The organism is Candidatus Phyllobacterium onerii (assembly GCF_028331445.1).
GTDB lineage: Bacteria > Pseudomonadota > Alphaproteobacteria > Rhizobiales > Rhizobiaceae > Phyllobacterium > Phyllobacterium onerii.
Genome location: NZ_JAQMHX010000002.1, coordinates 115,343 through 171,653 on the forward strand (window position 1 = coordinate 115,343; position 56,311 = coordinate 171,653).

General features: G+C 55.9%; 62 protein-coding genes and 1 pseudogene (2 of these 63 cut by a window edge). 11 read left to right on the forward strand and 52 right to left on the reverse strand.

The window, feature by feature from the left end; all coding sequences use genetic code 11:
• On the reverse strand, nt 1-32 hold the start of the coding sequence (locus tag PHA01_RS06130; protein WP_224510165.1) for an SDR family oxidoreductase. It extends 724 nt beyond the left edge of the window; only the first 32 of its 756 coding nucleotides appear in the window; the start codon lies at nt 30-32; its stop codon lies beyond the left edge, outside the window.
• A 416-nt stretch (nt 33-448) separates the two neighbouring features.
• On the opposite strand from PHA01_RS06130, the gene PHA01_RS06135 reads away from it, so the two are divergent.
• The 5 genes from PHA01_RS06135 to PHA01_RS06155 all read left to right on the forward strand — a co-directional run bounded on the left by PHA01_RS06135 (nt 449) and on the right by PHA01_RS06155 (nt 5,204).
• Entirely contained in the window at nt 449-1,078 is a 630-nt protein-coding gene (locus tag PHA01_RS06135; RefSeq protein ID WP_271894047.1) for an RrF2 family transcriptional regulator, read from the forward strand.
• Nucleotides 1,079-1,121: 43 nt separating this feature from the next.
• Nucleotides 1,122-1,799 carry a response regulator transcription factor gene (locus tag PHA01_RS06140; RefSeq protein WP_271894048.1) on the forward strand — a complete coding sequence of 226 codons (678 nt, stop codon included), beginning with the start codon at nt 1,122-1,124 and terminating at the stop codon, nt 1,797-1,799.
• A 68-nt stretch (nt 1,800-1,867) separates the two neighbouring features.
• Entirely contained in the window at nt 1,868-2,290 is a 423-nt protein-coding gene (locus PHA01_RS06145; RefSeq protein ID WP_271894424.1) for a response regulator transcription factor, read from the forward strand.
• Nucleotides 2,291-2,341: 51 nt separating this feature from the next.
• Nucleotides 2,342-4,078 (forward strand): PAS domain-containing sensor histidine kinase, encoded by a 1,737-nt coding sequence (locus PHA01_RS06150; protein WP_271894049.1) that lies wholly within the window; start codon nt 2,342-2,344, stop codon nt 4,076-4,078.
• Nucleotides 4,079-4,370: 292 nt separating this feature from the next.
• Nucleotides 4,371-5,204, forward strand: a complete 834-nt coding sequence (locus PHA01_RS06155) for a class I SAM-dependent methyltransferase (RefSeq protein WP_271894050.1) — start codon at nt 4,371-4,373, stop codon at nt 5,202-5,204.
• A gap of 79 nt (nt 5,205-5,283) precedes the next feature.
• On the opposite strand, the pseudogene PHA01_RS06160 reads toward PHA01_RS06155, so the two are convergent.
• From PHA01_RS06160 to PHA01_RS06195, 8 genes and pseudogenes are all read right to left on the reverse strand, one after another.
• A pseudogene (locus tag PHA01_RS06160) lies at nt 5,284-5,496 on the reverse strand (ATP-binding cassette domain-containing protein); the annotation flags it as partial.
• 318 nt (nt 5,497-5,814) lie between these two features.
• Entirely contained in the window at nt 5,815-7,173 is a 1,359-nt protein-coding gene (locus tag PHA01_RS06165) for an MmgE/PrpD family protein (RefSeq protein ID WP_271894051.1), read from the reverse strand.
• Nucleotides 7,170-8,090, reverse strand: coding sequence for an isocitrate lyase/PEP mutase family protein (locus tag PHA01_RS06170; RefSeq protein WP_271894052.1), 921 nt, complete (start codon nt 8,088-8,090; stop codon nt 7,170-7,172). The genes PHA01_RS06165 and PHA01_RS06170 overlap by 4 nt, the downstream gene beginning before the upstream one ends.
• 10 nt (nt 8,091-8,100) lie before the next feature.
• On the reverse strand, nt 8,101-9,189 hold the full coding sequence (locus tag PHA01_RS06175; protein WP_271894054.1) for a hypothetical protein: 1,089 nt from the start codon (nt 9,187-9,189) through the stop codon (nt 8,101-8,103).
• 10 nt (nt 9,190-9,199) lie between these two features.
• Entirely contained in the window at nt 9,200-11,191 is a 1,992-nt protein-coding gene (locus PHA01_RS06180) for a tripartite tricarboxylate transporter permease (RefSeq protein ID WP_271894055.1), read from the reverse strand.
• A gap of 68 nt (nt 11,192-11,259) precedes the next feature.
• Nucleotides 11,260-12,297: a Bug family tripartite tricarboxylate transporter substrate binding protein gene (locus tag PHA01_RS06185; protein WP_271894056.1), complete on the reverse strand. Its 1,038-nt coding sequence runs from the start codon at nt 12,295-12,297 to the stop codon at nt 11,260-11,262.
• 119 nt (nt 12,298-12,416) lie between these two features.
• Complete coding sequence (gene tcuA, locus PHA01_RS06190; RefSeq protein WP_271894057.1) at nt 12,417-13,946, reverse strand: FAD-dependent tricarballylate dehydrogenase TcuA; 1,530 nt, start codon at nt 13,944-13,946, stop codon at nt 12,417-12,419.
• A gap of 41 nt (nt 13,947-13,987) precedes the next feature.
• Nucleotides 13,988-15,370 (reverse strand): MmgE/PrpD family protein, encoded by a 1,383-nt coding sequence (locus tag PHA01_RS06195; RefSeq protein ID WP_271894059.1) that lies wholly within the window; start codon nt 15,368-15,370, stop codon nt 13,988-13,990.
• A 219-nt stretch (nt 15,371-15,589) separates the two neighbouring features.
• Between PHA01_RS06195 and PHA01_RS06200 the strand changes: the two genes are divergently transcribed.
• Genes PHA01_RS06200 through PHA01_RS06210 form a run of 3 tightly spaced genes read left to right on the forward strand, consistent with a single transcriptional unit; the run spans nt 15,590 to nt 18,668 of the window.
• Nucleotides 15,590-16,333 carry a GntR family transcriptional regulator gene (locus PHA01_RS06200; protein WP_271894060.1) on the forward strand — a complete coding sequence of 248 codons (744 nt, stop codon included), beginning with the start codon at nt 15,590-15,592 and terminating at the stop codon, nt 16,331-16,333.
• 2 nt (nt 16,334-16,335) lie between these two features.
• Nucleotides 16,336-17,238 (forward strand): methylisocitrate lyase, encoded by a 903-nt coding sequence (prpB, locus tag PHA01_RS06205; protein WP_271894061.1) that lies wholly within the window; start codon nt 16,336-16,338, stop codon nt 17,236-17,238.
• 26 nt (nt 17,239-17,264) lie between these two features.
• Nucleotides 17,265-18,668 carry an MmgE/PrpD family protein gene (locus PHA01_RS06210; protein WP_271894062.1) on the forward strand — a complete coding sequence of 468 codons (1,404 nt, stop codon included), beginning with the start codon at nt 17,265-17,267 and terminating at the stop codon, nt 18,666-18,668.
• Nucleotides 18,669-18,728: 60 nt separating this feature from the next.
• Here PHA01_RS06210 and arsH read toward each other — a convergent pair whose 3' ends face one another.
• The 3 genes from arsH to PHA01_RS06225 all read right to left on the reverse strand — a co-directional run bounded on the left by arsH (nt 18,729) and on the right by PHA01_RS06225 (nt 20,362).
• Nucleotides 18,729-19,457, reverse strand: a complete 729-nt coding sequence (arsH, locus tag PHA01_RS06215; RefSeq protein ID WP_271894063.1) for an arsenical resistance protein ArsH — start codon at nt 19,455-19,457, stop codon at nt 18,729-18,731.
• Nucleotides 19,432-19,854, reverse strand: a complete 423-nt coding sequence (gene arsC / locus PHA01_RS06220; protein WP_271894065.1) for an arsenate reductase (glutaredoxin) — start codon at nt 19,852-19,854, stop codon at nt 19,432-19,434. Before arsC ends, arsH begins: the two co-directional genes overlap by 26 nt.
• A gap of 145 nt (nt 19,855-19,999) precedes the next feature.
• Complete coding sequence (locus PHA01_RS06225; RefSeq protein ID WP_271894066.1) at nt 20,000-20,362, reverse strand: ArsR/SmtB family transcription factor; 363 nt, start codon at nt 20,360-20,362, stop codon at nt 20,000-20,002.
• A 346-nt stretch (nt 20,363-20,708) separates the two neighbouring features.
• On the opposite strand from PHA01_RS06225, the gene PHA01_RS06230 reads away from it, so the two are divergent.
• Nucleotides 20,709-21,818, forward strand: coding sequence for an NADH:flavin oxidoreductase/NADH oxidase (locus PHA01_RS06230; RefSeq protein ID WP_271894067.1), 1,110 nt, complete (start codon nt 20,709-20,711; stop codon nt 21,816-21,818).
• Between the two features lie 22 nt (nt 21,819-21,840).
• Here the strand turns inward: PHA01_RS06230 and PHA01_RS06235 are convergent, their stop codons facing one another.
• The 5 genes from PHA01_RS06235 to PHA01_RS06255 form a co-directional block, all read right to left on the reverse strand.
• Nucleotides 21,841-23,301 carry a sensor domain-containing diguanylate cyclase gene (locus PHA01_RS06235; protein WP_271894068.1) on the reverse strand — a complete coding sequence of 487 codons (1,461 nt, stop codon included), beginning with the start codon at nt 23,299-23,301 and terminating at the stop codon, nt 21,841-21,843.
• A gap of 142 nt (nt 23,302-23,443) precedes the next feature.
• Complete coding sequence (locus PHA01_RS06240) at nt 23,444-24,163, reverse strand: Bax inhibitor-1/YccA family protein (protein WP_271894069.1); 720 nt, start codon at nt 24,161-24,163, stop codon at nt 23,444-23,446.
• 21 nt (nt 24,164-24,184) lie between these two features.
• Complete coding sequence (locus PHA01_RS06245; protein ID WP_271894071.1) at nt 24,185-24,958, reverse strand: anti-sigma factor family protein; 774 nt, start codon at nt 24,956-24,958, stop codon at nt 24,185-24,187.
• Nucleotides 24,951-25,484, reverse strand: a complete 534-nt coding sequence (locus PHA01_RS06250) for a sigma-70 family RNA polymerase sigma factor (RefSeq protein WP_224510201.1) — start codon at nt 25,482-25,484, stop codon at nt 24,951-24,953. Before PHA01_RS06250 ends, PHA01_RS06245 begins: the two co-directional genes overlap by 8 nt.
• Nucleotides 25,485-25,560: 76 nt before the next feature.
• Nucleotides 25,561-26,583 carry an AI-2E family transporter gene (locus tag PHA01_RS06255; RefSeq protein WP_224510204.1) on the reverse strand — a complete coding sequence of 341 codons (1,023 nt, stop codon included), beginning with the start codon at nt 26,581-26,583 and terminating at the stop codon, nt 25,561-25,563.
• A gap of 223 nt (nt 26,584-26,806) precedes the next feature.
• Here PHA01_RS06255 and PHA01_RS06260 point away from each other — a divergent pair, with 223 nt between their 5' ends.
• Nucleotides 26,807-27,148 carry a PilZ domain-containing protein gene (locus tag PHA01_RS06260; RefSeq protein WP_271894073.1) on the forward strand — a complete coding sequence of 114 codons (342 nt, stop codon included), beginning with the start codon at nt 26,807-26,809 and terminating at the stop codon, nt 27,146-27,148.
• Here PHA01_RS06260 and PHA01_RS06265 read toward each other — a convergent pair.
• From PHA01_RS06265 to PHA01_RS06435, 35 genes are all read right to left on the reverse strand, one after another.
• Entirely contained in the window at nt 27,136-27,624 is a 489-nt protein-coding gene (locus tag PHA01_RS06265) for a hypothetical protein (RefSeq protein ID WP_271894075.1), read from the reverse strand. The two genes, PHA01_RS06260 and PHA01_RS06265, sit on opposite strands and share 13 nt — an antisense overlap.
• Nucleotides 27,621-28,037: a flagellar protein FlgN gene (locus PHA01_RS06270; RefSeq protein WP_224510213.1), complete on the reverse strand. Its 417-nt coding sequence runs from the start codon at nt 28,035-28,037 to the stop codon at nt 27,621-27,623. The genes PHA01_RS06265 and PHA01_RS06270 overlap by 4 nt, the downstream gene beginning before the upstream one ends.
• 40 nt (nt 28,038-28,077) lie before the next feature.
• Nucleotides 28,078-28,674 (reverse strand): rod-binding protein, encoded by a 597-nt coding sequence (locus PHA01_RS06275; RefSeq protein ID WP_271894076.1) that lies wholly within the window; start codon nt 28,672-28,674, stop codon nt 28,078-28,080.
• A gap of 60 nt (nt 28,675-28,734) precedes the next feature.
• Nucleotides 28,735-29,139 (reverse strand): hypothetical protein, encoded by a 405-nt coding sequence (locus tag PHA01_RS06280; RefSeq protein ID WP_271894077.1) that lies wholly within the window; start codon nt 29,137-29,139, stop codon nt 28,735-28,737.
• 3 nt (nt 29,140-29,142) lie between these two features.
• Complete coding sequence (gene fliR / locus PHA01_RS06285; protein WP_271894078.1) at nt 29,143-29,892, reverse strand: flagellar biosynthetic protein FliR; 750 nt, start codon at nt 29,890-29,892, stop codon at nt 29,143-29,145.
• Nucleotides 29,893-29,902: 10 nt separating this feature from the next.
• Nucleotides 29,903-31,993 carry a flagellar biosynthesis protein FlhA gene (flhA, locus tag PHA01_RS06290; protein WP_224510224.1) on the reverse strand — a complete coding sequence of 697 codons (2,091 nt, stop codon included), beginning with the start codon at nt 31,991-31,993 and terminating at the stop codon, nt 29,903-29,905.
• 78 nt (nt 31,994-32,071) lie between these two features.
• Entirely contained in the window at nt 32,072-32,338 is a 267-nt protein-coding gene (locus PHA01_RS06295) for a flagellar biosynthetic protein FliQ (RefSeq protein WP_271894079.1), read from the reverse strand.
• Nucleotides 32,331-32,738 carry a flagellar hook assembly protein FlgD gene (gene flgD, locus PHA01_RS06300; RefSeq protein ID WP_112532400.1) on the reverse strand — a complete coding sequence of 136 codons (408 nt, stop codon included), beginning with the start codon at nt 32,736-32,738 and terminating at the stop codon, nt 32,331-32,333. The genes PHA01_RS06295 and flgD overlap by 8 nt, the downstream gene beginning before the upstream one ends.
• Nucleotides 32,735-33,175, reverse strand: a complete 441-nt coding sequence (gene flbT, locus PHA01_RS06305; protein ID WP_271894080.1) for a flagellar biosynthesis repressor FlbT — start codon at nt 33,173-33,175, stop codon at nt 32,735-32,737. The genes flgD and flbT overlap by 4 nt, the downstream gene beginning before the upstream one ends.
• Nucleotides 33,176-33,177: 2 nt before the next feature.
• A complete protein-coding gene (gene flaF / locus PHA01_RS06310) occupies nt 33,178-33,522 on the reverse strand; it encodes a flagellar biosynthesis regulator FlaF (protein WP_224510232.1) in 345 nt (114 codons plus the stop codon).
• Between the two features lie 45 nt (nt 33,523-33,567).
• On the reverse strand, nt 33,568-34,617 hold the full coding sequence (locus tag PHA01_RS06315) for a flagellar hook-associated family protein (RefSeq protein ID WP_271894081.1): 1,050 nt from the start codon (nt 34,615-34,617) through the stop codon (nt 33,568-33,570).
• A 2-nt stretch (nt 34,618-34,619) separates the two neighbouring features.
• Nucleotides 34,620-36,086 (reverse strand): flagellar hook-associated protein FlgK, encoded by a 1,467-nt coding sequence (gene flgK / locus PHA01_RS06320; RefSeq protein ID WP_271894083.1) that lies wholly within the window; start codon nt 36,084-36,086, stop codon nt 34,620-34,622.
• Between the two features lie 31 nt (nt 36,087-36,117).
• Nucleotides 36,118-37,380 (reverse strand): flagellar hook protein FlgE, encoded by a 1,263-nt coding sequence (locus PHA01_RS06325; RefSeq protein ID WP_224510240.1) that lies wholly within the window; start codon nt 37,378-37,380, stop codon nt 36,118-36,120.
• 139 nt (nt 37,381-37,519) lie between these two features.
• Entirely contained in the window at nt 37,520-38,191 is a 672-nt protein-coding gene (ftcR, locus tag PHA01_RS06330) for a flagellar transcriptional regulator FtcR (RefSeq protein ID WP_224510243.1), read from the reverse strand.
• 239 nt (nt 38,192-38,430) lie between these two features.
• Nucleotides 38,431-38,982 (reverse strand): transglycosylase SLT domain-containing protein, encoded by a 552-nt coding sequence (locus PHA01_RS06335; protein ID WP_271894425.1) that lies wholly within the window; start codon nt 38,980-38,982, stop codon nt 38,431-38,433.
• On the reverse strand, nt 38,954-40,150 hold the full coding sequence (locus tag PHA01_RS06340) for a flagellar hook-length control protein FliK (RefSeq protein WP_271894085.1): 1,197 nt from the start codon (nt 40,148-40,150) through the stop codon (nt 38,954-38,956). Before PHA01_RS06340 ends, PHA01_RS06335 begins: the two co-directional genes overlap by 29 nt.
• Nucleotides 40,151-40,164: 14 nt before the next feature.
• A complete protein-coding gene (locus PHA01_RS06345; protein ID WP_271894086.1) occupies nt 40,165-41,367 on the reverse strand; it encodes a chemotaxis protein MotC in 1,203 nt (400 codons plus the stop codon).
• Nucleotides 41,364-42,608: a MotB family protein gene (locus PHA01_RS06350; RefSeq protein WP_271894087.1), complete on the reverse strand. Its 1,245-nt coding sequence runs from the start codon at nt 42,606-42,608 to the stop codon at nt 41,364-41,366. The genes PHA01_RS06345 and PHA01_RS06350 overlap by 4 nt, the downstream gene beginning before the upstream one ends.
• Nucleotides 42,598-43,263, reverse strand: coding sequence for a hypothetical protein (locus PHA01_RS06355; RefSeq protein ID WP_271894088.1), 666 nt, complete (start codon nt 43,261-43,263; stop codon nt 42,598-42,600). Before PHA01_RS06355 ends, PHA01_RS06350 begins: the two co-directional genes overlap by 11 nt.
• Nucleotides 43,263-44,909: a flagellar basal-body MS-ring/collar protein FliF gene (gene fliF, locus PHA01_RS06360; protein WP_271894089.1), complete on the reverse strand. Its 1,647-nt coding sequence runs from the start codon at nt 44,907-44,909 to the stop codon at nt 43,263-43,265. The genes PHA01_RS06355 and fliF overlap by 1 nt, the downstream gene beginning before the upstream one ends.
• A gap of 142 nt (nt 44,910-45,051) precedes the next feature.
• Complete coding sequence (locus PHA01_RS06365; RefSeq protein WP_224510264.1) at nt 45,052-45,834, reverse strand: flagellin N-terminal helical domain-containing protein; 783 nt, start codon at nt 45,832-45,834, stop codon at nt 45,052-45,054.
• A gap of 186 nt (nt 45,835-46,020) precedes the next feature.
• Nucleotides 46,021-46,755 (reverse strand): flagellar type III secretion system pore protein FliP, encoded by a 735-nt coding sequence (gene fliP, locus PHA01_RS06370; RefSeq protein WP_271894090.1) that lies wholly within the window; start codon nt 46,753-46,755, stop codon nt 46,021-46,023.
• The gene (locus tag PHA01_RS06375; RefSeq protein WP_271894091.1) at nt 46,752-47,225 is read right to left on the reverse strand and encodes a flagellar basal body-associated FliL family protein; all 474 of its coding nucleotides are present in this window, start codon (nt 47,223-47,225) and stop codon (nt 46,752-46,754) included. Before PHA01_RS06375 ends, fliP begins: the two co-directional genes overlap by 4 nt.
• A gap of 8 nt (nt 47,226-47,233) precedes the next feature.
• Entirely contained in the window at nt 47,234-47,947 is a 714-nt protein-coding gene (gene flgH / locus PHA01_RS06380; RefSeq protein ID WP_271894092.1) for a flagellar basal body L-ring protein FlgH, read from the reverse strand.
• A complete protein-coding gene (locus PHA01_RS06385; protein WP_334311998.1) occupies nt 47,944-48,477 on the reverse strand; it encodes a MotE family protein in 534 nt (177 codons plus the stop codon). Before PHA01_RS06385 ends, flgH begins: the two co-directional genes overlap by 4 nt.
• Nucleotides 48,474-49,715 (reverse strand): flagellar basal body P-ring protein FlgI, encoded by a 1,242-nt coding sequence (locus tag PHA01_RS06390; RefSeq protein WP_271894427.1) that lies wholly within the window; start codon nt 49,713-49,715, stop codon nt 48,474-48,476. The genes PHA01_RS06385 and PHA01_RS06390 overlap by 4 nt, the downstream gene beginning before the upstream one ends.
• The gene (gene flgA, locus PHA01_RS06395) at nt 49,715-50,197 is read right to left on the reverse strand and encodes a flagellar basal body P-ring formation chaperone FlgA (RefSeq protein WP_334311999.1); all 483 of its coding nucleotides are present in this window, start codon (nt 50,195-50,197) and stop codon (nt 49,715-49,717) included. Before flgA ends, PHA01_RS06390 begins: the two co-directional genes overlap by 1 nt.
• Nucleotides 50,198-50,205: 8 nt before the next feature.
• Nucleotides 50,206-50,994, reverse strand: coding sequence for a flagellar basal-body rod protein FlgG (flgG, locus tag PHA01_RS06400; protein ID WP_210004905.1), 789 nt, complete (start codon nt 50,992-50,994; stop codon nt 50,206-50,208).
• Between the two features lie 9 nt (nt 50,995-51,003).
• On the reverse strand, nt 51,004-51,321 hold the full coding sequence (locus PHA01_RS06405) for a flagellar hook-basal body complex protein FliE (protein WP_271894094.1): 318 nt from the start codon (nt 51,319-51,321) through the stop codon (nt 51,004-51,006).
• Nucleotides 51,321-51,740, reverse strand: coding sequence for a flagellar basal body rod protein FlgC (flgC, locus tag PHA01_RS06410; RefSeq protein WP_112532380.1), 420 nt, complete (start codon nt 51,738-51,740; stop codon nt 51,321-51,323). Before flgC ends, PHA01_RS06405 begins: the two co-directional genes overlap by 1 nt.
• 1 nt (nt 51,741) lies before the next feature.
• Nucleotides 51,742-52,122 (reverse strand): flagellar basal body rod protein FlgB, encoded by a 381-nt coding sequence (gene flgB, locus PHA01_RS06415; RefSeq protein ID WP_271894095.1) that lies wholly within the window; start codon nt 52,120-52,122, stop codon nt 51,742-51,744.
• A gap of 109 nt (nt 52,123-52,231) precedes the next feature.
• Nucleotides 52,232-52,804, reverse strand: a complete 573-nt coding sequence (locus PHA01_RS06420; RefSeq protein ID WP_271894096.1) for a hypothetical protein — start codon at nt 52,802-52,804, stop codon at nt 52,232-52,234.
• The gene (fliI, locus tag PHA01_RS06425; RefSeq protein WP_271894097.1) at nt 52,801-54,150 is read right to left on the reverse strand and encodes a flagellar protein export ATPase FliI; all 1,350 of its coding nucleotides are present in this window, start codon (nt 54,148-54,150) and stop codon (nt 52,801-52,803) included. Before fliI ends, PHA01_RS06420 begins: the two co-directional genes overlap by 4 nt.
• Nucleotides 54,151-54,190: 40 nt before the next feature.
• Complete coding sequence (gene flgF / locus PHA01_RS06430; protein WP_224510286.1) at nt 54,191-54,916, reverse strand: flagellar basal-body rod protein FlgF; 726 nt, start codon at nt 54,914-54,916, stop codon at nt 54,191-54,193.
• Nucleotides 54,913-55,695, reverse strand: a complete 783-nt coding sequence (locus PHA01_RS06435) for a DUF1217 domain-containing protein (protein WP_271894098.1) — start codon at nt 55,693-55,695, stop codon at nt 54,913-54,915. The genes flgF and PHA01_RS06435 overlap by 4 nt, the downstream gene beginning before the upstream one ends.
• A 164-nt stretch (nt 55,696-55,859) precedes the next feature.
• Here PHA01_RS06435 and motA point away from each other — a divergent pair, with 164 nt between their 5' ends.
• Nucleotides 55,860-56,311, forward strand: the 5' portion of a protein-coding gene (gene motA, locus PHA01_RS06440; RefSeq protein ID WP_334312000.1) for a flagellar motor stator protein MotA. 430 nt of this gene lie beyond the right edge of the window; only the first 452 of its 882 coding nucleotides appear in the window; the start codon lies at nt 55,860-55,862; the stop codon falls past the right edge of the window.

Sequence of the window (56,311 nt, forward strand, 5' to 3'; positions counted from 1 at the left end):
AGCCCGGTTCCACCGATAATAACAATTTTCATAACTTATCTCCTCGTTGTGGCCTTTGGGGCTGATAACTCTATCGCTTCCAAGCATGGCTGGGGAGACAAAAACATTCCATCGTGCAAGGGGGTGGGCCGCTCTAATCGCCAGGGTTAGTCGACCCATCCTCAAGTTTAGGAACCTGCGACACGAGGGCTAGCGATCGGGACGCGAGCAGTCCATTTCGAGATGGGTCTGTGCGGTGTGGATTGCAGCAAAAGGCCATAGCTGCCATCGGATTTCATTGCGAGCGTCGTCCGCACCGGCTGTGTTGTGATATCCAGATTTCAATGCTGTTTTCGCCGGCCAGCTGCCTGGTATCATCGGATCCCCTTGTAGATTCGTCCGCTGAACGAAAGTCCGCAGCACAAAAAACCTCTGGCATTTTATAACACGGACGTGTAGGAGAGGTGTTATGACCAACCCGACAAAGCCCAGGGATCTCATTAATACAGCGGCCCACAGTGCCCGGCCGCCGAGCCTGTATGGCGCGACGGTCGAATATGGCATCCACTGCATGATGTATTTGATCCAGCCGCGTGCAAAGCCCGTGAGCAGCCGTGATCTTGCCGAACTGCAAGGCGTTCCAGTGACATTGATGGCGAGAATTATGCCGCGGCTTGAAAAAGCCGGGATCGTTGTTTCGACCAGTGGCATCAATGGCGGATATAGGCTTGCCAAGGAGCCACGGGAGGTAACGGTGCTCGATATTGTCGATGCCATCGATGGCCGCAAAAATCTCTTCGACTGCAAGGATGTGCGCGAGAATTGCCTTCTGTTTGGCGGCGCGCCGCCAGCCTGGATAACCAAAGGCGTGTGCGGGATTCACGCTGTGATGCTGCGTGCCCAAAAAAGCATGCGCAAGGAGATGGCGCGCACGACGCTTGAAGACCTTTCGGGGGCCTTTGGTGGCCTGGCTCCAGCACAGTTTGGCGAAGACGTCGGTGCATGGCTCGACAATCGCGCGACGAACCGGGAAGTTACGCGCATTTCGGCAGTCAAGGACAGTTCAAGGAAAAGAGTACGGCGCGGTCAGCAGGACTAGGCGTCGCAACCGTAAAGCTGCGCAATGCATTGGAGAATGGAAAATGAACATTTCTTTGGGAAATGCAATCGCCACCATTGAAGCTCGTCCCGAGACGGAACCCCTGGTGCTGGTCGTGGATGATGATGAATCGGTGCGGCTCTCGATCTGTGAATTGCTGGAATCGGTGGACATTGAAACGGCGGGGTTTGGCTCCACCCAGGCCCTGTTGGACGCGGACATTCTGGACAGACCAGGCTGCATGATTCTCGACGTGCGAATGCCAGGTGCTAGCGGTCTTGATTTCCAGACCCGCCTGGCCGCCAATGGTATCTCTGCCTCCATCATCTTTCTGACCGGTCATGGCGACATTCCAATGACAGTTCAGGCGATGAAGGCAGGTGCGATCGAATTTCTGACCAAGCCTGTGCGCGATCAGACCCTGCTCGATGCGGTAAACAAGGCCATTGAAATTGACAAGGAGAGGCGCGCCGAGCAACTCACAACCAAGGCGAATATGGCGCTTTATGCGACGCTCACCCTTCGTGAGCGTCAAGTCATGGAAGCCGTGGTGCGGGGTGCACTGAGCAAACAGATCGCATTCGATCTCAACATTTCAGAAATCACGGTCAAGCTTCATCGCAGCAGTGTGATGCGCAAGATGAAGACGCCCTTCATCACCCATCTTGTTCGCGCCTGGCAGTCGATACCAGCGGATATGCGTGATGACTACCGGGCCTAGACTTTCGTATGGATTTGATGAGGCAGTGATCAAGCAGATACTAAACCGCCGTGACGAAAGTCCGCTGTGTGAAAGTTTGCGAATTGACCCTTACCCCAATCATTGCAGTCGTCGACGACGATTTGAGTATTTGCAACGCCTTGGCCGAATTGCTCGAGGTGTTCGATTTCAAGTGCCAGATCTTCGACCGTCCGGAAAAGTTTCTGGCTGCACATACAAGAGGGCGCTTCGACTGCCTCATCACCGATCTCAACATGAAAGGCATGAGCGGACTGGAGCTTCAGGAGAAGCTGTCTGCCACCGATCCCGACTTGCCCATCATCTTCATGTCGGCCCAATTAGCCCCCGAAGCAAAGGCCCGGGCACTGCGTCTCGGCGCCGTCGCCTTTTTGAATAAGCCGATCAGTGACGATGTTCTACACGGGCACATCATGTCCGCTCTCAATCGACGATCAATGGATAAGCCGGATGATTTGCCCCGAGAGCCGTAACAGTACCGTTGCATCGAATTAAACATTGACCATCGCCCGGAGAGGTCGCCAATGGATTCCGTTGATCACCCCATCGAAAAAGGCAAACCGCCTACGCAGGCTGCTATCGGACAGGTTGCCTACTGGCAATTCAATGTGACGCGCGCACGAGCTTTGCTTGAAAGCATGGATGCAGCCTGCCCCGGCGGGGATCAGGAATGGCAACCTGATCGATTGGATATGTTGCTCTCTGCCGTCCGGATTTTGGACGTCAACGATGAAGCAATCCGTCTGTTCGGCCTGCCCGCAGACCGGGACAAAGTATTGGACCGTCCAATTACAAGCCTCTGGCCCGAACAAAGCCGTGCTGCCCTCGGCGATCTGCTCACAACCATCGCCGCCTCTGCTCATAAAGGAACGGTAACACGAGAAATCCCCACCGTGGGGCGGTTGCAGCATGTCGTGCTGACAGGCTGGAAGGCTTTTGATCCAAGATGCGCGGACACCGTATTCGTCTCTGTCAGGGCAACCTTGAATGCACCGAATGCTGTCATCGAACTCGAAGCGAGCCAAAAACGCTATCGGAACATGATTTCCTCCCTGCCCATTCCTGTCTGGCAGATCGACGCCCGGCCGGCAGGGCGCATATTTGACCGCCTTCGCGCCAATGGCATCACTGACATGGCCTCATATTCGGACGAACATCCAGAGATCGTCAAACTTGCATGCGATATCGTACACGTTTTCGACGTCAACAAAGAGGCCATGGTCCTTTTCGGCGGGAAGCACCGCTCAGAATTCATCGGGTCGGTAAAATACCTGTTTTCAACCACACCCGGCGCGACGAAACGCGTGATGCTGGCGCATTTTTCAGGTGTCAGGAATCATGTGGAGGAATTGAAGGTAAGGACCTTCGATGGCCGGCTGCTCGATGTACTGTTGTTGATGACCTTCCCGGTACCAGGCGAGCGCCTCGATACGACAATCCTCATGATGATCGACAACACCGCTCGCCTTGAAGCAGAGGCCAAATTACGAAAAATCGAAGCCGACTTTTCCCATGCAGCGCGTCTTTCCACATTGGGCGAAATGACGACATCGATAGCGCATGAAATCAAGCAGCCGCTTTCGGCCATCCTGATGAACGCTCAGACGAGCCTGCGATATCTCAGGCGGGCCGAGCCAAATCTTGGCAAGGTAGACATCCTCACATCCCGTGTCGTTGAAAGCGCACAGCGCGCGGGCGACATTATCGGCCGGATTCAGGATATGGCCGGCAAGCGTGAGGCCACCTCTACCTTGCTTGATTTCAATGATGTCATTCGTCAGTGCGTGGTGTTCCTCCGCCACGAAAGCGAGGATAAGGATGTCGTCATTACGACGAAGCTGCACCAGGATCTTCCCGCTGTCCGGGGTGATCGCATCCAGCTGCAACAGGTGATCGTCAACTTGATCGTTAACAGCATCCAAGCCATGAAGACGGCGCCTCAAATGCAACGCGACATTTTTCTCGAAACGCGACTGGACGAGAACGCTCGTGTCGAATTCTCGATCAGGGATACAGGGACTGGTATCCCGGTTGATCATTTAGATCAGATATTCGATGGATTCTTTACAACAAAGGAAGGCGGGCTGGGCATAGGGCTGGCCATCTGCCAGTCAATTATCAAAGCTCACGGCGGGGAGATAGCTGCTTCAAACCATCCAGAAGGTGGAGCGATGTTCGGTTTCTCAATTCCGGCAACAGCCAAGGGTCACCTTCAAAGTGCCCAGTCGCTCGGTACGTCCTTGAGCGACAGGACGACATAGTCCCTCATATTATTTAATCTCTCGTCGCAGCCGCATCATCGCAGCTTCAAACCGATGTGGCACGCCAGCAGCGATGCCGATAAAGCCACCATTGAGGTCATCATCAAGGATACTTCACTTTCTTGTCCGATGGCATGGGGCCGACACATCTGCCTGGAAACAATCTCGGAGTTGAGCGATAATAAAGGTGGCTAAACTGCCCGCCATGGCGTGCTGAACCATGCCCGAGAGCGAGGCATGTTCTCCAGCTATACCACGCCACAGGGTGGGGTCGAACAGCAGGGAGGTGATCATGAAGAAACTGGAGAACGCGGTAGCAAGTCACTACGGCAGAGCGGGACTGCTGGAGGCCATTTTGGCTGGACTGAAGACCCTTGGGGCTGATCTGGACAATCTCCAGCCCATTGATCTGGCACCCGTTGACGAGTTTCACACAGCCGGCCGGTTGACCACGGTCAAGGCGCTGAAGATGATGCCGCTCAAGGCGGGAATGCACGTACTGGACGCCGGATGCGGCCTTGGTGGAACAGCACGGGTACTGGCGAAAGAATATGGGTGCCGTGTCACCGGTATCGATCTCACACCGCAATATGTCGAGGTTGCCCGGGCCCTAACCGACCGGATGCAGCTCACTGGACGGTGCGCTTTTGAAGTTGGCAGTGTCACCTCGATGCCGTTTCCGGATGCTGTGTTCGACGCGGCCGTGAGTTTTCACGCGGCCATGAATATCCGCGAGCGCGACAGATTCTACGCCGAATTGGCCCGCGTGATGCGGTCCGGCGCACCGCTATGCGTGTTCGACGTCATGAAGGGTCCGGCGCCAGGTATGATCTACCCCGAGCCGTGGGCGGAAACCGAGGAAACTAGTTTCTTGAAGTCCCCCGCGGAGACAAGTGACCTCCTCGTCGATGCCGGATTTCTTATCGACAAAGAGGACAGCCGGCGGACGTTTGCGATCCAATACTTTCGAGAAGTCTTGGCGAAGGCTGCCAGTGCAAACGCCCCTCCACCCCTGGGGCTTCACCTTTTGACCGGAACCAACGCACCTGAAAAGTTCTCAAACTACGCAAAAGCGCTTGATAACCATCAGATCGATCCTGTGATCCTTATTGCACGGCGCAAATGACCCGCTTCGACATTGGCCGGAGGCACATGAGGAAGCGCTATTGATATCCTTAGGCGTTGGCCTCAACCAAAGCGACCCCTAGTATACTCGAGCGTTTCTTGAGCGTATCGATCAGTTCCTCGATGCGGGCTGTCCGTATAGGATCCAGTGCGGATGTGGGTTCGTCGAGCAGAAGAACCTCAGGGCGCAGCGCAATGCCACGTGCAATACCAAGGCGTTGTTGCTGCCCACCAAAGCGACTCAGGCCGCTCGCCAGCAACTTGTCCCTGACCTCGTCCCATAGTGTTAACGAAAGTCCGGAGGACCCTTCAGTTGTTGTGACCTCAGCGAAAGTTGGTTGTCCAGGTCGACAAATGCCCCCAGAAAACTATCGCAGCGACTGCAAACGATGGCACTGGAATCGCACAAGTTGCGCCGCACCGCAATCATGATCGCTTTGCAGTTTTGACATTCAAATTCAGGATAATCGAAATTTGCCATAGGAGAATTTTATTACAGTTCTATCCGATGCGCGATTCAGGAATTTCGGCTAGGATGCGCCAGGCATGCCGCTTCGGTGGCAGTCATCGTGCGGCAAAGTCTGATAGTACCCAGCCATTCCCAGCATTTGTCAGCGCAGGCGTTCGAACATCACAGCGCAATTGTCGATGCGCTCTATGCCGCGCATGTCAGTGAGCAGTGAGGCCATACTTTCTCGATTGTTACGAACAGTCAGCCGATGAAACTTGTTATCAAGGTCGGCACCTGAAAACGGAGTTTCCGGACAACCGAGAAAGCTCTCCGCCTCGCGGAGATACACGCGGCCATCAGTCAGGCGCACTTCCATGCCGACACCCCAACCCTTTGGCCGTCCCCCTGTCAAAACGATGCTGCGAGCGAGCCCGATGATTGCGCTATCTGTCAAGATATCATCAGAGAAAACGTCAGGATCGTCCACGTTGCGGAATGCTGAAACGGCAAGTGAGAACGGCACGGAATATTGTGCCAGCATCAAATCATCAGGCTGTCTTTCAGCATGATGGGAGAGGATTTTGTCGGAAACCGACAGCGACAGGTCTTTGATCATGTTGCCGTCGAAGTTGTGCTCGATCATGAGTTCCTTCAGCAACTGGATTGGCGTTTGTGCGGTAACGTGACAGGCATACCTCTTGAAGCACAGCTTTTCGATTTCGTAGGTTTCGCGGAGGCCCTTTGTTAAAAGGCTAGGATCCGAACGCTTACAGAATACATCCAAGACACCAAAAGGTCCTTCCAGCACCCCTGACGGAGCTTCAAAACCGCCCTTGGCAAGCATTGCGGCCATGATGCCTGCCTCCGCCGCCCGTCCAAGGTGGAGGCGCTTGACCATCCCCCCTTCGCTGCTCTTGGCAAACTTTAGAATTCCCCCGGTCATGGAGGCGGCGAGACCAAACGCATTGTTGAGCTGTCTGGTATCGAGCCTCAGCAGTCGACCTGCCGCGGCTGCGGCCCCGAAGGGACCAGTAATACCAGGCGCGTGAAAGCCTATTGCTTCGGGTGTGTGTAGCGTCGCACTCCCTATTCTGAACATCACTTCACAACCCGCGACGATGGCAGCGACAAGATCTTTGCCACTCGATCCTTCCGATAGCGCCACCATCAACGCGGGAAGGGCAACTGTTGCACCAGGATGCACGCCGGCACCTGGCTTGCGCAGGCAATCAAGCTCAAAAGCGTGCGAGAATGCGCCGAGGCACAGCGCAGCCTGAGCGGCAGGCATGCCACTCGTCAAAGCGCCAGGAAGGATACAAGAACCCTCCCTATTCGATGCGTTCGCATATTCCATGATCATACGCGACCAGGGTTTTGTGCTTCCATGGACAGCACAGGCCACTGCATCGATGAGGCAAGATTTTGCCAGCGCCACAATATGTTCGGGAAGATCAGCATACCGTACGCCAGACGCATAGTCAGCGAGTGATGTCGTAGCGTCGAGTTGGTGGTGCTTCAAGAGATTGTCCCGAGCTTGTATTTTCGGTCTATCTCCTCGTCGGGCAAGAACCGCTTTTCAATATCCAGATAGCGAGAATAGCCCATCAGGTCAGTGATCGTTTCCATGTCGACCACCAGATCGGGACGCTCGACCATATCTTTTTGTTCGATGGCTTCGCGCATTACGTGCAATGCCTGCTGCATACCGTGGATCGCTGCGGCGGGGAGTAATCGGGACAGGCTGACCCAGCGTACGCCAAGCGACCTCAAGGATTGAATAGACATGAGCGGTGTCGTGGCGCGCGTTCGAATACCAAAGCCCATATTGATGCGAACCGGAATTTTCACCGCCGCAACAATACGCTCGATATCTTCGTGTCCGCGTACGGCATCAGGGAAGATCGCGTCCGCTCCAGCTGCCTCATAGGCTTTGGCACGTTTGACCGCGCCCTCGATACCTTCGATGGCAATCGCATCGGTCCGCGCGATGATCATGAAATCCGATCCGGACGAAGCCGACTTTGCGGATCTGATCTTTCCGACCATCTCTTCCGTATCAATAACCTGCTTACCCGCCACGTGACCGCATCGTTTCGGTGATACCTGATCCTCGATGCTGACGGCGGACACTCCTGCCCGCACGAATGCTTCTACCACATAGTGCACGGTGGCAGCATTGCCGTATCCCGTTTCGGCATCCGCGGAGATCGGCACGGACGTTGCGTCGACGATGGCACGGCAGGCTTCGCTATTATCGCGCATCGAGAAAATCCCGACGTCCGGGAGCCCGAGCCGAGAGTTCACCAGGCCTGCGCCAGTAGTCGACAAAAGGGAGAAACCCGCGCGCTCGGCCAAACGCGCGCTATATCCATCATAAACGCCTGGAGACACGATGATGTCGTTCTCTTCCAACAGTGCGCGAACGGTCCTTCGCATACTCTAGTCCTCAATTGCGGATGGACTGCAGGAACATTTCGGAGGAGAGCCGTTCGCCGACTCCCGCCTTTTGCGCCCGCTCGAACAATAGCCCGGCGATGGCAGCGAATTGGACACCATGAATATTTCCTCTTTCGGAGAATGTGATCTGATCGTCATTCTGCCTCCCAAGAGCAGGGTCTTGGATCAGTGCTGCAAAGCTGACATGGCGGTCAGCCGGAATATTGGCATATCGCCCGGTGCCGCCATGCGCAGCTTTACCCCCGGACTGCGAGAAGGTAATGCATTCTCCCTCGAAGCTGACGTCAGGCAGTTCTGCTGGCGCAGGCGCCGTGCCAAAGCGAAGTGCCTTGCCGATCTTCGCATTTGCTGCCTGATCAAGCGCACCTCCGATGCAGGTGACATGCATTCCTGGCTTCAGATATTCGCCATGGATAACCGGACCGATTGCGCTTGCACAGGACGACACAACGTCCGCCCCTTCATAAACCATTTCGGGAGATTCGACGGCGACCGCATCGATATCGTGCGAGCGTTTTATTTCGTCGGCAAAGTTTTCACGATTCTGCCGGTTGGGGCTGTATATCCGGATCTTGTCCACCCGGCGCACTTTGGAAACCGCCGCCACATGGGCCCGGGCCATACCGCCAGAGCCCAATATCCCGACAACATGGGCATTTTCCCGCGCCATGTAGCGTATCCCCAACGCAGAATCGGCTCCAACACGCATCTTCTGCAGCAGCCCGTCATGTAGGATAGCAAGAAGCTCGCCGTTGCCGCGATTGAAGAGCAGGACCAGCCCCATATAAGTGCCGGGTTCAACACAGTATTTGTCCTTCCGCGCTTTCCCGTCGAGCAAGCTGCGCGTAACCACGTCCGACTTGATGCGCAGGGCGGCATATTTGTCCGACATGCCGACCGCCAGCCCCAACTGATAGTTCATTTGGGGTGTCATCTCCGCCGACTGAATATCGATGCGCGGTGCGCAGATGCCATCCTCTCCTAGAGCATAGGCCCTGTAGGCTTTGTCCAGCGATTCGATAAACTCCGCCGGCGCTATCAGAGGCTCGAGATCAACATTATTCAAAAGCAGGGTCATAGAGTTGTTCCTAACCAAAAGGTTCCGGCATCGTGATGTATTCGCGAAGGTACCCTGGAGCAAATGGTACCTGGAAAACATAGTTGGCCATCAGGATGAAGGCGAGAAGACCCAAGGCCAGCAGCAGGCTGAACAGGATCGATGCTCCCGCAATTTTCCGGAGGAAGAAAAACACATAGATCGGCGCCGCGATTACGAAACCCACTATGTAGGCCAGGGCAGGGAGGGCAGCCAGGAGACCGGCAATGTAGAGCGTGGATTTGCTGGTCGAGTCCTCTGCTGCCATCTCTGCGTCGGCGTCAAGGAAGAGCCCTGGAACCTTGCTGCCCCTCAGCATTCTGATGGTCGTGATCAGCAAAAGGATCGCAGTGATGGCCGCCACGGTGAGTGGGAAGATGCTTGCCAAAAACTTGTACTGCGTTGCGTCCACGCCCACCGCTATAGCAAACAGAAGCAGCGCAATCGTGAACGCCACCTGGGGCCAGATGTTGATGCGGGAGATATGGGTCGGCTCCATATTGCCGCCGGACGTACGCACCTTGCTGCGCATTGCATAACCGATGGATAGCATTGCCAGCACAAGGACACCGATGGCGATTGGCCGCTCGAATATCTCCATCCCGTAGATCTGAACCGTCCGATAGAGCGATGATTCCAGCCTTTGCGACAAAACCAACCCGATAAGCAACGCGGCGCGGGACCAACCGAAGCGCTTCATGTAAATGCCAACTACACCGACAACGAGCAGAGCCAGAATATCACCCCAATCGATCTTCGCCTGATACGCCGACATGAAGATCATCACGATAATAAACGGAGCGATGAGGACGAAACGGATAGCGGTCAGGGATGCGATGGGGCGAGCCAGGATCATGCTGATGGCCGTGCCGAGCACGTTTGAAATCGCCAGTGACCAGATGATCAGATAAATGAGATCGACGTGATTGGTGACCATATCGCGGCCGGGTGTGATGCCTATGACGACCAAGCCGCCCATAAATACAGCCATCGAGCCGGAACTCGGTATACCGAAGAAGAGCGTTGGGATGAGATCGGCGCTGTCCTTGGCATTGTTGGCTGATTCAGGTCCGATAACACCGCGCACGTCACCTTTGCCAAACTCACTGCGGTCCTTGCTGGACTGCACGGTATGTGCGTATGAAATCCAGCCGACCACACCGCCGCCGAGCCCGGGCAGAACCCCGATCAATGACCCCAGCAGCGAGCACCGGATCACCAGCCAGAAATTTTTGATCACATCACGAATACCGGTAATCCAGCCCTCGCCCACCAAGGCTTTTTGTGCGATGGAGCCGCCTTGCTGGCGCATCACGTCGACGACCTCGGGAAGTGCGAAGGCTCCGAGAGCCACGATTACCAGCGGTATGCCGTCGGAGAGATAGATGGTGTCGAGCGTGAAGCGATATTCCGCCGTGGCCTGTGAGGAACCGATCGTGCCCAAAAGCAGACCGAGACTACAAGACGCGAGGCCTTTTACGGCGTTTTGCCCTGTCAACATTCCGACAAGTGTCAAAGCCAGTACAATGAACATCAGCTGCTCGCCGAAGCCAACAGCCAGCAGAATGGGCCTTGCGGCGACAAATGCGAAAGTAAGAATGAATGCGCCAACAATGCCGCCGATGAATGAGGCTGCAAACGCTGCGCTCAGCGCACGGGCAGCCTCCCCCCGCTTGGTCATGGGAAAGCCGTCGAGAACGGTCGCTGCGGTACCCGCCCCGCCCGGCACGCCAATTAGCACGGAACTGAAGGTGTCTGCAGTCGCCGTTACGGCAAATAATCCAACCATGACAGCCAATGCGGGCTCAGGCTGCATCCCGAATATGAACGGAAGAACCATCGCGAGGCCTGCGATACCGCCAATACCGGGCAAGATCCCGACAATCATGCCCAGACCTGCCCCGACGAGGAGGTAGAGAAGATGCGGACCTGTGAGGAGGTGTACCAGGGCGGGCCCAGCATTTTGCAGAACGGAGAAATCCATTGCGGCCGATTCCAATATCAGGAGAGGAAGCGTTGGACTGGTGGCGAAAGCAACCAGTCCACTCAAAACTATTCGGAAAGGGTAATTCCGTGGCGATCAAGCAACCACTTCCTCAGCCATGCTTGCTGTTCTTCGGTCATCCCGAGACCACCCTTAAAGACTTCTTCCGAAGCTGCACCTACGCTCTGCGGATAAACACTGAGAACGAGTTTCGCCTGTGCACTTTGAAGGACATCCGTTTTCTGGGCTTCTTCTGCAGCCTTGCTATATATATCCACAATTTCTTTGGGTGTATCGGCCGGAAGCACCAGCATTTTTGAGCCCATCACCCGAACATTGAACAACGCCTTCCAGACGTCGTATTCGATGCCGGACAATGGTTTGCCGTGGATCTTCTCGTAAAGTTCAAGGAACGTTGGAACTTCCGGCAGCATCGGATCGCGAACGATCTTTCCATCTTTTTCGAATCCGAATGTGAAGATGGGTTTTGCTACGCCCTCGTCGACAAGCGGCTTTACTTCCTCGTTCCAGGATGCAGCGTTGTCATACTTCAAATTGAACTCTCCGCGCTCGAAACCGGCGCGGGACTCCGCATTGCTCAAGCCATAAACGCCCTTCTCCTTGATCCCGAGAAGATCGAAACTGAGAAGCGCGGGAAGATCCGAAGACGTCGGGCCGGATCCACCGTACACGGTGGGGCTGGAGATAAGTTTCTTCACGTTCTCGACGGGATCATCGCCGAGGCCAAGATCAGTACGAGCATAGACCAACAGTCCGAAGGGCGAAGTGAGGAACGGCTTGTACTCAGGAAGCGGATAGGCGACTGCCTTGTCCTTGAGGATATATTGAAAGAATGTACCGGTCGCGATTGCTGCGATTGTAAGCCCATCGGGCTTGGCTTCTTTCTGAAACTGATTGATACCGCGCACCGAACCGCCACCATCGATGTTCTTAATGATGATCGTCGGATTCCCCGGCAAAGTTTTTTCCAGAGCCATAGCGTAGAGCCGGCCATGGATCGTGGAACCGCTCCCTTCCTGATAGGGGATAATCATTGTGATGCGCTTGCCTGAAAAGTCCTGCGCTTGTGCAAAGCTTGCAGACAAGCTTAATAAGGCTCCACATAAACTATATTTCCAACCATTTTTCATTTCGAATTCCTCCACTTCAGTTTTTTGTTTTCAGCCGGGCCCTGCTCCTCCAGGGTATCGTCCCAACTTTTAGGTCAGTGCATGCCTGCTGCCGCAAATTCTGCCGCATGGGCACCGGCAAATCTGCCGAACGTGGCACCCGACATCAGTCCGGTTCCGCTAGCGTAGTTGCCGTAGAACAATCCCCCTACCATCTCCCCAGCAGCATAAAGGCCCGGCAAGATTCCATCATAAAGATCAATTACTTCACCATTTTGCGATACTTTGAGGCCACCAAAAGTAAAGGTGATGCCGGTTGTTACGTGGTAGGCATGGTAGGGTGCGGTATCGAGGGGATTGGCCCAATTCGTCTTGTCGATAGCCAAGCCGTGCGTGGCGCGCTTGTCGAGAATATTGGGGTCAAAGGGAATGTCGGTTTGGCACGCCGCATTGAAGGCGCGTGCTGTTTCAAGAAATCCCTGCGCGTCGACACCCGTCAGCTTGGCGGCCAGTTCTTCCAACGTGGACGCCTCGGCCTTCGTCACCCGGCGAATACGATATTCACTGCGCAAAAGGTGCGTAACCTTGGTATCGAATACTTGCCATGCGTACATGCCCGGTTGCTTCAGTATTTCAGCGCCATACTTCGCATAGGTGTGACTGTGGAAGTTGGCACCCTCGTCAATGAAACGATCTCCGCGCGCATTCACTACGATACCGAACGGATAATTATGTTTCTGGAACTGATCGCCAATATCGAGATCGCCGAAAGGTGGAGCATTCACGTCCCACGCTACCGAATGGCACCCGGACCAATTGCCGTACGGGCGGGCGCCGGCGCGCAGCGCCATCATCAGCCCCTCCCCCATATTGTAACGGGTACCTCTCACCTTGGCCAAGTCCCAACCGGGTCCGAGATAGCGCGCCCGCATCTCGGGGTTCGACTCAAATCCTCCACACGCAAGGATAACCGCCGCCGCCTCGATCTCAACGTCGGTACCTTCACTGCGCGCTTTGATACCAACGACCTTGCCATCCTGCCTGATCAATTCGACAGCAGGCGTCCTGTAAGCAATCGGAATGCTTCGCTGTTCAGCAGCAGCGTAAAGTGCACGTAGCAGTTCCGCTCCGCCACCAGAAATATGCAAGGCGAGGCCGCCCCAAAACTTGAACTTGCCGTCGACCTTATATGCTTGACGGCCAAGACCAGGGTGCAGTTTTACACCTTTGCCCGCGACCCATTTGGCCGTCTCAAAGCTGGATCGAACCAGGAGTTCGCAGAGATCCGGATCGGTGCGGTATTCGGTGAGTTCAAACATGTCATCGAGAAACTGCTCTTCGGTATAGGATCCGAAATCGACGTTCTCAAGTTCGCTATCGGTCATCTCCGGAGATATCTGGCGCAGGTCATCGACGCCCTTATAGGCAAACCGGAACGCGCCGCCGGTATAGTGGGAATTACCGCCGCGGTCTTCATACGGCGCTGCTTCCAATATTAGCACTCGGGCGCCTCTTTCATGCGCTGACAACGCAGCGCAAAGCGCCGCGTTGCCGCCGCCAACCACCAGCACATCATATTTGGCTCTTAGGATAGGATTGGTTGTGTTTTCTGCATGTTTGTGCATTGACGGTGTGACCTGCGAAGAATGTGGTTGATCTTGATGTGTCAATTGCTCAGTGCCCGCAATGGAGCGTCGTGGAGGACGCCATCGCGCATCAATTGGCTGATACTGCTGATATCCTTCTGATCTTCGATGTGAAGAAAAGCGTTCTCAATCGCGAGCACCGTTTCGCCGTCGAGGATGAGGCCGGCGCAATCCCTAAACTTCTGTTCCAGTGCCATGGGCGGCAAAGGGTGCTGCCTGTCCCGTCCGAGCGGTCGGTCGACGTGGGCGTCAAACACCTCCCCATCATGCATTGTCACCCGCACGTCGGCGAAGAAATGCTCGGTCGTATCCAGGATCGCGTCAGGATGGGGTGATGCATCGATACGCGCCATGAATGAGCGCACTGCCGAATCGTTGATTGCAGCGTCGCTAAAATGCTCCAGACGCACAATCCCTTCCAGGGCAGCGCGCGCGAGTACGTACTGCACACTGAATTTGGCATCGAGACCCGACTGCGGGTCGGGGCGGTTGGTGTGTTTGAGCCGCCGGGGGTGCGTCCAGGATCTGACCGACTTGACTCGGTCAGCGGCTAAATTGTTCTCGCGCATGATACGAATCAATGCATCGAGCGCGGGGTGGGTGCTTGCGCAGCAGGGATGCTGCTTGAAAGCGACCCCAGGATCGACAAGGTCAAACGGAGCGGCAAAGCCGGCAAACAATTTGTCCGCGTCGAAAGTACCGGGTCCGTTATAGACATTGAAAAAGCCTTGGGATTCTTCAAGTACGCCCGGATTTGCAGTCATTCCCTCGGCTGCCAACAAAGCCGCGAGCAAACCGTTCCGGGAACAATGACCGACGTGGTACGGCTTTGCCATTGTTCCAAAATTTGCCTTTAGCCCCGAGGCCATCGATGCCGCGAGAGATAACGCCACCGCGAAACGATCCGCCGGCAGGTCAAGCAGACGCGCGCAAGCCGCCGCTGCGCCAAAGGTGCCGAGCGTCGAAGTCGGGTGCCAGCCTTTTTCATAGTGAGCAAAGTTGACGGCGCGGCCAATCTTCGTTTCAACCTCGAACCCTGTTACATAGGCTTCGAGAAAACCGGCACCGGACGCCTTTTGACGTTCGGCTAACGCATTCAGGGCTGGGACTATCGGGGCCGAGGGATGCCCGCCCATCGTGTTGCTGCAATCGTCAAAATCGAGCGCATGGGCAGCGGTTCCATTGATAAGGGCTGCATCGAGAGGTGAAACCGCGATGGTATCGCCGAAGAACGTCGAGCCACCTGGCGCGAATGGGCCTGTTGCCTTGCGGACGAAATTCACACAATCTTCCCTTGAACCGGCAAGCGTAACGCCTACCGTGTCGAGCAGAGCCATTTTTGCATTGGTCAGTGCTTCCGCCGGAATATTCTCCAGCTGAATTTGCTTTGCGCGTTCTGCCAATTGAACAAGAAGCATCCTAAAACCTTACGCCAACGCCGGTTTTCCTGGAAACCGGCAATCCTCCGCGCGAACATGCGTTCGCTGATTACGGCGGATTGTAGACAATGAAATTTCAGATTGTCAACAATAATTGAAATCACGATCTTGCAAAAATCTATTTTATCCTATTTATAGTGGATTATAGGCATTTTTTGACCATAGATGTTTGGGAGATATCTCGTGATTGTCGACAACGATACAACTATTGTCAACAATGATGGAGTTGATCGGAAGAACTGGAGTGAGCCGAGTTCGCTTTCAGACAGGGCGTTCGACTACATCAGAAAAAGCATATTCGACGGTCGTTTCGGACCGGGAGACAAAATTAACGAACTAGACATCTCCAACAAGCTCGCGATCAGCCGTGGGCCGGTGCGTGAAGCCATCAGGCGCATGTCGTCGTCTGGCCTGCTTGTGTTTGAACCAAACTCCGGAGCGCGGGTGGTGGCGCTCAGTGCAGACAAAGTGGAGCAACTTTACGATGTGCGCGAAGCGCTGGAGGCACGTGCTGCTGCCTTGGCTGCTGTGCGAATGACGGATGCCGAACGTACTGCCCTTTCTCGCACGCTCGAGGCCCATTCCCAGCAGATGACGGAGGACAACTCCAATAGCTATCCGCGCGGCGGCTCGGACTGGGACTTTCACCTGATGATTCTCAAGGGCGCTCGCAACGACGTCATCTGGCGCATTTGCGGCGATGAGTTGAAGGACATGTTCTATTTGCTCCGCAGCCAGCATGGTTCCAGCCCCGGTCGTGGCCGCAAGGCACTCGAAGAGCATCGTTGGGTCGCGGAGGCAATTGTCGCCGGGAATGCCGACCTCGCATCACTTCTAATGGCGCAGCACATACGTGCATCTCGCGACAATCTCCTCGCAGCAATGCGCGCGTCAGCACTTGATGCGAAAAGTTCGATATCGAGGTGATCATGACGACAAAATGGCTCAACGGGACAAATAGACCCACTGAACTCACGCCCGGGATAGCGACGCTCACATCCAAAAAGGCGACAACGGCGGTCGCCGGTGCTTGGGACGGGATATCGGCAACGCTCGCGATGCAAGCCGGCTTCAAGGCGCTTTACCTTTCAGGAGCAGCACTGTCTGCATCTATGGCCCTGCCCGACCTTGGGCTCCTGACCCTGGATGATGTCTGGCGCGCGGCACGGACGGTGATCCGGGCTTCGGGTCTACCGTTGATCGTGGATTGCGATACCGGTTTCGGCGAAGCTCTGAACGTGATGCGTCTTGTCACCGAAATGGAAGCCATCGGCGTGGCGGCCATCCAGATCGAGGACCAGCAGTTTCCGAAGAAATGCGGTCATCTTAATGACAAGCGCCTCGTTTCCGCCGAAGACATGAGCCGCAAGATTTCCGCTGCGCGTCATGCATCGGATAAGCTGTCGATCTGCGCGCGTACGGATGCTGCTTTCGTATCACTCGATGAAGCCATAAACCGCGCAAATCTCTATGTGAAAGCCGGCGCCGACGTCATTTTTGTCGAGGCATTAACTAATCTTGATGACATCAAGCGCGTGCGCGCTGAAGTCCGTGCGCCTTTATTGGCCAATATGACCGAATTCGGACGCACGCCGCAGATTTCCTTGAAAGACTGGGAAGACCTCGGATACGATCTGGTGATCTATCCCGTCTCGGCACTCCGCGTTGCATCACGGGCCATGGAGAAGTTCTATCAATCGCTGTCGCAGCGAGGCGATGTCTCCGACTTTCTACCTGAGATGATGACCCGCGCCGAATTATATGACCGGATAGGCTATTTCGATTACGAAAAGCTCGACGAGCAGATCACCAAGACCGTTCTGCCAACCTGATTTCCAAGAGACACCGGAGTATCTATATGAGCGCCCATTCTGCCGGCAACGAACGCACGACAGCCATCGCTTCATTCGTCGCCAATTTGACCTATGAGCAAATTCCCCCTGAAGTCCGATCACGTATCAAACTTCTGGTTCTCGACTCGCTCGGTTGTGGGCTTTATGGCGCTGAGAGGCCCTGGACCCGCATTTTGCGTGACACGCTCCATGCTGTAGATCAAACCCGAACCACACTGGTTTGGGGAACGGGCGAGCACCTTTCGGCGCCGCATGCGGCACTCGTGAACGGCACCTCTATTCAGGGATTTGAGCTGGACGATGTTCATCGGCAGGGCGTGCTGCATGTCGGGGCGGTTACGCTTCCCGCCCTGTTTGCGACGATAAAACCAGAAACGGCACTGAACGGGCGCGACTTGCTGACCGCGACTGTCGCGGGCTACGAAATCGGACCACGTGTCGGAATGTGCATGGGCCAGGAACACATTGGTCAAGGTTGGCATTCTGGCGCGACGGTCGGGGTCTTTTCCGCCGCTGCAGGCGCCGCGCGTGCACTTAAGCTGTCTCCAGAACAAACCATCCACGCTCTGGGTATTGCCGGTACGCAAGCATCCGGCTTGATGGCCGCGCAATATGGCGCCATGGTCAAAAGAATGCACGCGGGGCGCGCATCACAAAGCGGGCTCTACGGAGCTCTCCTCGCCGCCAATGGATTCACAGGCATCGTCGACGTCTTCGAAGCTCCCTATGGCGGGTTCTGCACGACGTTCTCACGATCGCAGGACCGTTTCAATCTCGCCGAGCTTGATCGTGCGCTCGGCGAAACCTTTGAAACCATGCGCATTTCGCTTAAATTCTACTCTTGTGTCGGCAGCAACCACACAACCTTGGATGCCATCCGCAACATACAACAGCGCCGACCCTTTACGCTTGACGAGCTAGATCGCATCGTCGTCTACGGCTCGCAGGTCACGGCCGATCATGTCGGGTGGCCGTATCGTCCGGAAGGCTTGACTTCGGCTCAGCTCAACCTGCCATTTTGTGTTGCAACACTCCTGCTTGAAGGCGACGTTTTTGTCGAACAATTTGACGAGGGCTGCGTTACGGACGAAAGGCGCATCGCGCTTTCGCGCCGGGTAGAAGTACGCGAAGATCCGGAAATCACCTCACAGGGGTCTAGGTTCCGGCACAAAGTACACGTCGAAGTATGTTTGCGGGACGGCAGTATCGAACGGGAAACATGCGAAGCACCCCGCGGAAGCGAAAAATCCTTTGCGTCAGAAGAGGAGATAGTCGCGAAATTCATGAAGCTTACCCGGCACTTTTTGTCGGAAAAACAACGCAACGACCTTGTCGAAGCCGTGCTGGAAATGGAAAGCCTATCATCGGCCCGCCGATTGGTTGATTTGATGCGAGTGACGTCGCATTAACGACCGCTGGGCGCCCGGCTATCCGGTCTGGTAGACGATGCGAGGTCAAAGATTGAAGGCTCAGACTGCTAACCTGGAATTTACTCGCTGCTCAAGCTCTGCCGCACCTTCTTTACGTTCGCTGTACCGGTCAGTCAGATAGCCCGACACGTCGCGGGTCAGAAGCGTAAACTTGACCAACTCTTCCATGACGTCGACGACCCGGTCGTAGTAGGCCGATGGCTGCATACGACCCTGTTCGTCGAATTCCTGATAGGCTTTCGCCACAGATGACTGGTTGGGTATTGTAATCATACGCATCCAGCGCCCGAGTACCCGCATCTGGTTGACGGCATTGAATGATTGCGAGCCCCCCGAGACCTGCATGACTGCGAGCGTACGCCCCTGCGTTGGCCGGATCGAACCCATTGCAAGAGGTATCCAATCGATCTGCGATTTCATCACGCCTGTCATCGCCCCATGCCGTTCCGGACTTGTCCAGACCTGGCCTTCCGACCACAATGAAAGCTCACGCAGCTCCTGCACCTTGGGGTGATCAATTGGAGCGTCATCCGGTAGCGGCAATCCGGCTGGATCGTAAATGCGGATCTCAGCACCGAAATGTTGCAGTAGCCGCCCCGCCTCCTGTGTCAGCAAACGGCTATAGGAGATCTTGCGCAATGAACCGCAGAGCAGGAGTATTTTGGGCGCATGCGAGGATCTTGGTGCGGCCAACCTGGACGCATCGACCTTGTGCAGAGCCTGTTCCAAAGTGTTTGGCAGATCAGACAACGCGTTTTCCTTTTGCATCGATGACGGCCTCGCCATCCTCTTTGGTAAACGCTTCCTTTGGCGGCTGCGGCAGAATATCCAATACCAGTTCCGATGGTCGGCTCAATCGCACGCCCTTCTCAGTCACCACAAATGGGCGGTTGATGAGGATTGGATGGGCTTCCATGGCGTCAAGCAACTGTTCGTCGGTCAATGACATATCATCCAGACCAAGCTCAGCATAGGGCGTACCCTTTGCGCGAATGGCTTCGCGAACAGTCAGCCCAGCTCTTCGGATCAAGTCTTTGAGTTCCTGGCGCGCAGGCGGCGACTTCAGATATTCGATGATCGTCGGCTCGATGCCCGCGCTGCGAATGAGAGCCAGCGTGTTGCGTGACGTGCCGCAAGAGGGATTGTGATAGATGGTAACGGCCATTAAACAGTCCTTTCGATTTTCTGGAAGTTCTGCACGTCCCGCGCCGCGCTCGTACCAATTTTTGCTGCGGTTGACGATCCACACGACCGACAACATCACCCGAATTTCGATCAGGAGGCCAAAGCCGCCCCTTCAATCCGACAGGTCACGCATGAAGCCCCTGGTTTTCCTTTGCCGGGCAACAGGGAACGATATCGGCTAACAGCGGCGCACAGATATCGGGATGTCCGGCACAACAATCTTTCAGCAAGAAGTTAATTGCTTCGCGCAGGTTTACGAAATTAGCCCGGTAGATAATTGAACGGCTCTGTCGCTCAGAGGAAATCAACCCCGCTCGCAACAGGATCGCGAGATGGGTAGACATGGTGTTCTGCGGAACGTCGAGGAGGCCAGACACCTCTCCAGCCGCAATCCCATCTGGCTCACGCATCACAATCAGCTTGAACGCATCCATGCGGGTTGGCTGGGCAAGAGCCGAAAACGCTTCGATCGTTTGTTCTTTTTTCATATATCTGGATTTACCGATGTGTTAGAAAATGTCAAGTGCGGATTGTCAGTTCTCAGGTCAAAATCAACGGCTGCATTCTCGCGTTTTCCAATACCAGAATTTCAGCTCAAGGTTGGAGGGAAGCGGATGGCTTCCACGCTTCGTCCGCTGAAGTGCTGTCTGTCAGGGGTTTTTCTGAATTGTGCCGGTGTCACTGCCGAGCACCCGCCGCTTCTGGTCATTACGAACCCGTTACTTGACTTCCAGCAGGCAGCATCCATTTGTTCAATGTCAAATTCAAAAAGAACCTGCTGCGACGAAACTCCCAATTTCGCAACGCAGCTACTCGAAAAGTTGAGGTCATATAATGAGCCAGTTGTTTCAACCGCTGCGATTGGATTCGCTCGAACTCGCAAACAGGATCATAATCGCTCCCATGTGCCAGTATTCCGCCGAAGATGGCTCGGCCTCCGGCTGGCACATGATGCATCTCGGCCACCTTGCCCTGTCTGGCGCCGGCTTGCTGGTCACGGAAGCGACCGCAGTAACGCCTGAAGGACGCATATCTCCCCGCGATCTCGGGCTTTACTCCGATGACAATGAAGCAGCCCTCGGGCGTGTTGTCGCCGCAATCCGGGACTATTCGCCGATGCCCATCGCCGTGCAGCTGGCCCACGCCGGGCGAAAGGCATCAACCCGCGTGCCATGGGAAGGCGGCAAACAGATTGCGCCAAATGAGCCGACCGGCTGGAAAACCGTGGCCCCTTCGCCAGTGCCCTATCTGAATGAGTACGATGTTCCAACGGCATTGGATGGTGCTGGCCTTGATCGCATACGGGAGGCGTTCGTCAAGGCGGCGAAACGCGCTGACAGGATCGGTATCGACGGTATCGAAATTCATGGAGCCCATGGGTATCTGCTGCACGAGTTCCTGTCACCGCTCTCCAACAAGCGTGAAGATAAATATGGTGGAAGTCTGGAAAACCGAATGCGCTTCCCTCTTGAAGTGTTCGAGGCAGTCCGGGCAGCGTTTCCCGCCAACAAGCCTGTCTGGATACGCGTTTCGGCGTCTGACTGGGTCGATGGAGGATGGGATGTCGAGAGCACCGTGATCTTTGCAAAGGAATTGGAGGCACGCGGCTGTGCCGCCATCCATGTCAGCAGTGGCGGTCTTTCGGCCTTGCAGAAAATGCCGGTTGAACCCAACTATCAGGTCCCATTCGCGCGGCGCATCAAGGCCGAGGTGAAAATGCCCGTCATTGCCGTCGGACTAATCACCGAGGCGAAACAGGCAGAAGACATTATTGCCAACGGTGACGCCGATGCGATCGCACTTGCACGTGCAATCCTCTATGATCCCCGCTGGCCTTGGCATGCAGCGGCGGAACTCGGAGCACAGGTGGTGGCTCCCGAACAATATTGGCGATCCCAGCCCCGGGATCACGCGGATCTGTTTAAAATCCCCCAAACAGCCTAATTTGAAACGCGGGCGGTCGTAACTAGTCGAGGTTACGACGCTCGTTCTCTGACGAATAATGCGAACGCTTGTCTTCGTACATCAGCAGATCGGCGCGTTTGGCCACAGCTTCCATCTTCTCTCCGACATGACTGGTGGCCCAGCCGATCGATATGTTCAGGGGTATATTGGAATAATACTGGTTGTTTATTTCGATAAGGCTGCGTATTTCCTCGATCATGCTTGCGCAGCCAAGCTCATCGACGGCCGGAAGAAGAATGGCGAATTCATCGCCGCCAATACGCGCGGCATAGCAGGGAGGCTTGACGGCCCCACCCAGCACTTCGCCAACCCGCCGTAACAGACCATCACCAACGCCATGCCCCCACTGATCATTGATCACCTTCAATCCGTTAAGGTCGAGGATGATGATCGATACAGGATGGAATTCACGACGTTCGAGCCTGTTCAACTCGTCCACGTATAAGGCGCGGTTGTAAAGTTTGGTGAGCACATCATGCTTGCCGAGATATTCTAGATAGGCTTCGGCTTTCTTGCGTGCCATGATATCGGTCAAGGATATCTGGACCAATGACCAATCCTGTTCGTGGCCCGGCAGAACGGAAAATTGCAGCAGCACATGGCGTTCGGTACCATCGAGCGCGTAGTTCACGGTCTCACGCTGATGGAAGAGGTTGCCATTCCAGAGTTCGATAAGCTGTTCCCTGAAATGCACATCCATCCCATCCTTGAAAATGTCAGGAAGCCTGCGCAACAATGTCAATTTGTCGGGTGCGAGAAACAGTCTGAGCGTCTCGTTGTTGACGTCGATGACACGGATCTCGCTTGCACATTGTCCAACGAATTCAGGATGGACATCGGTAAACACACGAAAATCGGTAATGCCCTGCTCCCGCACGTCATCAAGCAAACGCTTGATGCGGCTGAAATCTTCCACCCAAAGAGACACGGGAGAATGCTCGAACAACCCTTCCGCGTAGCGCTTGCTCTCGATCTGCTGCCGCCGCGCGTCCTCGCGTTCGGTTACATCTTCGATGGAAAGCAATACCCGCGTCCACGAATCTTCATATCCTGGTAAAATTGCGCCTCGAAGCTGGATATCCAGCCGGCGACCCGTCAGCGTGTAGTTCACCGTGTCACTGGAGAATTCGGTATCGCCATCCCACAGAGCCGACAGCTCCTGTATATGCGACTGCAGCATGTCGTCGCGAAAGACAGAACCGAGATTGCCGGTCAGGTGGTTGAAGTCATCTGCTTCGAAAAGAGCAAGGGTCTTCTTGTTGACCTTGAGAACGCGGATCAGGCTTGAGCATTCCTTAATCCGGCCCTCATCCTCACGCAGATAGGATCTGATATCGGTGACGCCCGATTGCCGCCATTTCTCGAACAGATGCTTGACGCCACCAAAATCCTCCAGCCATAACGAGATCGGCGCGAGATCGAATGTCTCGATATCGGCGTGGTGATCGACATGCTCATTCATATAGCGCGAATCTCTCGGCTGGTTCCTCTGCCAACAGGTATCTATATGAACGATATTCACTGAACAATCGTTACCTTGCGCAGAACGAACGCGGGAAGACCCCGCGCCGCGGGCTGCATCACACAGGACTGCTACCCTGTCGCTATTCTTCCCGCTGACCGGTCAGGCTGAGCAGCAGCTGGAAGAGGTTAATGAAGTTCAGGTAGAGCGAGAAGGCCCCGAACACAGCCAACTTCTGCTGCGATTCCGAATCGTAGCTTTCGGCATACTGTTCCTTGATCGACTGCGTGTCCCAAGCCGTCAAACCGATGAACACCAGAACGCCGGCAACCGAGACAACGAACTGCAGCATTGAAGAGCCAAGGAAAATGTTGACGACACTCGCCACGACGACACCGATCAAACCCATCATCAGGAACGAGCTGAACTGGGAGAGATCACGCTTCGTTGTATAACCATAAAGGCTGGTAGCGCCGAACATCGTGGCCGCGATGAAGAATGTGCGGGCGATGCTGGTTCCGGTAAAGACAAGGAAGACCGATGCCAGCGAAAGCCCCATGACCGCACAGAATGCCCAGAACATAGCCTGTGCCGATGCTGCCGACATGGTTTGCATTTTGAAGGAGAAGAACATCACGAAAGCAAGTGGCGCCAGCATGACGACCCATTTCAGAGGGGTCGAAAAGATGGGAACATAAAGGGCCGGTGTCGAGGCGACGACGAAGGCAACAACGCCTGTCAGAACAAGGCCCAAGCCCATATAATTGTAGATGCGCAGCATATGCTGGCGCAGTCCTTCATCGAACAGTGCAGCCGACTGTCCGCGCGCTGTACCCATTTCATAGCGAAGTGGTGTATTCATGGTTGTGATCCTCTTGGTTAATCAGTAAAGGGTCGTTACAAGCTGCGACGCAGCAGTTTCGAGATCGGTGGGGCTTGCATTCGACACGAGCGCATAGGCGACATCGCCAATCTGGAAATAAGCCGCCGAGCTATCACCCACACGCACTGCTTTTGGCTTCACGACATCGAAATTGCCGGGGCGAACCGCGAAAAGCGAGAGCCGTCCCATATCCGCAGATGTGATTTCCATCTCGACGCTTGGCCCGAAGGCTGATGGGAAAAGCTGGACATCATTGACGATCCAACGGTCCAAAAGTTGTGGCATGGTGATAGCGGTGGCCGCACGTATTTCCGCAGGATCGTAACTATTCACCTCGGACTGCGACGTCATCTCTGCCCTGACCAGGGACGTCTTGTGGGCCATCACTGCATCCGAAACATAAGCTGGCGGCGGTGTCGAGGCAACGACCTGCGAGATGGTGAGTGGGCCAAAACCGGCATGGGCCAGCCACCCGAGACCGACAAGAACGGCCACCGCGGCAACACGTTGTAAATTGCCAAGCAGCCGGTTTCGCATAAGGCCGCGTTCAAGGCGGCGCGCCGCTTCGCTCGTCTCCGGCGATCCCTTGCTGGGCATGCCGGTTAGCGCCAGCCGCAATTCGTCCCTCGCCTGTAGATCCGACATGACGCGGGCCGCCTGCTCGGGATGATGCGAGAGATAACGGGCGATCTCGATGCGGCGGCCCGCATCCAGCTGGTCGTCGACATAGGCATCAAGGTCGGCCTCAACGACAGGGTCAATCGTGTCATTCATCGCGGCCTCCAACAATTTTCAGACGTGCGGCTTTGCCGGGTTGCTCCGCCTCGAGAGACCGCAGTGTCGCACGCGCGCGGCCAATTCTGGACATCAGCGTGCCGATCGGTATCCCCAAGGTTGCTGCGGCTTCTTCGTAGGAGAGACCTTCGATCGCCACCAAATGCAGAGCCGCTCTCTGCTCTTCGGGCAGCGAAAAGAAGGCATCCCTGACCTCCATTAACCGCATGGAGTGCTCTTGCGGCGGTTGGAGGACGGTTTCGGCAATGACTGCAAAAGCATCTCCGCGGCGCGCTTCCGACTGGCTTGAACGCTTGCTGTCGATAAAACCATTATGGAGGATCGACAAAAGCCAGCCCTTCAGGTTTCCGCCATTGCGAAAATGACTGCGCCGCTCGTAAGCGCGCACCAGCGTATCCTGCACAAGGTCTTCCGCGTCGGTCTCGTTGCGGGTGAGCGAACGTGCATACCGGCGCAACGATCCAAGCTGGCCAACAACGTCAAAACGGGGTTTCGGACTATCCATAGGGCGTATACGCACCTGCGGCGGATTTATTCCCTGCCATCGGGAAATTATATCACGCGAGCGCAAATTTGCTGGCCTAGATCAGGCTCTGTTTTTTAAGTTCGTCCTTGAGGTAGGCATAATAAATCGGAGCGGCGATGAGGCCAGCGATACCGAACCAGGCTTCCAGCACGATCATCGCGAGGAGCAATTCCCATGCCCGCGATTTTATCCGCGATCCGATGATCCTGGCATTCAGGAAATATTCGAGTTTGTGGATGATTACCAGAAACGCGAGCGAACCCACCGCGGCAACAAATGAAACACTGAGTGCCACGACGACAATCACAGTGTTGGAGATCAAATTGCCGATAACAGGAAGCAGACCCGCAATGAACGTCACGGCAATCATGGTCTTGACCAGCGGCAGGTGAACGCCGAAAAACGGCAGGATTACAACAAGATAGATGGCAGTGAAAACTGTGTTCAAAGCCGAGATTCGAAGCTGTGAGAACACAATATTGCGAAATGCCGCGCTTAATAGCTCGATACGTTCCCGAAGGGCAATCGCGAGTGGGCCCGGTTCACGTGATGCGGCAACGGAAGAACTGAGCGCGATCATTCCCCCGATCACCATTCCGACAATGATTCGAACCAGGAGAACGCCAAGTTCCCGGCCGACAAGCTGAAGCTGGCCCGCATGTTCCCGCAGCCACTTTGCCGCCAGCGTTTCGAGTTCTTCAAGATTTGACGGGAAATAATCGCGCGCCCAATTCGGCAGATGTAACTGGGCCGTATCGATGATTTCCGCCATCTTCTGGAAAAGCGATACTATACCTTCGTCGGAGCCATCGGTGAGCAGTGCCATGCTGCTCATGACGGCCGCGACAATCACCAAGATGAAGATCAGCGCCAGCATTGCCAACGCTATGGTTTTTGCCAGATGTCCGGAGATGCCTAATCGACCGAGCAATGGAGCCGAATAATGGACGAGGTTGTAAACGAGCAGTCCGGAAAGGAGAGCCGAGAGCAAGCCTAGTTCAAGCACAGCGACGAGCGCGATGAACGACAAAATGTAGGAGGCAATTCGGAGCCTGGTGGCGGTTGGCAAGTGTGTCACCTGAGGGGGCTGTCAATATTCAACTGTACCTACTCTTGAAAACGTCCGCGACGCAAGCTCCATTGATCCAGGACCGTAAACCTTCGCAGTCTCGAGCGGTGTAACCGATCAAAGCATAACGGATTTGCAATTGTTTGCCTCTACAAGCGACGCATGACACCGCCGGTATGAAAGTCGTCCGTGCGCCTTTTTACCGGCTTCAATTCGGGCCAGGCGAGCTTACATGCCATTTTACCAAACGAACAGCAGAGCGGAGAAGCGAGTCGAGGAGCGCAAAAGAACACGGTTGCGCTCCGGCAAACTCGTCACGCTCGATGGGCATTTTCTGACCGAATGTCATTTTCACAACCTAGCCGGCGGCGGCGCCAAGATCAGGCTTGTCAGCCAATCCACCGTCCCCACTCGCTTCTGGCTGTTCGATGATCAATATAACGGCGCGTTGATTGCGGAAGTCGTCTGGCGCCAGGACATGGAACTTGGCGTGCGGTTCATCGACGATCCGGACGTTACGCCTTTGACAGACACAATTCTGCGCACGCTTGCCGGTAAGTATTATTCACTCTGATGTGCTTGCTGACGCTCCAGACCCTTGGTGTTCTGGTCGCGGATTTCCTTGGCAGTTATGTAGTTGAATTGCTCAACCAGCAGGTCTTTCACCAGTGGTTGCGGAAATCGTGCATTGATACCGTCGATGATGGATTTCTTGACATCGTCGAACTTGACTTCCTGGACATTCTTAGCGTCGGAATAATGCCCGTAGAACTGGTTGAAAATCTCGTCATTGATGAAATACGATACCGGAATCTTGAAGGAGGCGTTCACCGTGTGATCCAGTGTATAGGCCAACTGAGACACGACATAACCCTGAACCGCGTTGTCCACGATGATCGGAACACTGAAGACTTCGGTCTTGCCATCATCCAGTGCCTCCTGGGCGTTGGGTGCAACGGCTGCTGTCGCCGAATTCTGCCAGACGGCAAAATACAGGGATCCCAGTGCAACGACGCAGATCCACAGACCGATCAGCACAATACGGATCATGCACCGAGCCCATTTCTGACCTGGCTCGCAGTGTACGTTCCGTCGGCTTCCTGTGTCTCAAGCGCATCGCGGATAATTCCCGCGAGCTCTGTCACTGCGCGCAAGTGCAATTTGATGGCATCGCAATTGCGATCAAGCTTCTGACGCAGGCTATCGAGAACCGGCTGGAGCGTCTTGAGCGCGCGCGTATCGACGGTCTTCACCGCCTTGCCCATCGCCTTGTTGAAATCACGTAGCCCGCGGCTCTTATTGGCGTTGATATTTGCCAGATCTACCAACTGACCTTCGAGAAGCAGCCGTGTCTCGCGCTCGACGACATCTTCCAAACGACGAATGGCGAAAAGGACGGGCTCCAGCGCCGGTTCGGGCACATCGCTGCGGTTCTGATCATTGGTCATTATTTCTATTTCCATATCTATCTCTCCAATCTCGTCGGCCTTGATAGTTCGCGCTCTAACTCTGCCTCGAGTTGTCAACGCTTTCCGTTGATTTTAATTGCTTATGAATGAGCTGGCGTTGGATTTGGTACAAAATGACATTTGAATCCTGGTTTTGAAAATGTTGCTGATGTGCGGACATCCCCGAAGCTGCTCCCTCAGCTTGCGTTGCGGCTTCAGACTTCGCCTTTTTGGCGCTCTGCTGCTCCAACATGCGGGCGACGCCTATGCCGCCGGCATCGGCCATCTTGTTGGCGACAGCTTCGGCCATCATCGATTTCCAGTAGTCTCCGGCAATTCCTTCGCCGAAGACTGCCTGATTGTCTCCCGTGAACATGGATTCGACAAAGGATTGCAGCATAAAAGCTTCGAACTTTTTGAATGCGCCGTTCGGTGCATGAGTTACGCTACCGGCAATAGAGCCACGCGTCGAAGCCGGTTGCTGCATGGAGGCAAAGTTCTCACGTGACAGCTGCATCTGTGCCGCGACGCGATCGGATGCCAGGCTACGCAACTTCTCCATTGAGGTTCGCAACGTGTCCGGATCGGCTGCCATGGCAACATCCAATACCAGATCGGAAGGTGGATTAATGGCCATCGATTCCTGTTCCATCCTGTTTCGCTCCATGCACCCTACCCTCCCAAACTTACGGGAGGCTTGAGCCTTGCGTCTTTAGATCAAGCGTCCGCCAAGCAGATGGGCCATATATTCGTCCGTTTCGTCCGTGACTTCTGCGCGCGATGTCTCCTTCGCCAAATCGCGAAGCCGGCCATCCAGCGTGTCGAGCGTTCGTGACGTTTTCAGCAGGTTGCGTTTGGCTTCGACCATCTGGTCCGACAACTGAGCCTGAAGTGACTTGTTGGTCTCAAGGCGCTTCAAAATAATGTGCACAGGAACGAACGCTGCTGTATCTGCGGCGAAGCGATCTTCCTGCATCCTGAAGAGAGCGCCATTCTCCTCCTCGATCGCAGCTTGCTTTGCATTGAGGCGTGACAGTTCCAGCTCATGGCGCGCTTTGGCGAGCTTTTGCAGCCTGATCAATCCGAGATAGGATGTCCGGGATGCGTTCGTTGTCATCGCTCAAAAGTTCCTCAGATACATGCCGGCCTCATTGGTGAAAAAACGCAGAAGGTCCGACATGCTGAAATAGAGCAGCATCAGCCCGCCTGCGAGGACGAAGGGCAAGGAAATGAAATAAACGGGAATCGATGGCGTGAGTTTGTTGATCAGGCCCACCGCAATATTGACAACGACGGCGAAGACGATGAAGGGCGCCGCGATGCGTATGGTGCTCATGAACGCCTTCGACAGCGTGTCGGTCAGGTTGACCATCGCCGTTGCCGGCTGAAAGATCCCGTCCACCGGAATTGTCGCATAGGATGAAAGCAGCGCACGCAACACCTCCAGATGCAGGTCTGATACGAAGAACAGACACAGCGCAGAGAGCGTGATCAGACTTGCAATGGCCGCCTGCGGTTCTTCCGATTCAATGGCGCGCTCTGGTGCGCCTGAATATCCAGTCGCCATCGCCATCGCATTGGCCATGAATTGCAGTGCCCAAAAGTAGAGGCGCGACAAAATGCCGATGAACGCGCCAACGATCGCTTCGATGACGATTATCCGCATCAGCATCAACGGGGCTGCCTTTGCCGCCGGAGTAACCTGCGGCAGCACCATTGGCACGACCATAAGAGAGCAGGCGAGCGCCAGGAAAAGACGTATCTGCATGGGAATGCGTGGGCTGGAAATGCCCGGCATGATCATCAGGCAGGCTCCGACGCGGGCAAAAACAAGCAGGGCCGCAATGATGCTATCGCTCAGTGGCGGCACGTTCAAAGCCTCACGAAATAGTGCCGAGGGAACGCACCTCTACGCCCCGCGCGATCTCGACATGCGACAGGACCGACAATGTCGCGAACAGGCGCTCGATGATCATTCTGATGTAAGGCCGCGCTTCCGGCGAAGCGACGAGGACGAAGCGCTCTCCCCCGTCAAGGTGCTTGCGGATCGCGACACTCGCCTCATTGCCGAACTGCTCCAGCAGACGCGGATCGATATCGAATTCCGTAATCTCGCCCTTGGCATCCCGTTTGAGACTCTGGTGGAAGACCAGATCCCAACGGTTGCCGAGACGTAAAACCGAAAGAACGCCATTATCGGCAAGGTCGCCGCAGATCTGCTGGGCCATACGCATCCGCACATGTTCCACGATCATTTCCGCGCGGCGGATATGCGGCGCCACTTCCGCTATTGCTTCGAGGATGAGATTCAGATTGCGGATCGACACCCGTTCCGTCAGCAGCAGCTTGAGAACCGCCTGCAGGCCAGAATAGGAGAGATGCGCAGGGCAAATATCGTCGAGCAATTTGCGGTATTCGGGTCCAAGACGGTCCAACAGTGCACGCATGTCCTTGTAGGAAAGCAGCTGCGCCAGATTGTTGCGGACGATCTCGCTGAGATGCGTCAGCAATACGGAGAGATTATCGACCGTCATGTAGTTGTCGCGCTTGAGGTCCGCTGCAAAGATTTCCGGAACGGAGTATGCCTTCATGCCGAAGGCCGGTTCCCTCACCTCTTCGCCCGGTACATGCGGGGGTGGCCGGTCACCGGGAATAACCAGGATTTCACCGACCCGCAGCTCATGCGAAGCCACAACTGTCCCGTGGATCTTGATCCGGTATGTCTTCGGGGGCAGGAGAAAATCATCCGTAACTTTGATCTCCGGGACTACAAAGCCGTACTCAACTGCAAATTTCTTGCGCATCTTGTTGACACGATGCGCAAGTTCAAGCTGCGATGCGAGCAGTCTCGCCGAGATTTGCTTGCCCAGACAGAGCTCGATCTGCGCCGTTTCGAGTGAGGCCCTGACAGAATCCCGGTCTACCTGTTCCGCATGTTGCTGCTTCAGTGCGGTTTCGGCCTGTGCAGCAGCGGCCACCCGGGCGAGCTTGCGCGGGACAGATACGCCAATCGCCACAAGTCCAGCCGCGAGCACGAAAAACGGAAAGGCAGGCAGCCCCGGCAAGATGCCAAGCACGAATAATAACAAGGCGGCGACGAAAAGCGCTTTCGGATAAGCACCAAGCTGACCAAAGACGGCCTTGTCGGTTGAACCGCGCGTCCCGCCTTTGGAGACGAGAAGACCGGCCGCCAGCGATACGATCAGTGCCGGGATTTGGGTGACGAGACCGTCGCCGACAGAGAGCTTTGTAAAGACATCGGCTGCTTCGCTGACTTCCATGCCATGCCGCGTCACACCGATGATAATACCGCCAAAGATGTTGACGGCGGTAATGATGAGGCCGGCAATCGCGTCACCACGCACGAATTTTGAAGCACCGTCCATCGATCCGAAGAAGGCGCTTTCTTCTTCAAGTTCGCGCCGCCGGTGCTGTGCTTCCTTCTCGTCGATCAGGCCGGACGACAGGTCCGCATCGATGGCCATCTGCTTGCCGGGAATGGCGTCGAGCGTGAAGCGCGCACCAACTTCGGCAATACGCGTGGCGCCCTTGGTGATGACGAGAAAATTGACGATGATAAGAATGGCGAAGACCACCAGCCCGATGACGAAATCACCGCCCATGACAAACTGCGAAAAGCCATGGATAACTTGTCCGGCTGCGGCGTAACCCTCGTCGCCATGGGTCAGGATGACGCGCGTCGTCGCAATGTTGAGCGACAGGCGCATCATTGTCGCGATCAGAAGCACCGTCGGAAAGGCAGAGAAATCGAGAGGCCGCTGGATCCACAGCGACACCATCAGGATGAGCACGGAGAGAGCAATGGAGAAGGCGAGACCAATATCGAGAACGATTGGTGAAACGGGAAGGAAAAGAACCGTCAGGATGATGACGATGCCGAGAGCAAGGCCAACATCGCTGCCCGTCAGATAGCCCTTGTCACCCAATCGTTTTACTGCGGCTTGCTGCACGGCATTCTCCTATTGTCACGGGGACAATAGATACCGAAGCTTGTGCGAGGCCAACGTGAGTGCACGCGGCTGACCGCGTCAGAAACCCTTCTCAATCCGAGAATATGTCAGCAGCGTCAGCGTGTTGATCTGTGAGCCAACGAACGGAGCGGTCAATGCAAGAACCGCCAGGATGACAAGGATTTTCGGGACAAAGGTGAGTGTGATTTCCTGTATTTGCGTCAGTGCCTGAAACAGTGCAATGCAGACCCCGGCCAGCATCGCGGCTCCGACTGCCGGGCCAGAGGCAACGATGACCGTCCAGATAGCCTGATTGATGATGTCGAGTGCATCTGCCTCATTCATTGCCGGCCGAAATGACGATGCCGGCTGTGATTGGAAGCTGGGCGCCACCCACGAGGGTTGCAATCATGCCGTCGCTGTAGATGCGCACGGACTCGACAACGCCCTTGACGGTACCGTCAGCGCTGGTGACGGTCCGGCCAATGATACCATCGGCCTGTGACAACGACGAACTCGCAAGCAACTGGTCGAGCTTGGTGTTTGTCTGAACCGCTTGTTCAACGCTCGAAAACTGTGCGAGCTGGGAGATTTGCTGCGTCGCATCCATCGGCTCGGTTGGATCCTGGTTTTTCATTTCTGCAACGAGAAGCTTCAGGAAAGCCTGATAGTCGACGCCAGGTCCGGTAGCCTTGGACGTATCTGTCGTATCGGCCTGTGTTCCTACGGGAGGGATCGTGGTCATGCGGTTGCCTCCGGCCTGACGGCCTGTTGTGTTTGAGAGGAAATGGTCGGTTCTGCTGAGCCGAAAAGAATCTGTGCTTCCAGCGCGTAGAGCAATCGGATCGATTTAAGGGCGTCGAACACCCGTTCGTTGCACATCATCTCGTCGATCAGCTTCAATTCTTTCAGCATCTGCTGGTTTTCGAAGGTTGCGAGGAGTGACGCCAGCATACGCTTGAATGTGCGGTTGGCCTCTTCCTTCATTGCAGGATTGATCAGCATGATCTGTGCAGCGAAATAGAGCTGCCGTAGCGGCGTTGTCGTCTGATCCGCCTGCATGACGTGGCTTTCGAGAAGAAAACTGACATCGTTGATGAATTCAATGGAAACCTTGCGGTCAACGCGTAAGACTGCCCCATTCACGTAAACTTTTTCACCGGCACGCAACGATAGTTTCATGATCAAAGCCCATCGCGAATGGTCTTGGTGATATCAATAATGCTGTCGTAGTCTCGCGAGGTCTCCTGCCGGATGGCCTCCAGCTCCCGCAAAATGAACAGGCCGATCGAAATGAGTGATGCCCGCAATTGCTGGGGCAATCCATTGGCAGGACTGCCGAGATCTTCGATCACAATCATCCACAGACGCGACGTAAAATACACGGCCTCAACGCCTTTATAGGAATAACCGTTTTCATCGCGAGCCGCTTCCAGCATTATGATCGACTGATCGAACAAGGAGCGTTCCCGCTCCTTGGCTTCGTCAGCACCATCGTTCATGATGTCGTCGTATCGGGCCTGGTACATGTGCTTTTCCGGCTTTTAACGAACGCGGCCATCGCGTTCGTTGTTTTACTTCAGGTAATTGAGCAGGCTCAGGCTCTGGATCTTCACGGTCAAGGCATAGGAAGCATCAATCTGGGTCCTCAAAGCCTCAACCCGGTTGGCGGCCTCAAACGGGTCCACCGCCTCCAGATCGAGAACCGAGCTATTGAGAACATTGATCTGTACTGTCAGCCGGTCGGTCGCGTCCTTTGTCCGGGCCTGGGCATTACCGAGAAAGGACTGAGCACCCGCCAGTAAAGTAGAGTTCTGGTTGGTCGTCTCCGCGACCTTGTCGATCACCGTGTCAAATGCTGCCTGATTGAGGCCGATATCTCCGAGTTCCGCCATCATTGTGTAGCTCATGGCGAGCTGGCGGAATCCCGCATTGTTGGCGCTAACCGACGTCTCCGCCAGCTCAGTTGGCGCAATCCGGCTCTTGACGAGCGTATCCGACGCCGAAGACCAATTGGCCGACCAGGCAGCGGAATCGAATTGCGCCGCGAGCGACGTGTCCAGGTAGGTTTTCATGTCTGCCGCGCTGATATTTGCTACCTGCGGGTCAGTGGTCGGGAAGCCGAAGTAATCCTGAAAGGACTGCAAAACAGCGGCCTTGGCGGGATCGCCTGCGGAGCCGTAGTCACCCAGCGGCTTCACGTCGGTGTTCTCTCCTGCGAAAATATACTCACCATTGTAGCTGGTGTTGATCAGGTCGGTGGCGGTCTGCAACAGACCCTTCGCTTTGTCGACGATAATCGAACGGCCCTCGCTCGCCCCGCGCATCGCCGTCACGTTGCCGAGAAAATCCTGCGATCCCTTGATGACATTGCTCAAGGCATCTTGAGAGGCTTTCATTCGTTCAGAGATCAGCCCATTGGTCTGGGTCAAGACTGTCAGCCGATCGTGCTCTTTACGCAGAGAAAGCGACTGGCCCGTGCGGCTTCCAAGGGTAAGCCCTGTGTCGAAAACAAAACCCGTTGTGGCTTCCTGATTCGCCTTGACCAGTTCTGCCTGCGCCTTGGCGATGATATTACGTGTCGAGTTGGATAGCATATAGGATGAAACCGACTGGGTCTTCATATCTATCTCACCGCCTGAAAGAGTTCGTTCAACATGGCATCAACGGCGGAGATGATCTGCGCCGATGCCTTATAGGAATGTTCGAGATCGAGCATCGACGCCATCTCCGTGTCTATATTCACGCCACTGGTGTTGGAAATGGCGTCTTCGGCACGCGATGCCAGAACGGTGTTGTACTCATTGGTCTGGGTTACAGATTTGCGCTTGGTCTCAAGCGAACTGATCGTGGCCGCAGAAAAATCAAGAAGACTTTTCCTATCGCCGGCGGCTGCATCCGGATCGTAGTTGCGAGGCGCCGAGATAGAACCGATGAGATCCTGGAGCCGCGCTGAAAATCCCGCGGAGCCGTCGGGATTCTGTACGTAATCTGCGCCTGCCGCACCGCCATCGCGCAAGAGAGCTGGGTTGCCGCCTTCGGTCAGGATGAAGGCGGCAGAAACCCTGATTGTGCCGGCAATGCCCGGAAGAATCGCCGCGTCCGCCGGCATTGTTGGCGCACCTGAATACGTGAACAGACCGGGCACCGTCGGTAGCGTCGCCGGTGTTTTCTGGTCCTTTTCCGCGAACATGCTGACGAGGCTGCGCGCTATCTCGTCGAGTTGGTTTTGATAGGCCGGCGCCGTGTCGTCGCGCAGTTGCAACAAACCGCTGAGGCGGCCAGTACCATAGGGCTGCTGAAATGTTCCATGCGATAGCGGCACGCCATCGACATAGACATCGTTGCCGCCTGTACCCGCGCTGAATGCGCTGGTCGGTGTGAAGCTGACCGTGCGCGGTGAACCTTCGAAAAGCGTTACACCGGATTCGGCAAACACCACCATGTCGTTATCGCCGCGGACCAGCGTCGTGATGCCGATCTCGCCTGACATCTGCTTCAGCAGGCCATCGCGCTGGTCGAGATAGTCCGAGACGTCTGTGCCGGAACGCGTGCCGTTGATGATCCTGTTGTTGACGGTCTCGAACTGCGCCAGCAGCGCGTTCAGATTCTTGACGGAATCGCCGATGTCGTTGTCGGCATCCTGGCGCAGCTTCTGCGTTTCTTCCGTGCCCTTGTTCAGCGCGTTGGCGAGTTCTGTCGCCTTGGTGACCGCGGATTCCCCAACTGACGTGTTGCCGGGCTGCGAGGCGTAGAGCTGCAATGAATCGCGCAAGTCGCCAAGGAGCGAACTTGGTGATCCCGATGCATCATCGGCCGAATAGATCCCGGACAGCCGGTCGAGGCCGGCCTGCAGCGTGTTGGACGCGTTATACTGGCTGTTGCTTTCAATAAATTTGGACAGAAGCGCGGAGTCGGCCGAGCGGGTCATGGAAAGATAGGTCGATCCGTTTGGCCCGCTCACGACGGAACCAATACGCCGGGTAAAATCAGGATCGTTGGCGCCCGCGATGTTGCGGGAGACCAGCGCTGTCTGTTTCGATACGGTATTGAGCGCACTCTGAGCAGTAAGGAGCGCCGAAGTTAGTGACATGCCCTGTGTCCATTCGCCATTAGGAGTTCAGCTATCTTTTCAGATTCACCAGCACGTCCATCAAATCCGCGCCGGTCTGAAAGACCTTCGAATTTGCGGTATAGCTTCTCTGAGATTCAATCATTTCCGTCAGTTCCTGCGCGATGTCGGCATTCGATTCTTCGAGCGCCCCGGATGTCAGCGTGCCAAAGCTGCCGCTACCGGCAAAGCCGAGTTGGACGTCGCCGGATTCTGCACTCGGGGAGAACACATTGCCTGTCATGACAAGCAGGTTGTCAGGACTTGGAACGTCGGCCAGCGCAATCTGGTAAATCGCCCGCTTCGCACCGTTCTTGTAGATGGCGGTTACGGTGCCATCGTCGGCGATGCTGACATTTTCGATTGGGCTTGGCGTGTTGCCGTCAATCTTTACCTCGATTGGCGTGTAATCACCTGCCAGCTGTTTGGTGGCGGAAAAGTCGATTTCCAGCGCCTGTCCGTTTGGTACTGGGACCGAGATCGACTTGTCAGCAGAAGTAAGCTTGCCGGTGACGGCATCAAACGTATAATTTTCCGTCGTCAACGGAGCGGCAGGCGTATAGGGAAACCCACCGGCGGCCGATGCATTGGCATGATTATAGGCGGCAACTTCCCAGGTATTGTCTGCAGTCTTGGTGAAGTAGAGATCGACGACGACGACGTTACCGAGATTGTCAAATGTCTGCACGGATGTCTTGGCCGTATATTGAGCTGACGCAGTGGCATTTGTCGGCGGGCGGTCAGCCGCGGCAACAATCGAAGCGCCTGCCGGGAGATTGGCCGTAAATATGCCGGTCTTGCTTGGATCGGCGATCAGGTCATTTTGAGCGATGTTGACCTTTTCGAGCCCCTGAAAGCCATTGGCAACCGGATTGACGTTGCCATTGACCACCGGATAACCCATCAGATAGTAACCGGCCGAATTGACAAGGTTGCCTTGCGCATCCGGTACGAATGAACCGGCGCGCGTCAGATAGGGCGTATCGTCGGCATTGCCGACGATGAAGAAGCCATTGCCTTTCAGCGCAAGGTCGGTCGAAGAAGTCGTAAAGCGCTGCGAGCCGTCATCCGAAATATGGTGGCGAATGACCGTTTCGACACCACCGGAATTATAAGCCCCGCCAGAACTTGGCAACACCAGCGATGCGAACTGCGTGCTGGCGCGCTTGTAGCCGGTCGTGCTGGAGTTGGCGATGTTGTCCGCCACGGTCGACAGCCTGTTGGCCTGAGCATTCATGCCCGACACACCGGTTCGCATCATTCCATAGAGGCTCATTTCCGTCTCCTTGCACCGTGATTCCGTTCAGAATCGTTAGCGCGCAATACTTGCGCGAAGCTGACGTTCAGATGGTGTCACCGGGGAATACTTGAATTTCGACTTGACCGCCGATGGCGGCCAAAATTACTCTGGCAAGTCAGTCCAGATTGATGCAGTAGCCGAGAAAGCGCTTGGAATCGATCGGATCATAACCAAGTTGCTCACGCAGCTTCTTGCGAAGCTTGCTGATATGACTCTCAACGACACTTTCCTCGACATCGCTGTCGAAAATGCCGTAGATCGCGCTGAATATCTGCGCCTTGTTGAGCCGGCGTCCGCGATTGGCGATCAAATATTCAAGTATGCGCCGTTCCCGCCGCGGCAAGGAAAAATCAAGCCCGTTGACCTGCGGATCGCGGCCGTCAGAAAATACCCGGATCGGACCGACCTGCGTTCCCGCATCGCCATTGCCATAGCGGCGGCGAATGGCATTGATCCGCGCCAGTATCTCCCGCACATGCATCGGCTTGCGAACCACATCGTCGACACCCGCCTGAAAAAGTTCCAGCGTATGTTCCAATGACTGCGTTTCATTGACAGCGATGACCGGCGCTGAACAGCGCTCGCGAATTTTTTGTGGAAACTGGCTGCGATTGACACATTCTCCTATGAGAAATGCCTCGACCGCCATAATGTCGTTCTTCTGAACGGTGGCGACCCAATCGCCGAAATCGTCCGGAGTAAAACCTGTTGTTGTTATGCCCTCCCGGGCGAACCACGCCGAATACCCACTCGTCACCAGACTTCGTTCGTCGACGACTACAATCACTGCCCCACCTTCCGAATCATTTATTTTGCCCCAAGCAACACACAACTAGCGGGGTCGATGACTCGGCGACAATTCCCAATATATTGTACCTAATTTATTGGGAGACCTAAATAATTCGGATTAGATGCATTCTCGGGGAAGCTGGCAGGTCCGGCGCGGGCAGGATCATTACCAATTTGAACTTTACAAAATATGACAGTGAAGACAAATTCACGTTTTATTACCAAGTATTAACACAATCACTTATCGCAAAACATTCGCGCCTTTGGCGTCCAGTTGCCGAAGCCGGTAGCCACCATATTTTCAATTACCCGGCAAACATATTGCTTCTGGGACGGGTCGTTGTTGGGTCCCGCGTGATAGCGCGCAACCGCCATGGTCCAACCGCCTTCGCGTGCTCTGAGCTCTTTTAGAAATCGCGCGGCGTAGTCGACATTCGCGGCAGGGTTTAACATTGCCTCTACAGACGGGAATTTGCTGGCGTGAAAATAGTGATTGATCTGCATGCATCCGATGTCGATGAGCTTTGCTCCGCGCGCATGCGCCTCGTTGAATTTGGCCATGGCAGCTGCTGCTGACGGCATAAAAACCGCTTTGCCTTCTATATTCATTGCATAGGGCTGGAGCGAGTCCTTGTGCCCCGTTTCAGTCAAACCTACCGCGTAGAGAATGCCGATAGGAATATCGTACTTCCTCGACGCACGGTGCATTTGCTGCTCGCAGAGGTTTTCCGCCGAGGCAGTCTGCAACGCGAGAAACAGGCTAAACAACCAACCCGCGTGAACGGCCATACCCAATATCCGGCTCGGTTGCCTTTTCCACACGCGCATCGGATCGCATCTCTCCAAAGGGTTCTTGATTGCCGGAACGGTCACCGGGCGAGCCGTCGAACCCGGATTGACCCTGACCGCTGGCTCGCGCGCCGGCCTGATCCTGCGCGGACGGGTTCTGCTGCCCTGTCTGCGTGCTCGAGGCGGCTCCGGAGCGATCAATGACCGAGATGGTGACTGACGAGGCATCATCTGCCACACCCGCCCGCTGCAGCGCCTTGCCAAGCATGTCATGGTCCTTGGCCAGATGTTCTGCCATCGCCGGGTTTTCCGCCATCAATTGGATATGCATCCCGTCAGGCGTCAGACGCATGCGCGCCGTTACCGTTCCAAGTTCGATGGGCTGAAGCTGGATCACCAGCGTTCTGGCGCCGGGCATGCTGCGATCAGAAAGAACCTCGACATCGGTTATCGGCAGGCGGGAGGTTTGTACCGGCACCGAATTATTCGACGCAGCCGCACCGAGTTTTGCCTCCGCCTGAACCGACGGGAGGAGTGCGGGCGTAGCTGCCTCACCAGGCGCGGCGTATTCGACCGGGGCGGCCTTGATGTTCACCTTGGCTTTCGGTGCCTCGGGTGCCTCGGTCGCAGGCGCAACGTCCTGCCCGGCTTGCGAGACTAATTTGCCGGGTTGCTGTCTGTCCTGCAAGGCAGCGGCTACCTGGGTATTCGTGACGGCTTTCAGATCGCTCTTCCCGGGCCTTTTATCGGGCACGGATATCTCGGCCGGTTTTTCGCTTGCCTGATCCGCGTCGACGATTTGCATGGGTTCTATAACGATATCGGCTTTGGATGACGCCCTGGCTTTGGTGACGGATTGTGGCTTTGCGCCATTTTCGTGCTGCTGCCGGTCGAGCAATTGTTCGAAAGCAAGAAGCGCCTGGCCGAAGACACCTTGAGCGGGAGCGCCCGGAACATCCCTGTCCTCCTCATCCAGCTCCGCTGTATCGCGCCATTCCGTCAAGCTCTTGTCCGGCTTTGAATTTTCCTTGTCGAGCTTCAGCTTCGGGCCAACCGCTCTCACCATTGAGCTGAAATCCGAAGATGCATCCTTCTCCGGCTTTTGGTCAGGCATAGCGTCCTTGCCCTTGTCGCGGACAATTGCTTCAAGCATTGTCTTAAGAGGCATCTGAGCTCCCATGGTCATTTCCTCGCCCTCCCGAGCAGCGCGTCAACGGCGTCGAGTTTCTTGCGTGTTTCATCAATCATCGGATCGACGGCATTGACCGGAGCTGCCTTGGCGCTGCCAGGTTCGGCGATTGCAATGGCACTGCCTGCGACCGGCGCTTGCTGCAGTCCATCCATCCCCGCAATTGGTTGTGCAAGAATCTTGTTTGCCATCACGATCGCAGCCTCCAAGAGATTGACGTCACGACCATGCAGACGGTCTCTCGGCAGTTTCGAAAGCATGAACCTGGCGTCGCCGGTCTTGTCGGATCCAACATTGCTGACCGCCAGATAGAGCTTGGCTTGCGTGTCGTCTGTCCTAAGCACAGTTGAAAGGGCGTCAGCCTGTTCCGACGCAAATCGTGCCCGCTGCATATCGCCATCGACGATCGCACCTCGGGCAATGCGCAGGTAGAAAGGCAAGCGGGCACCGGGCCACGCCAAGGAGGCCAACTCTTCGATCTCCGCATTGCTGATCTTATCCTTGATCACCATCAAGGCGTCGACAAGCTGGCGAAAGAAGTCCTCCGAATAGGGGGAAAGGGCGAAGCGCTGAAGATAATTCCGCGCCAATAACCTGACCTTGTCCTTGTCTCCAAGGCGTGCCGCGATCATCAGTCCACGCCGCAGCGCCGCCTCCTCCAGCAGCGTTCCCGGTGCGTTGAGGCGTATATAATCCAGGCGCTTGAGTGCGGTTCCTGCGTCGAGGCCCGCGAGCTGTGTCGCCGTGACCAGATAGATCGATGCAACAAGCTCGATGGGAACATTAGGCGGCAGTTCCTGGAAATTCTCGATAATGCGCAGCGTATCGCCATCGGCATAAGCCAGAGACCCCGCTACGAGTTTGGGATCGACCTGACCGAGATTTGCCGAGGTCAATATGGTGCGAACGACCTCTGGATTGCCGCCATTAAGGAGATAGATGAAAATGGCGTAGACATTTGCCGGTTTCGACCAGACTTCCGGCCTGGCAGCCTGTAGCTGTTCAGCAATATGGCCGAGCACGCGATTGAGCATCGGCAATGCTTCCGGCTTTCCGGACGCCACCTGATCCTGCAGCATGCGCATGGATCGCACCAGCATGTAGGGCTCAGGTGAGGGCATGGCAGCATGCGCCGTTGTCAGCGGCATACTGATCAGGCCGAACAACAACCAGCGGATGGTTTGCCGTGCGATCATCTGGAAGCTGTCTTCAGAAAGATGTCGATGCGCCGGTTCTGGGCAGCGTAAGGATCTGCCGGAATCTTTGGGTCGCGGTCGGCATAGCCTTCAACGCGCAGGATGCGTTTGGCGTTAAGACCACCACGCGTCAGCATATAATAGGCCATATGTGCACGTGCCGATGACAGGCGCCAGTTGTCATAGGTTTCGCTTTTGAACGGTCGCGCATCGGTGTGTCCGCTGATGACCACGTCGCCCTTGCGGGTGGCAATGATCTTGGCGATTTCATCGAGCACCTGCACCACGCGTTTGTCAGGCTTGGCCGATCCTATGGCAAACATGCCATAATCAACCTTGTCGGTGAGCTGGATCATGACGCCATCTTCAGTGGGGACGACCGAAATGTCAGGCGCTTTTTCATCCGAGCTCGCGCCCGTTTTCTTCGAAATCTCCGCTGCAAGTTCACGGGCAGCGTTGATCTCAACCGCGCCGGGCTTTTCGTCTTTCACGACCGCTGCCTTTTCGGCATTCGCCAGCTTGACATCATTGGATGCAGCAGCTTTCGCGTCGGCCAGCGGCTCGCCAGCGGCCATTCGTTTCTCCAGCGCCACCTGCTTTATTTGCCCGTCATCAGAAGCCTCATTCGGCTGTGGCGCTATCGCTTTGTCCTGGGATGGAGGCGACGTTACCGGACTGTCCGTCAGAGGGAAAATCTCATCCTCGACGTGGGTCGACCAGTAGTTGGGATTGAATGGGTCGCGATAGGCGTCTCCGCCCTCGGCACCTGTCGATGGACCGGCACGATTGGAGCCGCCCTCCCCCGCTGCAGAACGGTTTTGCAGAACGCCGGACTCCGTGGCGATCTCGGCAAGCACGGCATACGGATCTTTGAAAATCTGCCGTTCTTCGGTTGCAGGTGGTGATTGAACCTGCTTTTCATTGCGCGCACTTTTGGTCTCGGCATCGGTCGCATCCAGGCTTTCAAAGCGAACCTTGCCCTCCTGGTTGTCGGTTTCCTCAATGCCTTTCGGCCTCGATTGCCGGTCCATCAGTTTGACCGGATTGAAATAGGCGGCAACGGCAGCCTTCGTTTCCTCGTTGGCCGCATTGATGAGCCACATGACAAGGAAGAAGGCCATCATTGCGGTCATAAAATCCGCATAGGCGATTTTCCAGACCCCGCCGTGATGACCCTCTTCATGTTCACGGCCGCGCCGCACAATTATGATTTCACGGTGCGTTTCCGGATCAATGTTCATCGGCGGTATCTCTCAACGCGTCGATGAGGCGGCCAAGCCGCGTCTCGACCACTGCATCATCCAGTTTCATCGACAATTCCGATTGGCCAGATTCCCGGAAGGTGCAACGCATCTGCTCGATCTCCGGTCGCATACGAAGCACGTCGAGAAGATGGGATGGACCGGAAATTTCCATGCTGACAGCGGCGAATTCCTTGGTCATCCGTTCCACCTCATGAGCAAATGCCTCGACGGCGCGTTCACGCAAGCGCTCTTCGACCAAAGGCGTGAGAACGGCAGCGAGCGACCCCGAAAGATCCGATGCAATTGCGCCCAGCCCGTCGCCGATCTGCTCCGCCATGCGCGTGCCGGTTTGTTGCATGAAGAGCACTTCCGCGGCGGCCAGCTGATCCTGGAACTCCCTCTCAAGCCGGATTTTCTCGGCCTCGAACAGCACCGCGGCCTCCGCCTGACCGGATTCGCGCCCCGCAACAAATGCCTCCTTGATCTTCAACTCGTAATCGATGAGTTCAACAACATCCTCCGATGGCTCCTCGATCTTTGCCAATAAGTCGGCTCGTTCCCTGTTCACGGCCGCAAAGACGGTGACGCGCTCCGCTGGCACGTGCTTCGGCGTGAAATCAGTCAGCACACTGGCGACAGAGCGCGCGACCATCAGGCTGCCTCGTGAACCCATTGTTTCAGGATAGCCGCGACCCGTTCTTCATCCATGTCGATCATCTGCTCCAGACGATTTTGCGCAGGCACGCGCATGCGTCGTCTGAGTTCGCTCAGATCATCATAAGGCAGGCTATGTTCCGCACGAACCTGCGCAACGACCGGAACATTAGACGCGGGGGCCAAACCTGGAACCGGAAGGTTCGAACTCGCGGCGAGTTGCAGAGCCTCTGGCGGCTTGTTCATTTCACGCATCAGGGGGCGGACTCCGAACCAGAGCACGAGCCCCACCGCGGCGACAAGCGCGGCGGCGTTGATGAAACTGCCGGCTTGACGGAAGATCATCTCGGCCACCGGCGTTGAAGCAGGCGCCAGCTGTTCGTCTGAAGCCTCCATGAAATTGACCGCAGTCACATTAATCACGTCGCCGCGCTTCTGGTCGAGACCCGCCGCCGTTGCGACAAGTTCGGTGATTTTTGCGATCTGCTGCTCGAGGAATTTGTCGGGAGCCGGCGTCACACCGGCCGTTGCCAGCAGGCGCGCCTGATCGATGACGACTGCGATCGAGAGCCGCTTGATCTGATAACTGTCGCTGGTCGTCGAGACTGTCTTCGAGTTCAACTCGTAATTGGTCAGTTCTTCTCGCTTGTCAGTCTTTTCTGTAGAACTATCACCATTCTTGCTGGCGATTTCTTCCTGCGGAATGTTCTGTTCGACACCCGTTGCATTGTCGCTGGTCGAATTCTTCGAATCGCCGCTCTCGCGCACCACCCGCACCGAACGTTCGACGCGCGATTCCGGATCAAATACCGTCTCGTTGGTCTGGCGGCGATCCGTGTCGAGCGCGACCTGAACGCTGGTCTGGAAATGGCCAACGCCAAGATAGGGCGCAAGGGCCTTGCGGATGCTCTCATCCACCGACGCGGAAACGTTCTGTTCCAGCGTCGCCGACATCACGGCACCCGCATTGGTGCCGTCATCCTTCGAGGCAAGCAGACGGCCATTGGTATCGAGAATGGTGACTTCGGCAGCTGTGAGCTGCGGCACCGCAGCAGCAACGAGCTGGCGGATCGACTGTGCTGATTCGATGGCGAAGTCGCCTTCGGTACGAATGACAACCGAGGCAGATGGCGCCTGATCGCCACGACGGAAGCTCCCCTTTTCCGGCAAGACGATATGAACGCGAGCGGCCTTGATACCGCGAATTGCCTGAATGGTACGGGAAATTTCACCCTCGAGCGCTCGAACCCGGGTGATCTCCTGCATGAACGATGTGAGGCCGAGCGAGCCCATATTGTCGAACAGCTCGTAACCGGCATTGTTGCTGGTGGGAAGACCTTTTTCCGCTAGGTACATGCGTGCCTGATCGGCTTTGCCAAAGGCCACCAGAATGGAGGTGCCGTCCGATTTCACATCGAAGGGAATGCCGGCTTCGCCGAGCGCCATGCCCATGCGGTTAACATCGTCGCGGCTGAGACCGACATACAGCGTCTCGTATTGCGGCCGGTTGAGGTAAAGGCTTGATACAAGAATGGCGCTGAACAGCGTGATGCCAATGATCGCAAGAGCAAGGAGCCGCCTTGCGCCAAGCTTCTGCATCGCCGTGCCGAGCTGCGCAAATGTCTGTCTTATGTTCTTTTCCATCAATTCCCACCACCGTCGCGTGATGGAACCATAGAGCGCGAAGCTTGCGCGAAGTTAGAGCCTCGTGTCGGAACATCGTTGCAAAACAAAAAAGGCCACGCGCGAAGCGTGGCCCAAATCTGAACTAGAAAAATTATCGTTATCAGCCGCGGAACAGCGACAGGATGCTCTGATTGCTGGAGTTGGCAATCGAGAGAGCCTGGATACCCAGCTGCTGCTGAACCTGAAGAGCCGACAAACGTGCGGATTCTGCATTCATGTCGGCGTCGACGAGCTGGCCAACGCCGCGATCGATTGCGTCCATCAGATTGCCGGTGAACGTCTGCTGTGTATCAATGCGAGTCTTGGCAGAGCCAAGGCCGGCGGCAGCAGCCTTCATGGCGTTGACGGCTGTTTCAACGGTTGAGGACGATGTTGCAGCGGTCAGCGCGGCTTCAAGATCATAGGCCGCGACGCTCATCGTTGTTACGCCCGTTCCAGACGTGTAGCCGGTCACGATGTTCTGTGCCGCGCCACCAGTCTCCAACAGGTTTACACCCTGGAATGTTGCGCCCTTCGCCATCTCGACGATCTGGGCCTTCATTTCAGCGATGTCAGCGTCGATAATCGTGCCGTCCGTACCAGGGGTTTCCTTGGCAACGTATTTCGCCTGGATCTTGCTGGCGAGGTCGATGGCGCTGGTCAATGCGGTGTAAGCAGTGTCCACGATCGAAGCGCCGAGACCCAGACCGTCCTTGACGGCCGAAAGAGCGGAATTCTGCGTGCGCATGCCGGTCGCGATTGACCAGTAAGCGGCATTGTCGGAAGCGGTAGAAACGCGCTGGCCGGTGGCGATGCGATCCTGCGTGGTCGCAAGGTTCTTGTTGGTTGTGTTGAGTGTCTGCAGCGCAGTCATTGCTGATGCGTTTGTAAGAATGCTGGTCATAGGATCAAGCCCCTGATGAGATATCTGGATCGGGACATATCGGATTTTACCGATTTGACGGAGCGGCGTGATGCCTATTGTCTTGATGACAACCCGTCATGGCGTGATGAGTACGACATAAGTATTACAGTTTCAATAACACTAAGCGTTAATTTTTTTCTTCTTGGGTTAAGAGCTGAAAGCCGTTCAGGAGAACGAACGGATCAGGCTGCCGACGAGAATATTCCAGCCATCGATGAGCACGAAAAACAGGATCTTGAAGGGGAGCGACAGCACCGTTGGCGGCAGCATCATCATGCCCATCGACATTGTCAGCGTCGCAACGATGAGATCGATTACCAGAAAGGGCAATACGATCAGGAAGCCGATCTCGAAACCGCGGCGCAGTTCAGAGATCATGAAGGCTGGAATGAGGATGCGCATGTCGACGACATCATTGGCCTTGGTGCGAAATGACTCGTCCGCCAGGTCCTCGAAGAGGCGCAGATCCTTGTCGCGCACCTGTCGCAGCATGAACTCGCGAAACGGTGTGGCGATCTCGTTGATAGCCACTTCCTGGGTAATCTGATTGTTGACCAGCGGCTGGACGCCATTTTGCCAGGCTCGATCGAATACAGGCGCCATGACATAGAATGTCATGAACAAGGCAAGGCTGATCATCACCAGATTGGCCGGCGTCGTCTGCAGGCCCAAGCCTGAGCGCAGCATCGAAAAAGCAATGGCGAAGCGGGTAAAGCTGGTCACCATGATCAAGAGGCCCGGTGCGATGGACAGTACCGTCAGCGCCGCCAGCATCTGCATGATCTGGCCGCTGGTCGATGCACTGCCGGGCGGGAGCAAACCCTCGAGCAGCGAGGTTTGCGCCATCGCCGTCCCGGTGAGAACCAGGAGTAATGCTGGCGTCAGAAACCGTCTTTTCATTCCATCACCAGCGCCCAGATATAGACTTTCTCGATCTTGCCCTGGGAGCGTATCACCGCGCGCTCCTGCAGATCAGTCCTCAGATACTCGATGCCTGCGGGACCACGCAGCTGCATCAAATTGACAGTTCTCATGAAAGCCGTGAAATCGCCAGCGACCGTCGCGGCAAGCTCGTCCGAAACTTTCTCACCGGGCCGCGCCACGACGCCGGTTTCGAGCCGGATCCATACGTCCTGCGGTATCTTGATGTTGGTGAGTATGGGTTTCAGCGGAACGACGCTGCCGGTCGGCAATTCCGCCGCGATGGCGGGTTTTTCCCCCTCGGGCTTGGCCTCTTCGGCAAGGCCAAGTTGGCCACCAAGAAACCATCCACCACCCGCTGCGATAAGCGTCAGCACCGCAACGACACCGATCAACGCGCCGATCGAAGGGCCTTTCGGGGCAGATAGAGTATCTTCAGAAGCACTCATTGTCAATCCTAGATCGGCGAGACGGTGTCGAGGATCTGCTGACCCCAAGGCGGCTGTTGCACCTCGCTCTGGCGTCCGCGTCCACCATAGAAGATCCGCGCCTCGGCAATCTTGTCGTACGGAATTCTGTTCAGATTGGTGATGTCTCGGGGACGGACCACGCCCGCCACATTAAGAACCCGCAACTCGTTGTTGACACCGATTTCCTGTGAGCCCCGGATAACCATGTTTCCGTTCGGCAGAATTGCGGTGACGATCGCCGCGACCTGGAGATTGATCTTTTCCGACCGGTCGATCTTGCCTTCGCCCTTGGAGCGGCTATCCGAATTCAGGTCGAGATTGCCGCTGATATCGCTCGGTGACACTCCGCTGCCGCCTATGTCAGCGGACAATCCATAGCCGGAGGATGCTACACGCGACCGGTCAGACTTGTTGTCCAGCTTTGCCTTGTCATCAATGGTGATGTCGACGGTCAGCACGTCACCGGGATTGGTTGCCCGCGGATCACGGAAGAAACTTGCCTGACTGTCCCGCCAGAGCGAATATTTTTGTGGCCGCGGTTGTGACGGGTAGTAAGCCGGGTCAGTAACATTGAAGCCTTGGCCAACGCCTGTGCCCACTGGCGACATTTCGGGCGCGCGATTGAAGTCGCGTAAATTGTTCGCGCAGCCTGCAAGAGTGAAAATACCGACAAGAGCGATCGATTGGGCCGCTTTTTTCATTGGGCGGTTCTTTCTGCTGCTGGAACAATGCGTGACCCGACGATGACCCGGGCAAGCTTCGATGATTTTTCCGCAGGCATTTCATTTAAAATGACGCTGGAGACGCGTGGATTGAGTTTGAGAAGAAGTGCGGCGGCGGCCTCGTCGCCAAGCAGCGCCATCTGCGCTGCCGCTGCGTCCGGCCGCATCTTGGAGATGATGCCGACAAGGGAATCCTCGGCCTTGTCGATAAACGCGTCGCGTCGCTTCAGCCAGACTTCATATTCCTTGCGCCTGGCGTCGAGCTGCTCGATACGGCTGTCTATATCCGCGCGAAGCTGTGCCAATTCGCGTGTCTGCATGGCATAGCGTTCATCGGCCGCCTTGTCGCTGATGTTGGTGCAATAGCGGTCAATCTCTTGACCGCTCTCTTGCTTGACCGCCGGTTCCTGCGAAATACCATAGGTAACAGGCAGCAACAGAGCCGAACTGAAGACGAGTGCAGCAATGCTCGATCTGATCGATTTCTTCATGCCCGATATCATAGTCATTGGACCACCAGCTCCGCATGCAAAGCGCCCGCCGTCTTGATACCCTGCAGGATCGCGATAATTCCCTGTGGTTTGACGCCGATCTGGTTCAACCCTTTGACGAGACTTTCGAGATCGGTACCACCGAGAATCCCGAGCTTCGACGTCTGGGTTGCATCAATGGCCGTGTTCGGCTCAACTGCCGTCACGCCATCGGAGAAAGGCTCGGGCTGGACGATCGTCGGTGTCTCGGTGACGCGCACCGACAAACTGCCATGGCTGATTGCGACACGCGAAATGCGCACTTTCTCACCGATCACCACCGTGCCGGTCCGCTCATCGACGACAACGCGCGCGACCTCATCGGTCACGACCGGCAGTCCCTCGATCTCGGCAAGGAACCGTGTTGCGGAAATATTCTTGGGCCTGCGCAGGCGGATCGTCTTTGAGTCGCGTTCTTTGGCAACCGGCTGGTTGTAGCGCCGCTTGGCAAAGGCATTGATCGTATCGGTAATGCGTACAGCTGTCGTGAAGTCCGGCTCGCGCAATTCAACCACAAGTTCGTCCTGGCCGAAATTGCCCGTCACTTCCTTTTCGACGAGCGCGCCGTTCGGAATACGGCCACTGGTCGGAACACCTTGGGTCAAGGTTTCGGCCTGTCCTGAAGCCACGAACCCGGAGACAACCATATTGCCCTGTGCAACTGCATAGGTCTGGCCATCGGCCGCCGCCAGCGGCGTCATCACCAGTGTTCCGCCGGCAAGCGATGTTGCGTCACCGAGGGAGGAAACCGTAACATCGATGCGCGAGCCCCGCCCGGCAAAGGGTGGCAGGTTGGCGGTGATGATAACCGCCGCGACATTTTTTACGCGCGAGGCGCCCGGAGGTGGGCTGATGCCGAGATTGTCGAGCATTGCGCGCAAGGATTGTTCGGTGAAGGGTGCACTGCGCAGGCTGTCGCCCGTCCCGTTCAAACCTATGACAAGACCATAGCCGACGAGCTGATTTTCGCGCACACCCTGAATGTTGGCGATATCCTTCAAGCGGGCAATCGCCCCGCCTTCCCCCAAAGGCGACGCGGCACCGCCCCAGTGCCCATCATCGCCTCTTTGCAGTGCGGCCTGCGCTTCAGCCTTTCGCCATGCAGCCTTGGCTTCGCCAGGTGTGCCATATAGTTTGGCATTCGGCGACGGCTCAGCGGCCTTCACGACCACAGTACCTGCCAGTATCCCCACGAGGAGAGCGGCTGTTAAACGCATCATTGCATGCCGACCTGGATACTGCCGTCGGCCAACACCGTGCCGGAGACGATAATGCCACTGTCCATATTACGTACCTTGATGAAGTCGCCCGCGTGTCCGGCTTCCATCGGCGAGCCTTTGGCGGTGATGACCAATGTGCCCGTGCTGTACACCAGAGCGACCGGAACACCGCGCTCGACCAGATCAGGCTCATTCAATGCATTGACCAGAATTGGCTGTCCGGGCAGCAGAGTCCGACGCGCCACCTTGCCGACAAGCTGTTGCGAAGACAGGACATATTGGCCCGCCGCACTTGCTCTGATAGTGAAGTATTTTTCGTGAAGTCCTGAACCGCCGATTATCTCGCCCGGGTAGATAATCTGCGAGGGAACGAGAAACGCTATGCGGTCGGCACAGGCGGCAAACGCAAACGGCCAAACGCAGCCGGCCAAGGCCACTATGCGAATGATATTTTTGGCCGAGTAAGTTGCCACCTTCATAATTCTCCTTAGCGCAGGTTCTTTGAAACGACTTGAGCCATTTCGTCCGCAGCCTGAATCACCTTCGAATTCATCTCGTAGGCGCGCTGCGCCGTGATCAGATCAGTGATTTCCTTGACCGGATCGACGTTGGAATTCTCCAGATAGGCCTGTTTCAACGTCGCAAATCCGGGATCCCCCGGAACACCGACAACCGCATCACCTGAAGCATCTGTCTGCTTGTAGAGATTGTCGCCAAGCGGCTCCAACCCGGCTTCGTTGGCAAAGTTTGCGATCGTCAGCTGGCCGAGATCGACAAGTGCCGTCTGATCGGCCATTTTTGCAAACACCTGGCCCGTATCGGTAATTTTGACCTCGATCGCATCCGTGGGGACAATGATGTTCGGTTCGACCAGATTTCCATCGAGTGTCACCAGTTGGCCGGTACTGTTCGTGTTGAATGTGCCGGCCCGGCTATACAACGTCTCGCCAGCCGGGTTCTGGATCTGGAACCATCCGCGACCGACCAGCGCCACATCGAACGGATTACCGGTTTGGTTGAGCCCGCCCTGAATATGCAGATTGCGCACCGCCGATGTCTGAACACCCAGCCCGACCATCGCCCCTTCCGGAATAATGCTTTGGTTTGCCGCATTGGGTACGCCTGCCGTCCGTTCCGCCTGATATAGCAGATCCGAAAATTCCGCCTTGGCGCGCTTGAAGCCCGTTGTGTTAATGTTGGCGATGTTATTGGCAATCACTTCCAGATTGAGCTGCTGGGCATTCATGCCGGTTGCAGCGATAGTAAGCGCTTTCATCGTTGATCCTTAGATAGGCATGCGGCTGATTTCGAGATAGGCCTGGACGATCTTGTCGCGGATGGCGATGGCCGTTTGCAGCGACTGTTCCGCATCCATGACCGCATTCACGACGTCGCGGGTCGGCACGTCGCCGGTCATGCTCTTCATCGAAACCGCTTCGGCACCTTCAAGCTTATGACTGACCGATCCTGCCAGTTGTGACAGAACATTGCCGAATGAAGACTGGCCAGTGGTTGCGGCGGGGGACGCTGCGCCTGGGGCTACGCTCTCCGCCAAATTCGAGAGGGCGTTACGCGTGGAAACACTGAGAAGTTGGTCTATCATCAGGAATTCCTCAAAAGGTCGACAGTCATGGCAATCAGTTCGCGTGCTTGCTTGACGACTTGGAGATTGGCTTCATAGGAGCGATTGGCTTCACGCATGTCCGCCATTTCAACGACCATGCTGACATTGGGCAATTTCACATAGCCATTGGCATCGGCTGCCGGATGGCTCGGGTCATATTCTTCGGTAAAGGCAGAGGTATCCTTACCGACCTCGGCAATGCGTACTGTTTCGACGCCGGTGGCGCGATCAAGCTCTGTCGCAAAGGAGACCGTCTTGCGTCGATAAGGGTCGCTGCCTGCGGTCTTGCCCGTCGACTGTGCATTGGCCAGGTTTTCCGAAACAATGCGCAGGCGCGTCGATTGGGCGGAAAGACCGGATGCGGCGACTTTGAGGGCGGCTTGCAATGGATCGGACATCTCAGCTCTTTACCGCTGACAGCATCATGCGATGAAACGCTTTCACGATGCTGGTGTTGAGCGAGAACTGACGGTTGATCTCGCCGGATTTCACCATTTCCTCCTCGAGGCTGACCGTATTTTTGGAATGATTCTGTTCGGTCACCGCATCCTTGCGCAGCGCTGTCGCGCTGATGCCGGACGCATCGATCTCAAGATGTTTGGGATTGGTCGCAGCCATGGTCAGCTGCGTTTGTTCCAGCACATCCTTGAACGGCTCGACATCGCGCGCCTTGAAGCCCGGCGTATTCGCATTGGCCACATTTCCGGAGATCGCCGCCTGCCTCACCGAGAGCCATTCGGCCTGACGTGATGCCAGCTCGAACAGATGGATGCCCTGCATATCTTTCCTCGCACGTCTGACACGGTTAACTGGCCTTAACCTATGCTTTCAAACTTGCGTGAGACTTGCGGCCCGATGCGCCAGGAACATATGTTCAAAACGACGTTCACTAGTTGGTGCGGCTGATCACATCGCCGTCAGATGTCTTGATCTGCCAGCTGTCCTTGCCATCACCGCGCTCGATAGCGACGAGCTTGCTTCCATCCGGGAGGGTTGCGCCTTTTTCGACGAACCAGTAGCCGGTATCGTCTTCGATCATAACCAGGCCGCCAACGATCTCGCGTAACAGAAAAACCGGTTTGCCGGGAAACGGCTGCTTGCTGGCCTCTTCTATGCCGGACACCCGGTTTTCCTTCAGATCCGCGGTCGTGGCGGTCGTCATGGGGTCAAATTCCTCGCTCGGTTTGCCCGGCGAGGCCCCGTTCCTGCCATGGGTCTCACGTACGACCTTCTGATTGGTCCGGTTGAGCGGATCATTGACTTTTTGGCCCGAGGACATGGGCGTCGATCGCGCATCAAGAATATCGTAGTACATGACGAAGGGCAGTACGAAACTACCGACCGCCAGCGCGAACCCGGCACTCTTCAAATAGCCGTCAAAGCGTTTATCGCGCGGACGAATTAGTCTGGGCTCTGCCGCTGTCGCTGCCGATTTCGCGAGCGGTGCCTGTTGTTTCGTCATGATGGCTCCTTTGGTCGAAGCGATGCCGCAAGGTCGTTGTAAGGGTCTTGCGAGAGTGGCGACGTCGGCGTTTGCTGCATGGCTTCATAGATGAGAGGGACAAGATTGACCGCCTGATCGATGAGAAGGTCGCTACCCGCCTGATACGCGCCGATCATGCGCAGATCGCGCGTTTCTTCATAGCGCGCGACGAGGCCGCGCAGACTGGTCACCAATTTCTGTTGTTCTGTTGTCCAGTTATGCTGTGCCAGACGAGAAATGGAACCGAGAATATCGACCGCCGGGAACCGTCCCCGCGCCGCGATGCCACGATCAAGAACGATATGGCCGTCAAGCGTGCCACGAATGGCATCAGAGATAGGATCATTGTGGTCGTCGCCGTCGACAAGAACCGCATAGATACCGGTAATGGTGCCGCCGCTTTCGAGACCAGGTCCAGCGCGTTCGAGCAGGCGCGGCAGCTGACTGAAAACGCTTGGTGGATAACCGCGCGATACCGGTGGTTCGCCCGCTGCGATGGCGATTTCCCGCGCCGCATGAGCAAAGCGCGTGATGGAATCAACGACCAGCAGAACATTCTCGCCGCGATCACGGAAATATTCTGCAATCGCGGTTGCCGTATTGGGTGCAAGCCGGCGCATCATCGGGCTTTCGTCGCCCGTGGCGACGACGGCGATGGTCTTATCGAGCTTCCCAGCCATCGTGTCTTCAAGCATGTCCCGCACTTCGCGCCCGCGCTCGCCTGTCAGAGCCAGCACGACCGTATCGAAGTCGGTGGCTTTCGTCATCATGGCGAGCAGCGTGGATTTGCCAACGCCAGACCCGGCGAAAACGCCCATGCGCTGGCCGAAGCACATCGGCATGAAGACGTCGACGACATTGACGCCGGTGCGCAGTCCCCTTTCCACCCGGCCGCGATTCATCGCCGACGGTGCCGGGCAATCCACAGGCTTCGGATCGGTTCCCGCTGATAATGGTCCCTTATTGTCGAGTGGATATCCCAGAGCATTGATTACCCTGCCCTTCCAGTCGGGTGCAGGCGCAATACGCAACGGTCCTTCCGGGAAGACCGGTGTTCCAAGCGATGGCACGATGCGGTCATCGAACGGCTTGATCAGCACTCTTGTCTGTTCGAGCCGGACAACCTCCGCCGGGTGGAGCTGGTTGTCCGCGCGGATTGCCACGATGTCGCCGAGTTGAACCTTGTCCGATATTCCACGAACCCCGATGGCGGAGCGCGACACCTCATTGACATAGCCGCCGACAACAACAGGATTTCGCTCCTGGACAATCTGCGACACGATCCTTGCCAGCGTCTCCAGGCTGCCCGTCCGTTGGCGTATCATAGGCAAGGCTGCTGCAAGTGACTGCATGGTCAAACGGCGATCACGTCTTCGATCCGAGCGTCTTTATGGCTTCGGAGAACGTATTCTCACTGCCGCGAAGCAATGCGTCAACGCGTTCGAAAGCGCGTGATACGCTCATCAACCGCGTCATTTCGCTGATTGCGTCTACGTTCGACCCTTCGATCGAACCCTGAATTACACCGGCATTGGGATTGTCGATAGCAGGCTGCGCCGCCAGGCTCGGAATGACTGAGGAATTGTCGAAATAGGTCAGCTTGGCGTTCGGGCTAATGGTAAAAAGACCGATCGCGCCCAGTTGCTTGCCGTTTTGATAGACTGCTCCATCCGAAGAAATATCAGGCGGTCCACCATTTGGATCGATCGTCAAAGGCTGCCCACCCGCATCGAGAATCGGATAGCCCTTCACGGAGAGGAGTTCGCCCGTGGTCGACATCTGCATACGACCATCGCGCGTATAGACCTGACCGGCCGGCGACTGGAGGGAGAACCAAACGTCGCCTTTTGCAGCCACATCGAGTGGATTGCCTGTCTGGGTGATCGGACCGGCTTCGGTCTTGATGTAGCTCTCACCGGCCGTAACGAAACTTGAGTTTTCCGCGGCTTTCGACACCATTGCCTCGAACTTCATGCCTGTGGCGCGAAAGCCAGGCGTCGACATGTTGGCGACATTGTGAGCAAGCGCATCGAGCCGGCGCTCCAGCGAGATTTGCGCCGAAAGCCCAACATAGATTGAATTTTCCATCAACGACCACCCAGCTTGAAGGACTGCAGGGTCGCAAGAATGCTTGCCGAGATCCCGATCGTAGAGGTTGCTCCGAGCAGCAAGGATGGTGCGCTCGCCGGTGTGGAGGGATTCTTCATCTCATACATGGCAGTAAACCGCGTTAACAGCTTGTTGAGTTTGGCGGGGTCCTTGAGATCCTTCAGATTAAGTTTGTCCTCGACCAGTTCGGCCTGTCGGTCGATGTCGAGATTGGACATCTGTGCGGGCATGTTGAAGGTTGCCTGGAAGACCTGCAGCAGCGCCTTGTCACCAAGTATCTCGAAAGCATTGGTAATGGTTGGCGCCTTGCGGGCGAAATACAGCGCCAGCCGCACGCCTTCATTCTGCTGGCCCGTCTCGACCTCCAGGGTCTGGCGCACATATTTGTCGACGATGGGCTGCTTTACCTGAGGTTGGGCAGTTGTCTTGTCGCCAAGCTTGACAAAATTGAACGTCGTTGCGAGTTCCTTGTAACGGGGGTCCGTCAGCTTGTTGGCGAAACTGTCGGGATTGTCGATGCCTTCGGTGAGTACCTTGCGGATGAAGGCTTTGGCATAGGCCATATCTTCAAGCCCGAACGCCTTCAATGCATAATTGTACAGCTTCGTGTCTTTCATGAAATCGTCGATGGATTTCACATTGCCTATATTTTTCAGATAGTAATCGCTCTCGCGCTGAACGATCGGCTCCTTGGAGACGCGGGCGAGCGAACGCGGCAAGTCGGCGGCAATCAGCCTATAGCCCGTCATCGTATTGATCATGATGCGCCTTTCCTGAAAACGTTTGGCTCATGTGTGTCAAATCAAGCTTGCCTGAAGCTGGCGGCACTGGATCCGCGCGCGCCACTGGGCGAACGCCCGTCGCTGCAAGGTTCACGCAAGCCGACGCTGTTAGCGCTCTAACGATAAACGTGCAGGAGAGCGCCTTGGGTATTCTGGTTGGACTCGTCGTGACGATGGGATGTCTTCTCGGCGGATTTATCGCAATGGGAGGCCATGTTGCCGTGCTCATGCAGCCTTGGGAATTCGTCATCATCGGCGGCTCTGCGCTCGGCACCTTCCTGGTGGCCAATCCGTTTTCGGCGGTCAAAGATACAGGTCGGGCCTGTATGGAAGCCTTTACCAACAAGATTCCCAAGCAGCGGGACTACCTTGATGTGCTCGGGGTCCTTTACGCCCTGATGCGGGAATTGCGTGCCAAGTCGCGCAACGAGGTTGAGGTTCACATCGACAACCCAACGGAATCAACAATTTTCCAAGCCTTTCCGAGCGTGCTCAAGAACCACGATCTGACGCATTTCATCTGCGATTATTGCCGCCTCATTATCATCGGCAATGCACGCTCGCATGAGATCGAAGCCCTGATGGACGAAGAGAT

Bases quoted from the DNA above. Each gene is read 5' to 3' on its own strand.
- PHA01_RS06135 (WP_271894047.1), top strand. From the start codon at position 449: ATGACCAACCCGACAAAGCCCAGGGATCTCATTAATACAGCGGCCCAC.
- PHA01_RS06140 (WP_271894048.1), top strand. From the start codon at position 1,122: ATGAACATTTCTTTGGGAAATGCAATCGCCACCATTGAAGCTCGTCCC.
- PHA01_RS06150 (WP_271894049.1), top strand. From the start codon at position 2,342: ATGGATTCCGTTGATCACCCCATCGAAAAAGGCAAACCGCCTACGCAG.
- PHA01_RS06155 (WP_271894050.1), top strand. From the start codon at position 4,371: ATGAAGAAACTGGAGAACGCGGTAGCAAGTCACTACGGCAGAGCGGGA.
- PHA01_RS06170 (WP_271894052.1), bottom strand. From the start codon at position 8,090: ATGCGAAGGACCGTTCGCGCACTGTTGGAAGAGAACGACATCATCGTG.
- PHA01_RS06175 (WP_271894054.1), bottom strand. From the start codon at position 9,189: ATGACCCTGCTTTTGAATAATGTTGATCTCGAGCCTCTGATAGCGCCG.
- PHA01_RS06180 (WP_271894055.1), bottom strand. From the start codon at position 11,191: ATGGATTTCTCCGTTCTGCAAAATGCTGGGCCCGCCCTGGTACACCTC.
- tcuA (WP_271894057.1), bottom strand. From the start codon at position 13,946: ATGCACAAACATGCAGAAAACACAACCAATCCTATCCTAAGAGCCAAA.
- prpB (WP_271894061.1), top strand. From the start codon at position 16,336: ATGACGACAAAATGGCTCAACGGGACAAATAGACCCACTGAACTCACG.
- PHA01_RS06210 (WP_271894062.1), top strand. From the start codon at position 17,265: ATGAGCGCCCATTCTGCCGGCAACGAACGCACGACAGCCATCGCTTCA.
- arsH (WP_271894063.1), bottom strand. From the start codon at position 19,457: ATGCAAAAGGAAAACGCGTTGTCTGATCTGCCAAACACTTTGGAACAG.
- arsC (WP_271894065.1), bottom strand. From the start codon at position 19,854: ATGGCCGTTACCATCTATCACAATCCCTCTTGCGGCACGTCACGCAAC.
- PHA01_RS06225 (WP_271894066.1), bottom strand. From the start codon at position 20,362: ATGAAAAAAGAACAAACGATCGAAGCGTTTTCGGCTCTTGCCCAGCCA.
- PHA01_RS06230 (WP_271894067.1), top strand. From the start codon at position 20,709: ATGAGCCAGTTGTTTCAACCGCTGCGATTGGATTCGCTCGAACTCGCA.
- PHA01_RS06235 (WP_271894068.1), bottom strand. From the start codon at position 23,301: ATGAATGAGCATGTCGATCACCACGCCGATATCGAGACATTCGATCTC.
- PHA01_RS06240 (WP_271894069.1), bottom strand. From the start codon at position 24,163: ATGAATACACCACTTCGCTATGAAATGGGTACAGCGCGCGGACAGTCG.
- PHA01_RS06245 (WP_271894071.1), bottom strand. From the start codon at position 24,958: ATGAATGACACGATTGACCCTGTCGTTGAGGCCGACCTTGATGCCTAT.
- PHA01_RS06250 (WP_224510201.1), bottom strand. From the start codon at position 25,484: ATGGATAGTCCGAAACCCCGTTTTGACGTTGTTGGCCAGCTTGGATCG.
- PHA01_RS06260 (WP_271894073.1), top strand. From the start codon at position 26,807: ATGCCATTTTACCAAACGAACAGCAGAGCGGAGAAGCGAGTCGAGGAG.
- PHA01_RS06265 (WP_271894075.1), bottom strand. From the start codon at position 27,624: ATGATCCGTATTGTGCTGATCGGTCTGTGGATCTGCGTCGTTGCACTG.
- PHA01_RS06270 (WP_224510213.1), bottom strand. From the start codon at position 28,037: ATGGAAATAGAAATAATGACCAATGATCAGAACCGCAGCGATGTGCCC.
- PHA01_RS06275 (WP_271894076.1), bottom strand. From the start codon at position 28,674: ATGGAACAGGAATCGATGGCCATTAATCCACCTTCCGATCTGGTATTG.
- PHA01_RS06280 (WP_271894077.1), bottom strand. From the start codon at position 29,139: ATGACAACGAACGCATCCCGGACATCCTATCTCGGATTGATCAGGCTG.
- PHA01_RS06295 (WP_271894079.1), bottom strand. From the start codon at position 32,338: ATGAATGAGGCAGATGCACTCGACATCATCAATCAGGCTATCTGGACG.
- flgD (WP_112532400.1), bottom strand. From the start codon at position 32,738: ATGACCACGATCCCTCCCGTAGGAACACAGGCCGATACGACAGATACG.
- flbT (WP_271894080.1), bottom strand. From the start codon at position 33,175: ATGAAACTATCGTTGCGTGCCGGTGAAAAAGTTTACGTGAATGGGGCA.
- flaF (WP_224510232.1), bottom strand. From the start codon at position 33,522: ATGTACCAGGCCCGATACGACGACATCATGAACGATGGTGCTGACGAA.
- PHA01_RS06315 (WP_271894081.1), bottom strand. From the start codon at position 34,617: ATGAAGACCCAGTCGGTTTCATCCTATATGCTATCCAACTCGACACGT.
- flgK (WP_271894083.1), bottom strand. From the start codon at position 36,086: ATGTCACTAACTTCGGCGCTCCTTACTGCTCAGAGTGCGCTCAATACC.
- PHA01_RS06325 (WP_224510240.1), bottom strand. From the start codon at position 37,380: ATGAGCCTCTATGGAATGATGCGAACCGGTGTGTCGGGCATGAATGCT.
- PHA01_RS06335 (WP_271894425.1), bottom strand. From the start codon at position 38,982: ATGGCCGTTCACGCGGGTTGGTTGTTTAGCCTGTTTCTCGCGTTGCAG.
- PHA01_RS06340 (WP_271894085.1), bottom strand. From the start codon at position 40,150: ATGCCTCTTAAGACAATGCTTGAAGCAATTGTCCGCGACAAGGGCAAG.
- PHA01_RS06345 (WP_271894086.1), bottom strand. From the start codon at position 41,367: ATGATCGCACGGCAAACCATCCGCTGGTTGTTGTTCGGCCTGATCAGT.
- PHA01_RS06350 (WP_271894087.1), bottom strand. From the start codon at position 42,608: ATGAACATTGATCCGGAAACGCACCGTGAAATCATAATTGTGCGGCGC.
- PHA01_RS06355 (WP_271894088.1), bottom strand. From the start codon at position 43,263: ATGGTCGCGCGCTCTGTCGCCAGTGTGCTGACTGATTTCACGCCGAAG.
- fliF (WP_271894089.1), bottom strand. From the start codon at position 44,909: ATGGAAAAGAACATAAGACAGACATTTGCGCAGCTCGGCACGGCGATG.
- PHA01_RS06365 (WP_224510264.1), bottom strand. From the start codon at position 45,834: ATGACCAGCATTCTTACAAACGCATCAGCAATGACTGCGCTGCAGACA.
- fliP (WP_271894090.1), bottom strand. From the start codon at position 46,755: ATGAAAAGACGGTTTCTGACGCCAGCATTACTCCTGGTTCTCACCGGG.
- PHA01_RS06375 (WP_271894091.1), bottom strand. From the start codon at position 47,225: ATGAGTGCTTCTGAAGATACTCTATCTGCCCCGAAAGGCCCTTCGATC.
- flgH (WP_271894092.1), bottom strand. From the start codon at position 47,947: ATGAAAAAAGCGGCCCAATCGATCGCTCTTGTCGGTATTTTCACTCTT.
- PHA01_RS06385 (WP_334311998.1), bottom strand. From the start codon at position 48,477: ATGACTATGATATCGGGCATGAAGAAATCGATCAGATCGAGCATTGCT.
- PHA01_RS06390 (WP_271894427.1), bottom strand. From the start codon at position 49,715: ATGCGTTTAACAGCCGCTCTCCTCGTGGGGATACTGGCAGGTACTGTG.
- flgA (WP_334311999.1), bottom strand. From the start codon at position 50,197: ATGAAGGTGGCAACTTACTCGGCCAAAAATATCATTCGCATAGTGGCC.
- flgG (WP_210004905.1), bottom strand. From the start codon at position 50,994: ATGAAAGCGCTTACTATCGCTGCAACCGGCATGAATGCCCAGCAGCTC.
- PHA01_RS06405 (WP_271894094.1), bottom strand. From the start codon at position 51,321: ATGATAGACCAACTTCTCAGTGTTTCCACGCGTAACGCCCTCTCGAAT.
- flgC (WP_112532380.1), bottom strand. From the start codon at position 51,740: ATGTCCGATCCATTGCAAGCCGCCCTCAAAGTCGCCGCATCCGGTCTT.
- flgB (WP_271894095.1), bottom strand. From the start codon at position 52,122: ATGCAGGGCATCCATCTGTTCGAGCTGGCATCACGTCAGGCCGAATGG.
- PHA01_RS06420 (WP_271894096.1), bottom strand. From the start codon at position 52,804: ATGACGAAACAACAGGCACCGCTCGCGAAATCGGCAGCGACAGCGGCA.
- fliI (WP_271894097.1), bottom strand. From the start codon at position 54,150: ATGATACGCCAACGGACGGGCAGCCTGGAGACGCTGGCAAGGATCGTG.
- PHA01_RS06435 (WP_271894098.1), bottom strand. From the start codon at position 55,695: ATGATCAATACGATGACGGGCTATAGGCTGATTGCCGCCGACTTGCCG.